This window comes from Vibrio sp. 10N.261.51.A3 (assembly GCF_041471965.1).
Classification (GTDB): Bacteria; Pseudomonadota; Gammaproteobacteria; order Enterobacterales; family Vibrionaceae; genus Vibrio; species Vibrio crassostreae_C.
In genome coordinates this window covers 1-57,612 of the sequence record NZ_JBFRPK010000026.1, presented here as the reverse complement: position 1 = coordinate 57,612, position 57,612 = coordinate 1, and the positions used below count along the sequence as shown (strand labels likewise).

Here is a 57,612-nt window from a genome sequence, read left to right as displayed (position 1 = left end):
CATAGCCTGCATAAAATCGGGGAAGACCGCAGCGAGAAGCTAGAGTTCACGCCAGCGGTACTCAAAGTGTTGGAATATGTTCGTCCTAAGTACGCTTGCCGCCAGTGCGAGAAAACAGGCGACAGCAGCCGAATCGTTCAGAAGCCATCCCCTCAGAGCCTCATCCCTAAAAGCTTCGCCACAGAAAGTTTGCTGACCAACATCATTCTTGGAAAATACCAATACGCGATGCCACTTTATCGTCAAGAATCGCTGTTTAACCAGTCGGGTATCGAGCTATCACGTACCACCATGGCTAGGTGGGTCATCCAAGTCAGTGAGAAGTTCGCCCCGCTGTATGCCGCCTTGAAAGAGCACCTACTTCAACAAGTGGTGGTTCAAGCGGATGAAACGCCGCTCAATGTGCTCAAAGAAGAGAAGCAGTGTTATATGTGGCTCTACTGCTCAGGCGCTGACTCACCCGAAGCGGCACTGCCGAATGTGAAAAATATTGCCTTGTACGACTATCAAAACAGTCGCGCGAGGGCGTGTCCCGTGGACTTTTTAGGTGACTACAACGGTTATCTACAAACCGATGGCTACGCGGCTTATGATGGACTTCATCACGTCACCAAGGTAGGGTGCTTAGCGCATGCTCGTCGCAAGTTCATGGATGCTAAAAAGCTTCAAGGGAAAGGTAAATCGGGCAAGGCTGATAAGGCGCTGGCTAAAATCCAAAAACTCTACGGGATAGAATCACGCTTAAAAGGTGCGCCTGCCGAAGAGCGAAAAGCAGAGCGTCAAGCGTATGCCAAGCCGATACTGGATGAGCTTTACCAATGGATGACAACCCAGAAGGTGATAGGCTCTAGCCCACTAGGTAAAGCGATAAAGTACACGCTTGGGCAGTGGTCAAAGCTTATTCGTTATATCGACGATGGTCACTTATCTATTGATAATAATCGCGCTGAACGCGCAATTAAACCACTGGTCATTGGCAGGAAGAACTGGCTGTTCTCTAACACACCAAACGGTGCTGATGCGAGCGCGATGCTTTACAGCATCATCGAGACCGCGAAAGCCAACGGTCTTATCCTCTACGACTACATGGTCAAGTGCATGAAAGAGCTGGCGAAAGCTGAGCCTGATATCGACGCACTCCTGCCTTGGAACTTCAAACACTGACAAGTCGCCCCGTGGGTTCATGGGGCGGATACGGTGAGGGTAGATTCAAGCAGAGTATAGAAATGTTCAAAAATGGGAAATAGAAAAGAGCCAAATAAACATGGGTTCATTTGGCTCTTTTTTGAGTAGCTCTCATTAATGCAATTGCTTCAAAGAAAAACTGATCCGTGATTGCATTGCAATCAACAGCCAACTGGCATCTCGATTATTTGGTTTGTCTTTACATAGATGTAGTGCTTTTAGTACACCGCGCGTGACTGAATCAATAAAGACATGTTCATGATGGAATTTATCTGGCCACAGTTCAGTACGTTGCTTGATAAGTTCGTAAATTTCATCGTATAGCCAATCAATATCTTGATGAGAGATTTTCTGAAAACGCTGAGCCTGAAGAATGTCACAGCACAAACTGGTGCAGTGAATAGCTAGAGGTGAATAAGCCATTTACTTTCCTCCATTTAAATTAGCATCTAATAACTTTTCAAAAGCACTGCCGTCTTGCCTGGTTAGGTTTGGTATATATCGGCTGTAAACTGTGAACAGCATTTTTGTAGTGGTATGGCCCATTTGGCGAGCTATCCACTCAGGTGCTTCTCCGGCTGCTAACCATAATGTTGCAGCCGTATGTCGAGTCTCATAAGGGCGGCGATATTCCATTCCCAAGTTTTTAAGTGTCGGCTTCCAGATTCGGTCTCTGACGTTACCTTTATCTAAAGGGTTTCCAGCTGCATTGCAGAACACATACTCCTTAGTACCAGTCACTTTGTATTGGGATTTTATAGCTTTAAGTACAACAGATGACATTTGAATGTCTCTTGTTGAACCCACCGTTTTCGTTGTGTCTGAACGGCCGTGTACAAACGTTTCTCGAACTGAAATTAAACCACGCTCAAAATCTACGTACTTCCATTTCAGACCATCGATCTCTGAGGTGCGCATTCCGGTGAAGAATCGGACGGTGAAGTAATCTTTAAAATCGGAACGTACCGATGATAAAAACAAGTTCACTTCGTTAAAATCAAACGGGTTTACATTAGTGCGTTCAACACGTAGTGGTTTGATGTTTTCAAACGTCGAACGAAAATCGTAGCGATCTGCGGCTTCGCTCAAAATCATGCGCAGTGGTGTCATGACATGATTAATGAACTCGGCAGATAATTTTTTGCCGTTGTTACGCGGTTTCACTAAAGAAGCACGGTACTTTAAGATGTCAGGTCGAGAGATCTTCGCGACGTCTAAATGCCCAAAGTGGGGTACAAGGTACGACCATAAGTAGACCTTCATACTGTCCTTATAGCTCTCTTTCCAACGCACTTCGTTTTCGTCATACCACTCCTGTGCGAAGCTTTCGAACAAGACAGTTTCAATTCCTTGTAGCTCTTGTACTGCCGTTTTGTAATTACCAAGTAATTCCTGTTTGCGTTTTTGAGCTTGGATGTCTTGTTTCAAAAATGTTTGAGCTTTCTTAGACTCAGGGAAGTACTCACTATATACAAAACAACTCAGGCGAATGTCCGCTTCAATTTGATTTAGCAGTTTCTGTAGCTTGCGTTGGTTTACTTGAGTTGCAGGCAGTGCAGTTTGCTCACGGCAACGCATACCTTCATATCGGAAGTCGAGATAGAGCTTACCGCTACGTGAATTGATACTACCCATGACACACCCTCCCGCCAGCCATTGGAATATACTGAAGGTTACGTGATGCAGATTGGTATAATTCTGCCTCTACCTCTTCCCAAATGTAGAGAATTTTTCTACCATTGAATGGTCGAATGTAGTGTTTACCTTCGATGAAAATTGAATCTCGCAGAGTCGAATTGATATAGTTGGCGCTAAATTTGATACGACCTGCAAGCTCTTTTGCTGTAAGTAATAATTGGTCCGTTTGACCTCCATTGTTTGTGTTTTAACAAGACATAAAATCAGCTTAACCATACTTTTGTGTTTTATCAAGACACATTATTATATCTTTTAGGAATTAATGTGTGATTAGATATAACTTAAAGGAACTTATTGAGAAAAAATCTTCGGAAGAGGGACGGAAGATCTCTGGAGCTCAAATTGCTGCCGAAATAGGTATTCAGCGTTCGGCCATGGCGAAAATGATTCGAGACGAAGGGTACACTACAACCACAAAAACTCTTGATGCTTTGTGTCAGTACTTTGATTGTGATGTGTCTGATTTAATTATGTTCGAACGTGAGAGTGACGTATAACCATAGGGGTGGCTATGCTCATGTTATGTTTTGCTCATAGTGCTTTATGTAATGCAAACTTAGGGAACTTATTAACAAAAGTCAGAAGATAAGCCCCAAAAATTATTCAATTTTAGGCTTCATCAGTAACCATACTTCCTCATCCTCCTCTTAGAAACCACTGTTACTCATTGAAATTGATTGAGAATATCGGATGATCTTTGTCTACTAATGGATGTAATTAACAGTTTAGCGAATGCGTAGTTGACGTGATGACCGTTCAAAAAATAAGGTTGGGTTATTCGTATTGATGAATATTCTCATTTTTGAGTACAAATTCACGTTGGTAAGCTAGGTATGGAACTCACTCCGGTATTAAAAGAACTACAAGCTTTTGTGTATGCAGAACATGAAGCTAGCATGGAAAACCTTCTAGAAACTTGGAAGAAACCCTTAGAAGAAAAACTATTAAAAGGCGAAACTCAACGAATAGAGTCAGTAAGCTGTTCCGGGTCTAATCATCTGGAAGTCGTATTAGGTGATAACGAATCACGCTTTAGAGAAGGCGATATGATTTGTTTGCATCTTGGCGACCCAAGTAACCATAAGGTATTTGACCAAGTAGCGATTGAAGCTGAAAACGATGGAGAGTGGTTGCTCAAAGTCAAAGTAGATCAAAGCTTACTTCCACAACTAAGTGAAGGCTGTTATGCCGACCCTGCAGGCATGGACTTAAAACCGTTTTATGATAAAGCTTTGGCTGATGTAGCAACATCGAAAGTCGGCAGAGACGTATTGCTGCCTATGCTTTCCGGACATTTGAATACGGAAACGATTTATGACGAAGACTTTGATGACGCTGCGGATTATGCCGAATCTCGAGGATTAAATGAAAAGCAGAGTGAAGCTGTTGGGCTTGGTGTCGGTTCTAAATACTTAGCGTGTATTCAAGGTCCTCCCGGAACGGGTAAAACAAAAGTTATTAGTATTATCGCCAAGCTTCTTGTAGAGGCAGGGCAGAGAGTTTTCATGACTTCTCATACCCACATGGCGATCAATAATGCACTCAATAAAATTGTAGAGGAAGGGGTTCCTGTTGCAAAAATTTGTGCGAGTGGCGGTAAGAAATCACTGAGTGATAAGGTTCAGCATTTTGAATACGCATCAAAATGGGAAGATATACCGGACACTGGGTATGTGATTGGTGCGACACCTTTTGCTACCTGTAGTGAGCGACTTGAAAGCTTTACATTCGACACCATTATTTTTGACGAAGCCAGCCAAATTACCGTTCCATTGGCGTTAATGGCAATGAGAAAAGGGTGTCGATTTGTATTCGTTGGGGATCATAAGCAGCTTCCTCCTGTGATACTTTCTCAATCCGTTCTTGAGGAAAATTCGGCTTTCTCTAAGATGATTCTTGGCAATGAAAAGGTTTCGGTATTGTTAAGCCAAACTTATCGGATGTCTCCAGCCTTAACTGAATGGCCTAGTAACTGTTATTACAAGGGCGAATTAGAATCGAAAAGACCACCAACGCTGTCATCATTTTCTCTACCTAAAAAACCTCACAAGTATTCTGAGGTCCTCTCTAGCAATCGGCCTTCTGTATTCATAAAAACTCCAGGGGTCAATGCCCGAAGTGTAAATAGAAAAGAAGCGGCGTTAGTGGCCGATTTGATAACCGCGGCTGTTGAAGCGGGTCTATCTGCTGAAGAGATAGGTGTCGTTACACCGTTTCGGGGTCATGCCAAAGCTCTAAAGTCTTGCCTTCAGGATAAGTTGGGGATATTTGGATCAAAATTAGTGGTAACGGATACTGTGGAAAGGATGCAAGGCCAAGAGCGGGAAATGATTATAGTTTCATTCTGCTCCTCAGATCCGCAATACATTAGCGCTATCGCTGAATTCTTTTTCCAAGCGGAACGTCTCAATGTCGCCATTACTAGACCCCAGACTAAGTTGGTGATTGTAGGTCCCGAAATCCCAGAAGGCATGCTGCAACAGGTGGATGATCCTAAGGTGCGACAAAACATTGAAGATTATAAATCTCTGGTTCGTCACTGTTATAAGGTGGAAGTAGATTAATGGCACATATAGATACGATTACAGGCTTAGACCGCAAGCATCGACGTCATTGCAAAAAGGTATTCAATAAACTCAATGACGAATTTTTTATTCGTGAGTCATTATTAGAGTCTCTACAAGTTGCTCCTTGTATTATTGAGGGGCCTTGCAATAGTTGGGTGTTTGTTGGAGTCCATTCAGAGAAACCAGATAGTATTAGTCTTTCTAAATTGTTGAAGTTTAATGACTCGATGTTGACGTTAGGTTTAAAGCCTATTCAGTATCTAGCTGTCGTCGATAATATGATTGTGGAAGAAGAAAGTACTTTCCCAATTGACGGTTCTCTCCAAGTTGATAGTTCTTTCTCTGATTATGTACAAATAATTGAGAACAAAACGTTTATTGAGCGTGGTGAAAAACTAATCCACGCCGCACTAACCGAGTTCACAATCGACTCACATTCACGAATCAAGCGCACGTTTTTTCCGGAGTCGGTTATTCCCGCACAGTGTAGTACTCGTCGAGGAAAAACCTCCGTAGACAATACCGCAAAGCTGCTCCCATTTTTTTTAGATTACGATCAAGAATTGGCTACTAGGCTAGATATGGTTGAGTCTGTCGATTCTGAAGAAGAAGGTCAGGAAGACATTTCAGTAAGGTTGATAAATGGGGTCGCTGGGAGTGGGAAAACTCTGATTTTAATTAATCGTGCAGTTTTGTATTGTAAAAAATACCCGGAAAAAAAGGTCCTTCTTGCGATACACAATAAGCCAGTGACGGAAGATATTAAGTACAGGTTCGAAACCTGGCTTAAAGGTAAACCTGATAACCTTGAAATTACCACCTTTCACTCGTTTGCGCTAAAGCAGTACAGTAAAAGCCATCAGCGTGTTAAGCCAGTATTTGGCGATGCGAATATGAAAGAAGAAAAGAAGACCGTTTTAAGTGATAAAAATGAAGCTTACACGCAACTATCGTTAACAGATGAGCAGATTTGGTCCGAACTAGAGTACATCAATGACTATTTAATTAAAGACAAAGAAGAGTACTTGGAATTCGATCGACAGGGTCGTGGGTTTGCACTACAAAAAAGTCAGCGAGAACATATTTGGCAGCTATATGTTGATTTTTCTGCTCGGTTGTCGTCGGTTAAGAAATACCTACCGAGTTTGTATATTAAGGAAGTTGCGTTATCAGACAAGCCTCTTGAACAGTTTGATCACATACTGCTTGATGAGGCTCAATTCTTCGCGCCATCTTGGTTACAGTTAATTAAACGCTCATTGACGCCGGGGGGACAATTATTTATTTGTGCTGATCCCAACCAAGGTTTCTTAAAAAGCCGTTTAAGCTGGAAGAGCGTAGGTTTGAATGTTCGAGGGCGCACTAAGCGTTTGAATCATTCTTACAGAACGACTTATGAAATAATGGTCGCTGCGAACGCTCTGCTCGATGATCTCGAAGGAAGCCCTGAAGATTACGTGAAGCCTGACTATGAAAAAATGGCAAGAGGACACAAACCCCAAATTATATATTCTCGAAATGCTCAAGATGAGAAAAAGAGGTTCCTGAACGAACTCGCAGCCCTGGTGCTGTCGGGAACAGTCGCTCTTCATCAGATCATGGTTTTATGTAGCCCAGAGTATAATCCATGGTCGCTAAAGCAAGACATTGAAAAACGTATTGGTTCAAACAAGGTCATTAACTACAACAACTCCAAAGAGTTAGCGGATAACGTAGGCAGCAAAATTAGGCTACTTAATATCAATAGTTGTACGGGTATGGAGTCTGGTACGGTGTTCGTTCTTGGTTGTGGTCAAATAATTAACCAGCCTAAGAATCTAGAGTTGAGTGATTCGGAAAGAGAAGAAGTATTGCAAGAATCAATGCGTAAACTTTATGTAGCAATGACTAGAGCTGGGCAAAAGTTAGTGGTTTTCAGTACTGAAGAGTTTCCAATTAGCGTTGAAAAACATATTGAAATTACGGGAGAAGTTACCCAAATTTAGTTGCTATTTATTTATCATAAGTAACTCTTAATCAATGCAAAAAGTCGCATTTACGATACAATACCACGCAATAAATCTTGGCTCTGCTGTTAAGAGCCAAGTCCTACATTATTCGAGTAATTAAGAACATGGCAAAAGCACCCGCTAACAAGAAAACTGCCTCAAAAGCTAAGCCCGCTTCAAAAACTAAAAAAGCGACCAGAGGCTTTGAAGAGACCCTTTGGGATACCGCTAATCAGTTGCGTGGCAGTGTTGAGTCATCTGAATACAAACACGTGGTATTAAGCCTTGTGTTCTTAAAGTTCATCAGCGACAAGTTTGAAGCACGCCGTCAGAAGATGATAGACGACGGGCAAGAAGCTTTTGTTGAGATGAAAGAGTTCTACCAACAAGACAATATCTTCTTTTTGCCAGAAGATGCTCGCTGGTCATTTGTTAAAGCGCGTGCTAAGCAAGATGATATCGCTATCATTATCGATACCGCTCTATCAACCATCGAAAAAAACAACCCAAGCTTGAAAGACGCTTTGCCAGATAACTATTTCTCGCGCCAAGGTTTGGAAGTGAAAAAGCTGGCGTCACTTATCGACAGCATTGAAAACATAGATACGTTAGCTAACGAATGTGACATGAGCGAAGAAGACTTAGTCGGTCGTGTTTACGAATACTTCCTAGGTAAGTTTGCAGCAACCGAAGGCAAAGGTGGTGGCGAATTCTATACGCCTAAGTCAGTGGTAACACTGTTAGCTGAAATGCTAGAACCTTTCCAAGGAAAGATCTACGATCCGGCTTGTGGCTCGGGCGGTATGTTTGTTCAGTCTTTAAAGTTCATTAAAGAGCATGAAGGACGCACCAAAGACATCGCTATTTATGGCCAAGAGCTGACCTCGACTACTTATAAACTGGCGAAGATGAACTTAGCCATTCGTGGTTTATCGGGCAACTTAGGTGAGCGTGCAGCCGATACCTTCTTTGCTGACCAGCATAAAGACTTGAAAGCCGATTACATCATGGCCAACCCACCGTTTAACCTTAAAGGTTGGCGTAATGAAGCCGAGCTAACCGATGATGCGCGCTTTGCTGGCTACCGTACACCGCCAACAGGCAACGCCAACTACGGTTGGATTTTGCATATGCTCTCTAAGCTAAGTGAAACAGGTACGGCTGGTTTTGTATTAGCGAACGGCTCAATGAGTTCAAACACGTCCGGCGAAGGTGAGATCCGCCAGCAGCTTATCGAGAACGATCGCGTTGAATGTATGATTGCTCTGCCGGGGCAGCTGTTCTTTACTACGCAGATCCCTGTATGTATTTGGTTTATCACTAAAGACAAAACCGAGAACACCACTAAAGGTTTCCGTAACCGCCAAAAAGAGACGCTGTTCATTGATGCCCGTGAGATGGGTACCATGATTAGCCGTACCAATAAAGAACTGACCAAAGACGATATCGCTCTAATTGCCGACACTTACCACGCTTGGCGCTGTGATGACGCAGAACTCAAAGCGCGTATTGAACGTGGCGACGGCAAAGTCGAGAAGTATGAAGACCAAGCAGGCTTTAGCAAATCAGCGACCATTACTGATATCAAGGCTAATGACTTTGTACTGACTCCGGGCCGCTATGTAGGTGCAGCTGACGTGGAAGATGATGGCATTCCGTTTGAAACCAAAATGAGTGAGCTTTCACAAACCCTATACAGCCAAATGAATCAATCTCAAGACTTGGATAAAGCGATTCGCCGCAATTTGGAGGCGTTGGGTTATGGGGAGTAACTTTTTCTCAACCACAATTGGTGAGCAGATTACTCTTCAAAGAGGGTTTGATATAACCAAGAAGGAGCAGCAAGAGGGTAATGTGCCTGTAGTTTCTTCAGGAGGAATATCAAGTTTTCACAATGTGTCTAAAGTAGAAGCGCCCGGAGTCGTTCTCGGTCGAAAAGGTACTCTAGGAACAGTGTTTTTTGTGGAGAAAGACTTTTGGCCTCATGACACATCCCTATGGGTTAAAGATTTCAAAGGGAATAATCCACAGTTTGTGTACTACTTTTTCAAAGGTATGTCTGCGGAATTAAAAAAAATGGATGTAGGTGCAGCAAACCCTGCTCTTAACCGCAATCATGTCCATCCATTGCAAGTTGAGTGGCCTAGGAGAGAGGTTCAAGACCAAATAGTATCTGTTGGAGCAGCATTAGATCAGAAAATTACTCTTAACAACCAAATCAACCAAACCCTAGAGCAAATGGCGCAAACGTTGTTCAAATCTTGGTTTGTCGATTTTGATCCTGTAAAAGCCAAAATGAATGATGAACAGCCAGAATGGATGGATGCGCCTTTTCTTTCAAAAGAAGTTGCCTCGCTTTTCCCAGAAAAGCTCGTTGAGTCTGAGTTGGGTTTGATTCCAGAAGGGTGGAATGTCGAGTCAATTAAAGATTTTGGTGACGTCATCTGTGGAAAAACACCATCTAAGAAAAATGCTGACTTTTACGGTGGTCATGTTCCATTTATCAAGATTCCTGATACGCATGGCAAGGTATTTATCACTGAGACTTCGGATACATTGACGCAGGCTGGGGATGAATCACAACCTAAGAAACGTATACCAGAAAACAGTATCTGCGTGAGCTGTATTGCTACTGTTGGTCAAGTTTTTGTAACAACGAAACCAAGTCATACAAATCAACAAATTAACTCCGTAGTTCCTAACGATGCGAACGCGCTCTACTACCTGTTATTTAAGTTCAAAGGGTTGAATAAACACTTCCATGATTTGGCTAGTGGTGGCAGCGCAACATTAAACATGAATACTAGTACCTTTTCTAAGGTGGTTCTTGTTCGTCCAACTGCTGATGTGCTGAAAGCATTTCATAAAACCGTAGGTGGTTTAATGGATAAAATGTTAGTAAATCAGTTAGAGAATGCAACGTTATCTAAACTACGTGACACGTTACTTCCTAAATTGCTTTCCGGCGAAATCGACTTAGAAAACGTGCAAGTAGAACAAGCTAAAGCACTAGCAGAGTAACCTTTCGTCATTCCAGAAAGTGAGGAACGAACTTATCAGGAATCTCGTTTTTGACGGTGGTGAAAAGCGAGATCTCAGATACCTCGCGCCTCGGTTCTGAGATAACGAAGGTGGGAATTAGATGAATCCGAAATAGAACAAAGCAAAGCGTAGGTGGAACCATAATATAATGAACGCAACTAATACTCGTGAAATCGACATTTCTGAATTGACGACACTGTGTGAAACAAGCACTTTGCAAAAAGGCATCTTGCTTTCACGCAGTGGTGCAGTACGCAAGCTTAACCTTGTTGGCAACACCGCGACCGCACAGGTCAAAGGCAGCCTCAATTATCAAGTGAGCCTCGATTTCACTGGCGATCTGGTTGGCACTTGTACTTGCCCTGCGGCGCAATTTCAAATGTTGTGCAAGCACGGCGTGGCGGTTGCCCTTTGCCTACAAGACCAAGAACAAGCTTTAAACCAAAGTAGTGAACGAGATACCATAAAAAATCACCTGCAAAGCCTTGGTGAAGAGGCCATGGTAGAGATGCTACTCGAATACCTAGAAGAAGATGAGTACACATGGAATGCACTGCTGACAAAAATTGAAATACGCGAAAAGCCAGCCGTATATGGCGAGCTGAAAAAGTTGGTTACCCAAGCCTTACCGCGAGAACAGCTCTGGGATTGGCGAGAAAGCCATGATTATTTCAACTCAGCAGAAATTCAATTGAACATGATCATTGAATCAATGCAAAGCCTTAACGCCGATCATCAATGGAAATTAATCAACTACCTTGTTGAACGGTTGAATAAGGTGCTAGAGCAAATTGATGACTCCAATGGCGATCGTTATGGCATTGAAAGCATGATTAACGAACACATGCCAAAGACGCTGGCAAAGCTTAATTGGAGTGAGCAAGAGAAAGCGCAGTGGATGTTTGAGCGTTTGACCCATTACGAATTTGACGTATTTCCTTCGATTGAAGAGAGTTTTGGAGCGATTTGGCAATCTAACACCCACTTTCTAACCTTATGCCGCCAAGCGATAGATCAAGCATCGCAAGATGAGAGTAGCTGGAACTTACGCTCATGGGCAGTTCCGTTAATGAAACACAGCTCCGATTGGCGTGAAGTGGCGGAAATTAAACAAAAAATAGCACGAACGTGTCGAGATTATCTTGAAGTTGTTGATATGTTCATTGATGAGCAAGAGCCGTTAGAAGCTGAGTTTTGGTTAGCTAAGGCGAAAAAAATGGCGAGTGATTATGAACTTCGTGCGTGCGAACAAGCTCAATTCCGTCTTTATGTTGAACTAGGTGAAATCCATTCTGCATGGGTATTAGCTAACCGTTTGTTAGAACAATCACCAAGCTTTCAATATTATCAACAGTTAGCGAAGTTTAAAGCCAATTACCAAATTGATGATGTTGAATTTTTCTCCCGCACTGAACTGCTACTTGCCAATGCCTATCAACAACCAGACCGCTATAATCAAGCTTCTGATCGTACGGATGCCTTGGTTCTGTTCTATATCGATAACCAGCAATTAGACAAAGCGTGCGAATGGGTTGCCGAACATAAAATATCAATACAAGGACTTATTTCGCTTGCCGATCATATTGTGGATGATAAACCTGAAAATACGCTGGATTATTATCTGCGAGCAGTCTCATCTTATATCGAACAGACCAATAATACGGCTTACGATCAAGCTTTAGAGTTACTTCGACGTTTAGAGAATATGCTGAAATCGCATCCTACTCAATTGGCGACATTTTATAGTCAGGTGGCGCAACTCGCTACCACGTACAAGCGTAAGCGTAATATGTTCGCTTTAATTCAGAAATATTATTCAAAATATATCTGATTCTGCGGAGGTGACAAGATCTGCGGTGTTGAGAAAATGGAACAAAGCCCGAAACCGAGTTACTACAAAACAAATTTAAATAACTCAATTTAGAAAACAACAAACAACGTCAAACAGCAGTAGGAAAAGGCGATGAGCTTAAAATTTACTGAAGCCAAACTCGAACAGGCCATTATTGAGCTATTGGGTGAGCAAGGCTACCCACACGTAGTGGGTGAACAAATAGCGCGTGAAGACAAAGAACAAGTACTCATCTTAGATGACTTACGCCGCTACCTTGCCAAGCAGTACCGAGGCGATGGTATAACCGAGAGCGAAATTGACACCATTGTTCGTATGATCTCAACGTTGCCTGCCAGTGATTTATACCATAGCAATAAAACCTTCTGCCAATGGCTAACCAATGGCTTTCTGTTTAAGCGTGAAGATCGCTCAAAGAAAGACCTCTATATTGAGTTAATCGACACAAGACATTTGGCACAAGCCTTACGCTTGATGTTTGTCCCGTTGCTAGAGAATAAATCTAAATCAGATAATACTGATAGAGAAGTTGCAGAGGGTAATGTTAGTTACTTAGAAACATATCGCCTAGACCCGACTGATACCAATATCTATAAAATCGTTAACCAGCTAGAGATTGAAGGTGTCGATGAACAAGTTCGAATCCCTGATGGCATCCTTTATGTGAACGGCTTACCGCTGGTGGTGTTTGAATTCAAAAGTGCCGTGCGAGAGAAAGACGCGACCATCTTTGATGCATGGAAGCAAATTTGCGTTCGTTATCGCCGTGATATTCCCAAGCTGTTCGTCTACAACGCGATGTGCATCATCAGCGATGGCGTGAACAACAAAATGGGCAACCTGTTTGCGCCGTATGAGTTTTTTTACGCGTGGCGCAAAGTAACGGGCAACGAGTCTACCGAAAAAGAGGGTATTAATTCCCTCTACACCATGATTGCCGGGTTGTTTAACCAAACTCGATTACTTGATGTAGTGAAGAACTTTGTCTTCTTCCCTGATACCTCTAAGAAAGAGATAAAAGTCTGTTGTCGTTACCCGCAGTACTACGCAGCGCGTAAGCTTTACTACAACATCGACAAAGAACGTAAGCCATACGGAAGTGGTAAAGGCGGCACTTACTTTGGTGCAACAGGGTGTGGTAAGAGCTTCACCATGCAATTTCTATCGCGCCTATTGATGAAAAGCATCGATTTTGAAAGCCCGACCATTGTACTTATTACCGACCGTAACGATCTCGATGATCAGCTTTCTAAACAGTTCTGTAATGCCTCTGATTACATTGGTGATGAGATGGTGGTGCCAGTTAAAAGCCGTCAAGATTTAAGAGACAAGCTGCAAGGCATCAAGAGTGGTGGTGTGTTCCTGACTACCATTCATAAGTTCACCGAAGACATCGAATTGCTTTCAGAGCGTACAAACATCATCTGTATTTCCGATGAAGCTCACCGTTCACAGGTCAACCTCGATAAGAAAGTGGTGATCAAATATCAAGATGGTATAGCCGTCGATGTGAAAGAGACATACGGCTTTGCTAAGTATCTACACGACTCTCTGCCAAGCGCGACTTACGTTGGCTTCACCGGAACGCCGATCGATGCCACCCTTGATGTATTCGGTGATGCAGTAGACAGCTACACCATGACAGAATCTGTTAATGATGAAATTACGGTTCGTATTGTTTATGAAGGCCGAGCCGCTAAAGTCATTCTTGATAACAGCAAGCTTGAAGAGGTCGAGAAATACTACCAAGCGTGCGCAGAAGCGGGCACCAATGAACATCAGATAGAAGAGAGCAAGAAAGCTTCTGCCAATATGAACGCGATCCTTGGTGACCCTGATCGTATTGAAGCTTTGGCGAAAGACTTTGTTGAACATTATGAAGGGCGAGTTAAAGAAGGTTCTACGATAAAGGGCAAGGCGATGTTTGTCTGTGCGAGTCGTGAAATCGCGTTTGATTTTTATAAGCAAGTCAAAATCTTAAAGCCAGAATGGTTTGAGGAAAAGCTATCAATTGATGGTGTCGAGCTGACGGATAAAGAGAAAGAAGAGTTAAAGCCACTTGCGATGGTGCAAATGGTGATGACGCGCGGTAAAGACGATGATCCTGATCAGTACAGCCTGCTAGGGACAAAGGAATATCGAAAATCGCTCGACCAGCAGTTTAAGAGTCCTAAGTCGAATTTCAAAATAGCCATTGTAGTCGACATGTGGCTAACAGGTTTTGACGTTCCTGAACTGGATACTATCTACATCGATAAGCCGTTGCAGAAACACAACCTGATTCAAACTATCTCACGTGTTAACCGTAAGTTTGAAGGCAAGGCGAAAGGGCTCGTTGTCGATTACATTGGTATCAAGTCACGTATGAATCAAGCCTTAGCGATGTATTCAAAGGCTGATGAGACTAACTTTGAAGATATTCGCTTTTCCGTTATTGAGGTGAAGAACCATCTCGATCTATTAAGACAGATGTTCCACAAGTTCGATACGTCAGGTTATTACACAGGAGAGCCGTGTAAGCAGCTGGAGTGCCTTAATCAGTCGGCAGAATACATCCTTCAAACCAAGAAAGGCGAAACCCGATTCATGGCTTTAGTGGGCCGTATGAAGGCGGCTTATGATGTTTGCTGTGGTAGTGAATTGTTATCTCAGCAAGAGCGCGACCAAATTCACTTCTATATCGCAGTACGTTCCATCATCTTTAAGCTAACCAAAGGTGATGCACCAGACACGGCACAAATGAATAAGCGTGTTCGAGAGTTAGTGGCAGAAGCACTCCGTGCCGATGGAGTAGAAGAGATCTTTACCATTGGTGATGAGCACGCCGAAGCTATCGATATTTTCGACGAAGATTACCTAGCTCGCATCAACAAGATTAAGCTGCCTAACACCAAAATTCAGTTGCTTCAAAAGCTGCTAGAGAAGGCGATAAGTGACTTTAAAAAGGTCAACCAGCTACAGGGTATGAATTTCTCTAAGCGCTTCCAATCGCTGGTGGAGCAGTATAACGAACGCCGTGAAAATGATGTGTTGAATGGCGAGGAGTTCGATACCTTCTCTCAAGAAATGACGGACATTATCTTTGATATCGTGAAAGAAATGGGCTCGTTTGAAGACCTAGGTATCGACCTAGAAGAGAAAGCGTTCCTCGATATCTTGAACCACATGCGCAAGAAGTACGATTTCACTTACGACGATGACAAGATGCTCGAACTGGCGAAGGAAATGAAAACTACCGTAGACAATGTCGCTCAATACCCAGACTGGGCAGGGCGCGATGATATCAAAGCCAAGTTGAAAGTGGATTTAATCTTACTGCTACACAAATACGGCTTCCCACCAGTAGCCAACGATGATGTTTACAAAGGCGTGCTAGAGCAGGCTGAGAATTATAAGAAGAATGTGTAGTCGCTTTAAATTTGATGACATTTGATTTTATCAATGAGTATTTCAGCTAAAACAATCACTTTAGCTGAAATACTCGAATAGAGATCTAACCTCGAATGATCATTTGCTCGCGCTCTGGACCTACCGATACCATCACGATTGGCACACCCATCAGCTCTTCGATACGAGTAACGTAATCTTGCGCTGCTTGAGGAAGGCTCTCAAACGTGCGGCAACCCGTGATGTCTTCATCCCAGCCTGCCATATCTTCATATACAGGTTTTAGTTCAGCCGTTTGTGGCCAAATTGGGTTCTCTGTATGCTCACCTGAGTAAGCGGTACAAATCTTAAGTTCAGACAAACCAGACAGGCAATCGATCTTAGTTAATGCGATTTCCGTTGCAGCTTGCAGTTCAACACCGTTACGAGTTGCTACCGCGTCGAAGTAACCCATATCGCGTGGGCGGCCTGTTGTTGCACCGTATTCGTTAGAGCTTTCTCGGAAGCTGTCTTGCTCTTCCATTGCTGTTACTAGCGTGCCAGTACCAACAGACGAACTGAACGATTTAGCAACAGCGATAACACGTTCAGGACGAAGTGCAGGTAAACCGCTACCAATGCCAGCATAAGCTGCGGTTACATTCGAAGATGTTGTCCAAGGGTATTCACCGTAGACAAGGTCGCGACCTGCGCCTAACTGAGCTTCAAACAGTAGGTTTGCGTCTTGTGATTGCAGCGCTTTAAGCGGCTCAGTTACGTTGCAGATGAACGGGCGCCACGCTTTAGTTACTTCAAGTAGCCATTCTGTCATTTCAGAAGCAGTCTGGGAGAAGTCACATTGAGGGTAGAGCGCTTTAAGCTGAGGCATCTTCCAATCAAGTAGGAATTGAATACGCTGCTCTAAAATTTCAGGTTGATTCAGCCAACCGACAAGAATGCCTTTCTTCATTACACGATCGCCGTACGCTGGTGCAATGCCTTGACGTGTAGAGCCGTAAGCGCCATCGCCCAAACGCTCTTCTTCAAGCGTATCTTCAAGAGCATGTAAAGGGAGACACAGTGTCGCACGATCTGAGATCGCCATTTTCACTTTGATGCCAGCCTCTTGAACTTCTGCAATCTCTTCAGTTAGCGCAGCAGGGCTGATCACCATGCCAGGGCCAAGAACCGCCGTACAATTAGGATTAAAAATACCACTAGGTAGTTGGTGCAGTTTGAATGTACCGAAGTCATTTACCACAGTATGACCTGCATTGTTTCCGCCTTGGAAACGAATGCTAGCAGAAGCTTGTTCTGCTAAAAAATCGACGATGCGGCCTTTGCCTTCATCACCCCAGTTTGCGCCCACAACAACGATAGATGGCATAATTTTTCTCCTAACTGATTGAGGAATCATGTTAGGCCTATAAGGTGGATAAGAGAAATTAATTATCTTTATTATCTTGATAAGGATTTCATATATCCTTAAAGTCTTAAGCTACAAGCGAGACTCCCTATCGCGTTCGTTCCTCACTGTAGGGAATGACGATGTGAGGATATTCGCACTGAAGGGAGTGACGCGATTGCAGTTCCTTGCAACTGGAAGTGACGAACCTAACGTCGACTCGATTTCTTGGCGTCATTCCAGAACCGAGGAACGAGGTATCTGGAATCTCAAACCACAAGCGAGATTCCCTATCACGTTCGTTCCTCACAGTAGGGAATGACGATGTGGGGGTATTCCTCAATTTAATGAACGGCGATAATCAGTAGAGAAACGTCAAAACAACCGTCATTCCAGAATCGAGGAACGAGGTATCAGGAATCTCAAACCACAAACGAGATTCCCTATCACGTTCGTTCCTCACTGTAGGGAACGACGATGTGAGGATATTCCGCACTGAAGGGAATGACGGATGGGGCATTCTTCATTTTTAGGGAATGATATAAGTGACACGAGAGAGAGGACATGATGCTCGATATTAATTTGTTGAAGACGTTTGTGACGCTTGCGGAGTACAAGCATTTTGGGAAAGCGGCCAATGCACTGCACATGACACAACCCAATGTGAGTTTGCACCTAAAACAACTGGAACAACAAACACGCATAAAGTTGATAGAGAGAAGCCCTTTTCAATTGACTCAAGCGGGTGAACGGCTATTGGAAACAAGCCAAAGAACGCTACTCGAACTGCAGATTTGTCAGGCCGATCTCAATGCCATTAACGACCTTAAAATAGGGACGTTAACCATTGCCGTAAGTGACATCATTTCTCGATTTTTGCTAATTCGTCCGTTCCAGAAGTTCAAAGCGCAGTATCCCGGTATTGACCTTACGCTCTTGAATACCACGTCATCTCAGGCATCGAATTTAGTTAAAAATGCTCAAGCGGATATTGGTTTTGTTATCGCCAAAGAGCAGCACAACGAGTCTTTGTATTTCACTAAGCTGCAAGAGCTTTCTTGGTGTGCGCTTGGCGATGGGGTTGATATCCGAGACTCTGATGCAGAGCTCACTTTGATTCTACTAGGTCATGATACGAGAACGCGTGACTTTATTGATGAAGGTTTACCAAGCCTTAATCTACCTAATTATAGGGTGATGGAAGTAGGGAGTGTCGATGCTCAAATCGACTGGGCAGAAGCGGGATTTGGTGTGGCTATTGTCCCGGAGTTTGCGGTATCCACCAAGCAGCACCTGCATTCGAAAGTGACACCATTGACCAACTTCTCGAGCACCAGTCTTGGTTATATTGTTCGGCAGAACCAAGTCTTGTCGAAAGCAACCAAGCAGCTGTTAGGTTGGGTGAATGATGAGATTACACTGTTGCAAAACCAATAACTCCTTCTGATCTTAGTAGCCCACCTCGTGTGGGCTTTTTTGTGTCTGCAAAGCGCAGCTGTTTCTCCACCTAACAGGCTGTCGAACTAATTAGATCGCCCTATAAATTATTACTCTCCCAAATCAGAGCCTTAAAATTCATCGTTGACAATGTTTGATAATCAAACTAAATTCCATTTATTGATTTGACAATCAAACTACTTGTGAGTCAAAGCACTTTTTAAGCAAGATTAATCAGTAACGACTCCTAACATTGAACACACGAGCTAAGGACGCCATTTTGAGTTTTCCAACACGTCACCAACACAACTTTTCTTCACATAACAGTCAAGGTGAGAAACGCACGTTCTATGTCCTGTTATTGACCGTCGTTACCATGGTTGTCGAAATTGTTGCAGGTACTATTTACGGCTCGATGGCATTGCTTGCCGATGGTTGGCACATGGGGACGCACGCCGCAGCGTTTGGTATCACCTTATTTGCATACCGTTATGCGAAGAAACATGCCGAGAGCGAACGTTTCTCTTTCGGTACTGGCAAAGTCAGCGTGTTAGGGGGCTACACCAGCGCGATTGCATTGGGGATTGTGGCATTGTTGATGCTGGTGGAATCAGTACATCGTTTGTTTAACCCACAAGCGATTCAGTTCAATGAAGCGATCATCGTTGCTTGTATTGGTTTAACTGTGAATGTGGTGAGTATGTTTTTACTTGGCGATCACCATCATGATCACGGACACGAGCATGGCCACAATCATAGTAAGAATCACGGTCATTCACATAGCCATGAGCACGACAGCGACCATGGTCATAAACATGGCGAGCATCACGGACACCATCATGATCACAACCTACGCGCAGCCTACATGCATGTGTTGGCGGATACTCTAACTTCGCTGCTTGCGATTGTTGCGCTGCTATTTGGTAAGTTTTACGGTTGGAACTGGTTAGATGCAGCAATGGGAATGGTTGGCGCATTCGTGATTGCTAAGTGGACGATGAACCTTATGAAACAAACCAGCCCAATCCTGCTGGATGAGAATATCGACCAAGATTATCGTGACTCAGTGACCAAAACCTTAACGCCTTATGCGTCGGTCACCGATTTCCATATGTGGAAGGTGAGTGGGCATCACTATTCAGCAGCGATTACTCTTGAATCAAACAGTGATAAAACCGTCTCTGAATATAAACAAATGCTCGCCAAGTTTGATAAGATTAATCATCTTACTCTTGAAGTGCATTCAAACGACCATGCGAAATATAGAACAGCTTAACCAAATACTGACTGAGTTCTACGATAAAATGTCTTCGTGGGAGCAGTCTGTTGTCAAAGAGACGGGTTATTCCCTGGCTCAAGTACACACCATTGAAGTACTTGGTATGCATGGTGCGTTAAGAATGAAAGAGCTCGCTGAAAAGTTGGGTATTACCACGGGTACACTTACTGTTCAAATAGAAAAGTTGGTTAAAGCTGAATTGATTGAGCGCCATGAACACCCAACAGATCGTCGTGCGATTGTGGTTGCCTTGACGGATGAAGGGCAGAAGATACACGTTCACCACAATCAGCTTCACTTGAATTTGGTTAATGAGCTGACGCAAGATATCGAAGAAGACGAGAAAGCGGTGTTATTGAAGTGCCTAACCAAGATGGTAAAAGCGTTTTAGCCAGCCTTGAATTCGCACCTAACTCTTTAGCTGCAAAGCGATTGACTAGAAAATCAAAAGATGGACCTGACTCGAATTGAGTAGGTCCATTTTTTTCGCCGTTTACGCTCTACTGTACAATCATCAATAGACGGATTCACTGTTTAAAAACCAAGTCAAAACCTCCAATATTGCGCTTCGCTCGTGCTCTTCTGGAGAGCCAAAAAAATGTCATCATAAATAATGCATCCAAATGTGCGTCAAAGTCTTTTAATTCAATGCCTTGTATACCATGACATTCAAGCCATTTATGTTCCGTCAAATAGCTGTCTCTCACTTTTATCATTCAACTAATGTACATGTATTCAATTTGTGTTATTGATGCTTTTATCTTTAGTGAAAAGATTCATTCTCTGTTTGAATACCATTGAGAATGTCACTGCTGGTGGGCTGAACAGTCGCTAGATTTAGTGCTCATTACTGATACAAAAAATATAACAATAACCAGGTCGCGCAAGTTGGATATCCATTCTTTGATGCGATTTATTTAGATACTCATAGTTAATTTAGTAAAGACGAGCCACGTATATGAATATAAAGAAAAAGCTCTATTCGTTGGGGATGTTCTCCATCTTCGGCATGATTTCACTGCTGTTTACCACATCACAATTTGCAGACACCACCGCTCAAATGAGCGAAGCCAAACAAATTACCAAAGAGCTTGAAGTGCGTTTGCTCAACCTTCGCCGTAACGAGAAAGATTTTTTACTGCGTAGCGATATGAAATACCTCGACAAGTTCGACGTAAACTACAAAAAATTCTTAGCGTCTGAATCTGAGCTAGATACAGTGCTCAGTGATTTAGGTTTAGCCAACAGCACACACTTACGTGAAGACATCGAAACTTACCACACCAGCTTTGTTAACTTAGTTAAAGCGAGCGAAGTCTATGGGCTATCACGTGACAAAGGTATGCTAGGCGAGTTTCATGTTTTGCTCGATAACATCAGCGCGACAGCCAGTGCGGAACAAAAAATCGAGCTTTACCTGTTCAATGACTTAATTGAAAAGGGTGAGTTCGATCCGAGTGTTCTTTCTATTACTTCTAATGTTGGAAGCTCAACTGCTTTGATAGATGCTGCACGTCAAGTGGTTGAACAGAAGCGAGTGATTGGCTTGAAGCACAACGAAGGTCTGCTTGGGCAAGCTCGCTCGGGTTCTCATGCTATCGAAACTCAATTTAAAGAATTCTCGGCGGTGCTAGACCAACAAACGCAGCAAGAGATGGACAAACTATCGCTGATCAACAACATCCTTTGCGTCACACTACTTGTGTCGATCATTCTGTTCAGCTGGTTAATCGTCCGTTCTATCATTGGCAAAATTGAGTCACTGCTTTCGGTTATCCGTAATATCGTTAACTCAAACGACGTGTCTATTCGCTCTCACCTAGATGGTAAAGACGAACTCAGCACGCTAGGCCAATACTTCAACCAACTGTTGGATCAACTGGAAGGGCTTATCGCTGCCTCTCAATCTAAGTCACTGCAACTGACACAAAGCACATCGAACATGCATGATGAGCTAGAGTCAGTAATCAAACAGTTTGAAGTTCAAGCAAATCACACATCTACAATGACAACGTCAGTTCAAGAGATGGTACTCACCATTGGCGAGATCTCTGAAAGCACATCGGTTGCCGCTGAAGGTGTACATCAAGCGAAAGTGAATGCCGATAAAGGCCGTGAAGTGGTGGTTGAAACCATCAGCAACATCACCCAGTTGTCTGAACGTCTTTCAAGCAGCCAAGATTCGATCAGTTCACTGAACCATCATGTTGACCAGATCGGCGATGCAGTAAACATCATCCAAGGCATTGCAGAACAAACTAACCTATTGGCATTGAACGCAGCAATTGAAGCAGCACGTGCGGGTGAACAAGGTCGTGGCTTTGCGGTAGTTGCCGATGAAGTACGCGCACTAGCAAGCAGAACGCATCAATCGACCACAGAGATAACTTCAGTGGTGAGTGCAATTCAAAGCCAGATGCAGGCGTCGATGGCAGAGATTGGCGAGTGTAATCAACAAGGTCAACTAACGCTGAAAGATTCGGAAGAGCTGGATGCGAGCTTGCAACTTATCTTGAGCGACATGGAAAGCATCCAAGGTAATTCAGAACGTATTGCTTCAGCGATTGAAGAGCAGGGCGCAGTAATGGCGCAAGTGAGTGACTCAATTACTGAGCTGAACACTATCTCGAACGACAATAACGCTTCGGCGCAGCATTGCTTAGTTGAAGTGGACAAGGTAGCAGAGCAAGCGAACGATATGGACCAAGCGGTCGCGCAGTTCAAGACTTCATAAACAACATAGAACTTACTAAAACAAAAGGCGTGGATCATCTACGCCTTTTTTGTGCCTGAAATTCAAATAGATAAATGACGAGAATAAAAAAACGGCCCGATCTGGGGGAAGATCTGGGCCGTTATATTGCGTATTAAAGGGGGGACTACTTATTTCGGCCTTCCAGCACATCCAGTGCCAGTTCAACCGCTTTATCAATATTGTCGCATCCCGCTAACTTACCTGAGCTGATAGGACCAAGCACATTAGCGTATAACGAGAGCTGCTTGTTAAATGGCAGGCTCAACTGCTCATATAAACGCTGGCGAATCTCGGCATGTTGCTCAGGAGCGTGAGCAGCAAGGCTTTTCAAAGTGTCATAAACAAGAGTGGTGGTAGTGTTCATTCGTCTCTTTATCATTAAGTGGGAGGCGCTTATTTTATAATCTTTTCGTATTCTTTTACTGTGACATAAGTCATACAATATTATTAATGTGTTTATCTTTTCAATCTAATGAGAATAAGGCATTCCAAAATAGACTTAAGTATCTGTGAAATATAACTAAAATAATGACAGACTATCGAACACACAAACGAATTGGCGCGTTTCTGGCAAACGGTTAAATCTATAGGAAGAGGAACAACATGCACTACGACGTATTCAACGGAGACGCAGATGGCATAATTGCGTTGTTACAGCTGCGATTAAGTGAGCCAAGAGAGAGCGTGCTCATTACTGGTGTTAAGCGTGATATTAAGTTGGTCTCTCAAGTTGTTACTCAAACTATGGAGCCGGGTAAGCAAGGTGATGTTTCTTCCGTTACCGTTTTAGATGTATCGATGGAGAAAAACCTGCCTGCACTGCACTCACTGCTAGACGCAAACATCAATGTATTTTATTGCGATCACCACCGAACAGGGGATGTCCCAACTTCTAGTCATTTAGATACTCTGATTGATACCGCGCCAGAGAGCTGCACGAGCTTGCTGATTAACCAGAAGCTGAATGGTGCGCATGTGGCTTGGGCAATCGCAGCTGCCTTTGGCGACAATCTAAAAACGGTGGCGGCGCGGCTAGCGGATGAAAATGGATTCGCTCAATCTCAAAAAGAGTTTCTAGAAGAGCTAGGTACCTTGATTAACTACAACGGTTACGGTTCGTCACTCAGTGATTTGCATTTCACGCCAGCTGAGCTCTACGAAACCCTTTATCAATACCCGAACCCGTTTGATCTTTTGGATGATAAAGACTCGGTGTTTTATCGACTGCGAGCTGCTTATCAAAATGATTGCCAGCAGTTATCAAACCTTGCTCCTGTTTATGAAAGTGAAGTCGCACGTGTGTTTGAACTACCAGGCGAGACTTGGGCAAGGCGCATCAGTGGCGTATTTGGTAATCAAATCGTTAATCAAGATCCAAACCGAGCGCAAGCAGTATTAACGAAAAACCAAGACGGCGAGTCTTACACGGTGAGCTTACGTGCGCCATTATCAAATAGAACGGGTGCAGACGAAATTTGCTCAAGTTTTGCGACTGGCGGAGGAAGAAAAGCAGCGGCTGGAATTAATAAACTTAATGAACTTGATAAGGTGAATTTTATTTCACTATTGGATGCATATTATTCATCTGGCACTGAAGGTTAACTGAAAAACTCCCGACGTATACATTCAAAATTCTACAAACTCTTGCTCCTATATTCCGTTATACGTGTGTATTGCTAGCACATGTGTGATGGCTATATCCAGGCTGTTTTAGTGATATCACTCGCAATGGTGTCTGGTCTGAGGTCAGTGATTACGGCGTGTTTGGGGTGATTTTTGCCGATTTAAAGTTCATTTTTTCCTATCGGTGATTTTTTATATTTTTGGTTAATTATCTTAGTGAATTAAGGTTGATTAAATATTTGTATGGTCAATGCATTCGACCGAAAATAACAGTTTTTAGCATTTCAATTTGAATGAAAAGTCAAAGTCATATTGATTCTGATATTCAATCTGTGACTTAAAATCACAAGTTAAATCAAAGGTCATCTTTTCCTATAAATTCCATTACTTCTCTATAAATATTCATGATTACAATGAATTGGTTCGGTTGTGATTGGCACAGCTGTTAAGTAAGGAAGTGGGACTAATGTTGAAACGTAAAGCTCTACAATTAGCAGTATCGGTCGGCATGGCGGCTATGTCTGGCGCTGTTTATGCGAATGGTTCAGATATGACGAATCCAGACTCTGGCGTCGTGGTTGGCTATTGGCATAACTGGTGTGACGGTGGCGGCTACCAAGGTGGTAATGCGCCATGTGTGACGTTGGATGAAGTGAACCCAATGTACAACATCGTGAATGTGTCATTCATGAAGGTTTACGATGTGGCTGATGGTCGAATCCCAACTTTTAAACTGAACCCAACCATTGGGCTTTCAGAAGAACAATTTATTGACCAAATCTCTGAGCTCAACAAGCAAGGTCGCTCTGTACTGTTGGCTTTGGGTGGTGCTGATGCACACGTAGAGCTAGAAACCGGTGATGAAAGGGCCTTTGCTGATGAGATTATCCGTCTTACCGAGCGTTACGGCTTCGATGGCCTAGATATTGACCTTGAACAAGCAGCCGTAACCGCCGCAAACAACCAAACCGTGATTCCGGATGCACTTAAGCTAGTGAAAGATCACTACCGCGCAGAAGGTAAAAACTTCCTTATTACAATGGCGCCTGAGTTCCCGTATCTAACGACAGGCGGTAAGTACGTTCCTTATATCGATAATCTAGAAGGCTACTACGACTGGATTAACCCACAATTTTACAACCAAGGTGGCGATGGTATCTGGGTTGAAGGCGTGGGTTGGATTGCTCAAAACAACGATGCGTTAAAAGAAGAATTCATCTACTACATTTCTGATTCTCTTATCAACGGAACGCGTGGTTTCCACAAGATCCCACATGACAAGCTCGTGTTTGGTATTCCTTCAAGCATCGATGCTGCAGCAACCGGTTTTGTACAAGAGCCACAAGATTTATACGACGCATTTGATAGCCTAACGGCGCAAGGTCAACCGCTACGTGGTGTGATGACTTGGTCTATCAACTGGGACATGGGCACCAACAAAAACGGCCAACAATACAACGAGCAGTTCATTAAAGACTACGGCCCGTTTGTACACGGTCAGGTAACGCCACCACCAGTCGAGGGCGAGCCCGTTCTTAAAGGTGTCGAAAATACGCGTGTTCTTCACGGCACAACGTTTGATCCTATGGATGGCGTGACGGCAACAGACAAAGAAGACGGCGATCTAACGTCATCAATCGATGTTGAAGGTTACGTTGAAACCAGTGTTATTGGCACTTACGTTTTGACTTACCGAGTGAAAGACAGCGATAACAACGAAACCACTAAAGCGAGAACGGTAGAGGTTTACAGCCAGAAGCCAGTATTTAATGGCGTATCTGACACAACAGTTGTGTTGGGTACTGCATTTGATGCTATGGCAGGCGTGACGGCGAATGATGCTGAAGATGGCGACCTGACAAGCACTATTACACACACTGGCAGTGTCGATGTAAATGAAATCGGCAACTACACACTTGTGTATAGCGTGACAGACAGCGCGAACCAAACCGTAACCGTTGACCGTAAAGTGTCTGTAACTGATGGTTCTAACTGTGCTGCTGCATGGGATGCCGACACCGTTTATGTTGAAGGTGACCAAGTATCTCATGACGGTTCAACGTGGGGAGCAGGTTGGTACACTCGCGGCGAAGAGCCAGGAACAACAGGTGAGTGGGGCGTTTGGAGAAAAGTTTCAGACTCTTCATGTGGTGGTAACCCAGATCCGGGCGATGACTTAGAGCTTTCGGTTTCAGGACTTCAATCACAATATGCGCCAGATAACGGCAACGTGCGTTTAGATCTGACACTGACATCAAATGAAGCATTAGATGTTACCGCTATGGTGATCAACAGTGCAGGTACTGTGGTTGAGCAAACTAAGGTTAACGTAACGGACAGCCGTGCTATTACCATCGACTTATACGATGTAGCGGAAGGGCAATATGCACTTGAAGTAGTCGGTAAAGCATCTGACGGTGAAATGGTGATGGTAAACGATTCGTTCGCTGTTAAAGACGGTGGCGGAACAACACCTCCTCCAGGTGATTACCCTCCATATGAAGCGGGCACAAACTACGCAGCGGGTGACATTGTGGTCGGCAGCGATAATGGCTTGTACGAATGTAAGCCTTGGCCATACACGGCATGGTGTGCAAGCGCGTCTTACGCTCCAGCAGATAGCCAATACTGGCAAGATGCTTGGACAAAGCTGTAGTCTGATAGCTCAACGCTAGCAATATAAAGTAGACGATCAAAGAGAGGCCATTGTGCCTCTCTTTTTTATGTTTAAACAGTTCTGACTTAGAGCTTTAAAACCCACTTAACCTTAAACTCTGCTCTGCATATTGCTCTAGATCAAAATAGGAGTGATTATCAATTGTATTACATGTTAAGAAATAGCACTATGCGCACATTGAATTTTATATATTGTTAATATTTGCATAATGAATCTTGCTCAAGTCGACCTCAATCTACTCGTTATTCTTAAACACCTTCTTGAAGAGAAGCACGTTTCCAACACGGCATTGGCGCTGGATATGAGCCAACCTACGGTGAGCCGATCTCTGCAAAAACTGCGTACCGTTTTCAATGATGATCTATTGGTGCGAGCGGCTTATGGCTATGAGTTAACGCCAAAAGCAGAAGCCATTAAGCAAGATCTCAATTCGGTACTGACACGTTTAGAAAAGCTGGTACATGGCGATGTATTCGAACCGCAAAGCAGTGACAGTACGGTTCGCTTCTTTGGTTTAGTGCCTAATGTCGCGCACTTGCTGCCCAAGGTAGTTGCGGAGATACGTCAACAAGCGCCAAACATGACTGTTGATATCGACTCGATTCCTAAACGACACTTTGAGCCTCTGTTATCCGGTGATGCGCACTTTGTGTTGTCGACCCACGAGCCGTTAAGTTCAGAGCAAAATTTGTATCGAATGTTCGTGATTAGCCGCGATTACCGTTTGCTGATGAGTAAAAAACATCCTTTGGCGGACAAAGAGATCACGGTTGATGACTTGTTGAATAGCCAACTTGGTCAAATCTCACTGCAAGGGGATAAGAAGCTCTCGATCGAAAGTCGATTTAAAGATCTTGGCTTGATTGATAAGCAGCGCCAGCTGTCCATTCCAATTCAGCTTTCCAATTTTAACGTCGCGCCGGATATGGCAGAAGCAACCGACATCATCTTTCATTTACCGACACCTTTTGCTCAACAAGCCGCTACGCAAAGAGATCTTGTTTGTAAACGCGTGCCTAAAGCGTTGCGCCACCCATCAGAAGACGTCTACTTATACTGGCATAAGCGCTTTCATAACGACCCGATGTGTCGCTGGGTTCGCAATATATTCAAAGAGCTTTATACATAATCCATCTGTAGGGTGAATGAAAATTACGAATACCTATCGAGTTGGATATAGATCTCTTTCATTATTTGAATGGTGAATAACGAGAATCGATTTTTGGTATGAAACTTTCGTTGATAAGAGTGGTAGTTGGTTGTTTAATGCAAACCATTATCATTACCAATCACATATAAGAATGAATATCATGTCTGAGAGATCTCTTTTGATTCGCAAACCTCTTTTGGTTCGTAAACCCCTTTCGATCGCAGTCGCTGTTATTTGTACCTCACTTTCAGCTAACGTGTTGGCGCAAGAAGAAGCGCAAGCAACAGATGAGCAAATGGTTGTTACGGCAACTCGTACCGAGATGGCACTAAAACAAGCGCCAGCTTCAATGTCGGTTATCACCGCGCAAGACATTGAAGACAGCCCTGGTATTACCTTGGCAGACATCGTTGCCGAATCAACGAGTGTAGAGTCTGATTTTGATAGCACACGTGCTGGCCGTCAGATGATCTCTATTCGTGGTATGGATTCAGATTACACTCTTATCATGGTGAACGGTCGTCGTTTAAGCTCTGCAAGTGCCATCATCCGTGGTAACGACTTTGACCTATCAACGATTCCTGCTGATTCGATCGAACGTGTTGAAATAATCCGTGGCCCAATGTCTGCACTTTACGGTTCAGATGGTATGGGCGGTACAATCAACATCATCACTAAGGCTCCAGAAAACGATTGGAGCTCTACACTGAGCATGGACACTTCATCTCCACTTGATGGTGATGGAGGGGAAGAGTATTCGATGGGCTTCACGACATCTGGTGCGTTGATTGAAGACGAGTTGTTTGCTCGCCTATCTGTTAACCAAACTAGCCGTGATGCTTGGCAACCCTATTCTGGTACGCATAGCTCTGGTTACGATCGTTCAGACATTACTGCGTTAGAAGAAAGAGAGACATTAAGCTTACTCGCGAGCCTGACATGGAATGCAACAGACAACCAAACCATTGATTTCGATTTTGGTTACAGTGACGACGAACGTGAGTCATCTGCGGAAAACGTATCATCTGTGATTGAGTCTGACACACGTGTTGTACGTCAGAGCCAAGCGATCACACATAGTGGTTTTTGGAGCTGGGGTGACACGCAAGTACGTTATTCACGTGAAAATGTGACAGATAATGATGCTGCGGACTCAGATACTAACTATAGCAGTGACATCGAAGAACTGACTCAAATTGTTGAAGCTTCGGCGACCACTTATCTTGGTGATAGTCACACCGTAACGTTTGGTATGGACTACCAGTTGAGTGAATTAACCAACAAAGAAAACTTAGTCAATGGTACATCTGAAGCTTATCAAGGTGCGTTATTTGTTCAAGACCAATGGTTAATGACGGATCAACTAACGGCAACCATTGGTGGTCGTTTAGATAAGCATGAACTGTACGGTGAAGAGTTCAGCCCACGTGTGTACTTGGTTCATCAAACAACGAATGACCTGATCATCAAGGGTGGTGTGGGTAAAGCATTTAAAGCACCAACATTGACTCAAAATCAGACAGACTACACAGTTAATAGCTGTAAAGGCGTATGTGATTTACATGGCAATGAAGATCTTAAGCCCGAAACCAGCTTGAACTATGAGATCGCTGCGATTTATAGCCAACCTCGTTGGAATGTTGAAGGTGCCTTATTCCGAAATGAAATCAACGACCTAATTGATCGTGATGAAACCTATTGTGAGAACGGCGGAGTGTTTGAATCGGGTAAAGGTTGCGCTGATAGTTCAAGCTCAACTGGCTATGTGAATGGTAAGCGTACTTATACAAACGTATCAGAGGCTGTAGTTCAAGGTGCTGAGCTTACAGGCCAATTCCAAATTACTGATGAATGGGGTGTGTCTGGTAATTACACATTCTTAGACACTGAAGATAAGTCTACTGGTGACGAATTACTTGAGCGTTACAAGCATTCGGGGTTAGTTAAACTGAACTGGAGCCCAACTTACGATCTAAGTACCTTCGTGAGTGCGCGTTACCGTGGTGAACGTCAGATCGAAAGCGATCTAACTCAAGACGCTTACACAACGCTGAACCTAGGTGCTGTCTACAACGTGAATGCTTCAGTACGACTACGTGCAGGTATCACGAACTTAACTGACGAAGCTGTATCACAAGAGCTAGAGAGCATGGGCTATGTTGAAGAGCCACGTACTTACTACGTAGGTATGACAGCGGACTTCTAATTTAGAGTTCAGTAACTGATAGCTTGATACAAAAGAACCCACACTGGCTGATGCTCTAAAAGGAGAATGGCGAGTGTGGGTTCTTTTTTGATCTATAGATTTGGTTTAATTTGCCGTTTATCTATTAATCTAGATTTTGACACATGTGATCAGCGCATTACCGGACTGAGTATCCCAAGGAATCAGCTTGTCGTAATCGTGCTCGAAGATATTAACCTCGAAGTAGGGCTTCAATATCTCGATTAACTCTTTAAACGAGAATGCCACCATTGGGTGTTCATCATTCCACACTTGAGTTTCACCAGCAGTCGTCTTTTCGATGCTAAGCTTTAGCGCTTGCTTATCACCCTGACCAGAGTAATACCAACCAGAACGGAACGTGAAATCGTCTTTGTCTTGGTTTTTTGTGTGTCTAACAAACAGGTCGTTGCTGATCTTGTCTTTATCAACCACGTTAAAACAGAAAATACCTTCTGGCTTTAACGCACGATGCACACTTTCAATACACTCTTTAAGCTTCTCAAGGCCATCGTTGTAATGGATGGAATACAGGAAGCAAGTGATAAGATCGAGTGGTTCCGTGACCTCAAAGTTACTCATGTTTTGTACTGAGAACTTGGCTTCCGGGCAGCGAACTTCTGCGATATCTAACATCGGCTTGTTAAGATCTAGGCCACCGCTTTGGTAACCGAAATCAATAAAATGACGAACGTGTGGGCCAGTGCCACAAGCTAAGTCGAGGTGTGTTTTTCCTTCATTTCCAAAGATTTGATGGAGTCTACGTACGCAGTTACTTTGCGCTTGGTAGTCAATATCTACACACATTAAATCATAGTAACCGGATAGGTCGGTATAGAGTGCGTTGGCGGACATATTTGCCTGCAGCATAAGCTGAAAAATTAGGGTGGCGCATCATATACCGAAATTGGAAAATCGCAATCAAATATTCGATCAATGAAAGCGTTTTATTTTCTAACTTATGGTCGTTTTAAATGAGACCGTTTAAAGGGATGTTTAAGCTGCCAACAACATCAGTACGCGTGTCATCGCTATTCACTTTGCCCTGACTACTTATTCGTTAACTAAAACAGGTGTTGCTCCCTCAATGCAGCGACCATACGGGCTTTGCGGAACGCTTTTATCACGAGACGAGATAGGAAAAATATGGTATCTAGGTAAACCCAGTGTGACATTTATAATTTTATGATTAATCAGTAATTTTACTGATTCAAACCGAGTTCTTGAAAAGGAAACAATTCAGGAAAGTGGGCTGTTGATAAAAACCAAATCACTCAAGCTAAATAAGCGAACTAAACAAGGAGAGTTGAAACAATGACATCAGCAATAAATGCACAGGGTTCAATGGAAAATAGAACAGCATTGGAAAGCAGTGCTTCAATAGAAATTAAGGTGGATGACTTGTCGGGTGGGGAAGTCATTGAATTACTTGAAGAGCACCTCGCTGATATGTACGCCACTTCGCCAGCCGAAAGCGTTCATGCACTGGATCTAGATGGGCTCAAGTCACCAGAGATTACTTTTTTCAGTGCTTGGAAAGACAGCCAACTACTTGGGTGTGTTGCCATTAAAGAGCTAAATACTCAACACGCTGAACTCAAATCAATGAGGACCTCACAGTTTGCACGAAAGTCAGGTGTTGCCAGCCAACTTTTACAACACGTATTAGATACAGCGGCCATTCGCCAGTATCAAACAATCAGCTTAGAGACTGGCTCAGAAGACTACTTTAAGGCCGCACGTAACCTGTATGAAAAGTTTGGCTTTGGATACTGTGAACCCTTTGCTGATTATGTGTTGGATCCGCACAGCCAGTTTATGCGTATTGAGTTGCGTTAAGAGGCTAGCCTTAGATGTCGACTTACTTTGCAGGTTTCTCCCTTGGCCTTTCGCTGATTCTTGCGATTGGCTCTCAAAATGCGTTTGTTTTAAAGCAAGGGCTTAAGAACCAACACGTATTGGCAGTTTGTGCTGTATGTGCCATTTCTGACGCCTTACTGATTAGCTTTGGCGTGACGGGCTTTGGCGCAATCGTTAAACAGTTCCCACAAATTGAGCAGTTCGCCCGTTATGGTGGCGCTATCTTTTTGGGTGTCTATTCATTCTTAAGCTTCCGATCAGCATTTACCGAAAACCACGCCTTAGAAGCCACGGCAGAAACTAAAGACTCATTAACCAAAGCGATTGCGATGTGTTTGGCGTTCACTTGGCTTAACCCGCATGTGTATTTGGATACTGTGGTATTGCTGGGGTCTATCTCAACTCAATATCAACCGGATCAAATGTTGTTTGGCGCTGGGGCGGTATCGGCGTCATTCGTGTTCTTCTTTTCACTTGGATATGGCGCTCGCTTCTTGGCTCCAATGTTTAGGAACCCGAGAGCGTGGAAGGTGTTGGAATTTGTCGTTGGCGTGATCATGGCATCTATTGCAATATCTTTGATTGTCTAGCTGCGCGTAATTAGGCTTCCATTTTGGTATAGGTGTTGAATACACGCCAGTAGAAAGCCTAACCTTACGTTTAATCTCACAAGCAGATGCAGTAAATATCGAATTCTTCGGCCCGAATGGTAATAGACTGGCAAGCCGTGATGTAGCGTTTAGCACAGTAACTCTGGGCGCTTCGTACAATTTTTGACGACCTCTGTGAAATAGCTTAAAGCTAAAGCTATGGACACCTAAAACCGCTCTAACGTTGAGCGGTTTTTTTATGTCAAAAATAACGATTGGTCACGCTATGGGCGGAGTTGGTCCAAAGCCTGAAATTAGTTGGTTTTCACAAGCTTATAAAAGGGAATTATCTCGACTATTTTGGTAGATTAAAGGTATTACAGACTTCCAGTGAGCAGCAATGAAGATTCTTCACACGTCCGATTGGCACCTTGGCCAAAACTTCTACAATAAAAGCCGCAAGAATGAACATGAACGGTTTTTACAATGGTTACTTGAGCAAGTTACAGAGCACGACATCGACGCGATCATTGTTGCTGGCGACATTTTCGATACCAGTACACCGCCGAGTTACGCTCGTGAGATGTATAACAAGTTTGTGGTCGATTCGAACAAGATCGGTTGCCAATTGGTGTTATTAGGTGGAAATCACGATTCAGTCTCTGTGCTTAAAGAGACACAACAGCTGCTCAAATACATGGGCGCAGACGTGATTCCTAATACCAATGAAGATTATGCGACTCAGGTTGTCGAGCTAAAAGGTAAGAACGGCGATGTAGAAGCGCTGGTTTGTGCCATTCCTTTTATTCGCCCTCGCGATGTGTTGATGAGCCAGGCGGGTGTCACTGGCGTTGAGCGTCAGAAGCAACTCGGCGATGCAATCAAACAGCATTATCAAAGTGTTTATGATGCGGCGGTTGCTAAGCGCGCGACGTTTGCAAACAGCGAGCACATGCCGATCATCGCTACCGGCCACTTAACTGCGATGGGTGTTCAACAATCGGATTCGGTACGTGATATCTATGTCGGCAACCTTGATGGTTTTGCCGCTGATGGCTTCCCAGACGCAGACTATATTGCACTTGGTCATATCCACCGCCCACAAGTGGTGGCAAAGCGTGAATACATTCGTTATTCAGGCTCTCCAATCCCACTAAGTTTTGATGAACTTAAGTCTCAAAAACAAGTGTGTGTGGTTGAGTTTGTTGAAGGTGAGCGCACCATTTCTCAACTGCCTGTTCCCACATTCCAACCTCTAGCTGAAATCAAAGGCGACTTGAGCGAGATCGAATCTCAGCTTAACCAATACATAGGTTTAGATAGCGACCAAAGCGTATGGTTATCGATAGAAGTGCAAGCGCAAGATTACTTGTCGGATCTACAAGAACGTATGCGCGCACTGACCGAAGGATTGAATGTGGAAGTACTTCAACTGCGCCGAGCAAGAGAGCGTCGTAATCAAGCATTAGAGCAAGAGTCGGCAGAGACCTTATCTGAACTGAGCCCGATGGACGTGTTTACGAAGCGTATTGCCTTAGAAGAGTTTGAAACCGATTCTGAAAAAGCGCGTTTAGAGCGCATGACGGTGAAGTTCAAACAAGTGATGGTCGAAGTGTCTGAAAGCGCTCAAGCGCCCAATAAAGTAGAAGAGTAATCGTATGAAGATTTTAAGCCTAGAATTTGAAAACCTGAACTCTTTGAAAGGGCGCTGGAAGCTCGATTTTACCCAATCGCCGTTTGCAGAAAACGGTCTGTTCGCAATTACTGGTCCAACTGGGGCGGGTAAAACCACCATTCTTGATGCGATTTGCTTGGCACTTTTCCATCGCACACCGCGTTTGAAAAGCATTGCTAAAGGTAATAATGAATTAATGACTCGTGGTACGGGCGAGTGTTTTGCTGAACTGGAATTTGAAGTTCAAGGTAAAACGTACCGATCTAATTTCCACCAAAAGCGAGCGCGTGGAAAACACGATGGCGCATTGCAAACGCCGACCTGTGAATTTGCAGATGCCGACACAGATAAAGTGTTAGAGACCATGCTCACTAAGAAGATCAAGTTGGTGGAGCAGGTCACGGGCCTCGATTTCTCACGCTTCACTAAATCCATCATGTTGTCTCAGGGTGAGTTTGCGGCGTTCTTAAATGCCAATGCCAACGATCGTGCAGAGCTACTAGAAGAGCTGACGGGTACCGAAGTGTATAGCCTGATCTCAGAGCGTATCTACGATCATTTTAAGTCGAGTGAAGAGTCGCTTAATCAACTTAAAGCGAAAGCTGAAGGTGTGAGCTTACTGTCTGAAGAGCAAATCAAAGAGCTGACCGCAGAGCGTGAAACGCTAGAAGTAGAGCAGAAGCGTTTAGCCGAGCAATTAAAAGAGTGGCAAGCCCATCTTAGCTGGTGGAAAGACGTGACCAAAGCTGAGCAAACTATTGCGGCCAGTGAGCTCGATCTGAAAACCGCTCAAGATGAACTAGACCGTAACCAACCGTCACTAGAGCGCTTGGCAAACAGTGAGCCGGCTGAAAAGCTGCGTCCAGTACACAAAGATTTAAAGCGTTGCGAACAAGAGGTGAACACTACTCAAGCTCACCTAGATAACAGCACCAAGTTACTTGCCGTTCGTGATGCAGAAATGCAAGACGCGCAAACTAAACTGACTCAAAGCAGTGCGATTGTCGAACAGGTAAAAAGTGAGCAACAAGATCAAGATAAGATCATCGATCTCGTGCGTCCGCTAGACAACCAAATTGCCGTACTCAAAGATAAGCAAACTGCGACCGTTAATGCAGCGAACACGCTAAACGAGCAACATACGCAGCAGCTTAATCAACAGGTCGTTTTGGTTCAAAAAATAGATGCACTAAAGCAACAAGATCAACGCAGTACTGAGTACTTAAATACGCATCAAGCTGACCAGCATTTGGAAAAATACCTAGGTCAGTGGCAAGCAAAGGTCGAGCAAGTTCGTACTCTAGAGCGCCAGCATTCAGAGCAGTTGAATTCAGCGAAGCAAGCGTTGTCTGCGGTTGATGCACAGCAAACGATTATCAAATCTGCTCAAGACGCTAAAGCAACGCAAGATAAAACTTTAGCTGAATTGGTTGTGCTAGAAAGTAGTGCAAAGCAACAGTGGGAAGCCTTGCAAGGCAACACTAGCGAGCAAGTGTTGAATTCGCAAAAAGATCTGTTGGAGTTTTGGAATCGCAATACGCACTCATTACTCGAGATCAATCGTTGTTTCCTAAATGCCCAACAACAGCTGCACGCAAAAACACAGGCACATCAAACCAACACCCAGTTGGTCGACAAGGTTTCGAAAGAGCGTGAAGTGTTGCTTCTGCGATACCAAGAAAAAAAGACCTCACTTGAACGTTTAGTTCGCTTAATTGATCAAGAAGGTGACCTTGCGAAATACCGAGCGTCATTGAAGCCAGGTATGGATTGTCCATTGTGTGGTTCAACAGACCATGCGATCGAACAATCACAAAGTTCGAAGGATTTGAATGCCCAGAAAGAGCTTGAGGAACAAGAATTAGCAGCGATTCAGAAAGAAGGCCAAGAGCATCGTCAGCAGTTAGATTCTCTTACCCTTGTGATTGTAGCGCTTAACGATGACATTCAACGTGCGCAAGCGGATATTCAACAAGCTCAGCTGAATTGGCAAGGCGTTGTCGGCAAGCTTCAACAGAGCTTATCGGATTTCGTTGGCACGGCTCCTGAACTGGCACTGCTAACGATTAACGATTTAGGCAATGAAGCTACAGTCGCGACCTTTGCTCAGCAGTGTGAACTTCAACTAAGTCAGAGCGCGCAGCAACTCAAAGCGTTGGGTGATGCTAAAGCGCATTACGCTGAAGCTGAGAAACAACGCCTGTCTGTAAGTGTTATGGCTGACAAGGCGCAGTCTAATCTCGAGTTGGCCGAGCAACGCTTAGCTGATTTGAATAAGCAAAACCAAGTCGCAAACGAGCAAGTGACTCAAATAGCTCAAGCGAAAGGCCAGCAATGGAACGCTTTGAAAGAGAGCATTGTTCAAACTTCTATCGAAGCACCTGAACTTGAGCATATCGATGATTGGTTTACTGCGAAATCGCAAGCATCAAGCACATGGCAGCAAACCAAACAGCAACAGGCCGATATTGAGAAGCAACTGATTACTCAAAATGCCGAATTGAAAACGTTAGACGACAAGCTAAGCAGTGTTGAGAAAGAGCTCGCGACACTGACGCAACAGAGTGAGTCTTTAGTGTCAGAACTCACTCGTGTAACGGCTGAAAGAACAGAGTTGTTTGGTGACAAAGACATTCAAGCCACCAGCAATGCGATGAAGCAAAAAATCACTGAAGCGGTAAATGCATTTGATGCCGCTCAGTTAGTGCTTAACCGCAGTGAACTGGAACATCGAACCGAGCAAACCAAACACACTGGTTTCTCGGACGAGCTAGTCAGCAAGCAGTTCAGTCACACACAAGCGTTGAATGCTTGGTTAGATGCACTGAAAGCTAGCCCATTCGAAGATGAGGTGAATTTTGAAGCAGCGTTGTTGGATGAAGAGGTTAGAACTCAACTTCAAAGCCTGAAGAAGACTTTAGACGAATCGATTGTCAGTGCGCAAGCAAGGTTGAACACCGCCAAAACGACGAAAGTGGAGCTACAAAACCACGAAAATGCGAAAGCATGGCAAGAGCAAAACCAACAGCAAGTTGAAGAAGCGACGACTGATTGTCAAAACGCACAACAAAGCCATGCAACCAAGATCGGCGCAATTTCTGCCAATCTTGAAACGGATAGCCAGAACCGCAGCAATCAGCAAGATCTGTTTAAGCAAATTGATGAGCAACAAGTCGAGTTTGATGATATCTCTCGTTTGAACTCACTTATTGGCTCTAAGAACGGCGACAAGTTCCGTAAGTTTGCCCAAGGTTTAACATTGGAAAACTTGGTGTACCTTGCGAACAAGCAGCTACAACGTTTGCATGGTCGTTACGAGCTTAAACGTAAAGCCGACGATGGTTTAGAACTGCAAGTGCTCGACACATGGCAGGGCGATGTGATGCGTGATACAAAGACTTTATCAGGTGGCGAAAGCTTCTTGGTGAGCTTGGCGTTGGCATTAGCGCTTTCTGATCTTGTGAGCTACAAAACCAGTATTGATTCTCTGTTCTTAGATGAAGGTTTCGGCACGTTGGATAGTGACACATTGGACATTGCCCTTAACGCGTTAGATAACTTGAATGCATCAGGCAAGATGATCGGTGTCATTAGCCACGTTGAAGCACTGAAAGAGCGAGTGCCCGTTCAGCTTAAAGTGACAAAACACTCTGGCTTAGGTGTGAGTGAGATGGAGAAGCAGTACAAGGTTGTCGCTTAGGTTGTTACTTTGGTTCTTGCTAAATTTATCTGCGCAGAAATAGAGCTAGATGAAGCAGATCCCCGACTCAGTCGTTCCTCCTTCTCGAGGATGACGGAGTCGGGAGTAGTCACAAATCACTACGCAGTCACTCCTTAAAGTCAGGAACGAACGTCATAGAGAACTAGGCTTTGTTCGTATTGCCTTCGTCATTCTCTAAAGCGAGGTACGAACGGAATAGGGAATCTAGATTTGTTCGCATTACCTTCGTCATTCCCTAAAGCGAGGTACGAGCGTAATAGGGAATCTCTAGTAAACGCAGGAAGTGGATGCTTCAAGAAGGGAACGGCCATGCACAAGAAACCCCATTTACCGACTAAGATATGTCCTGTTTGCCAAAAGCCTTTCGCATGGCGTAAAAAATGGCAGCGCTGTTGGGATGACGTGATCTACTGTTCTGAACGTTGTCGTCGTAATAAGTCTTAGTCCCATAATCTGAATAGATCAGGTCAATCCTCATGATCTAAACCCGTTAACTCCAATATTTCCTTCCTTTGTCGTAATTTTGATGATCCTTTAATCGTTTCGTCATTCATTTCTCAAGTTAATATTTCTATCTGTAAGATAAGTGATGTATAAAGGCGGCATGAAGATACCTAAAAGAATACAGCCTTTAGTTGACGACGGTTTAGTCGACGAGGTGACAAGCCAACTCATGAGTGGCAAAGAAGCATCGGTGTACATTGTGCGCTGCGGCGATACGATCCGTTGTGCCAAGGTATATAAGGAAATAAGCCAACGCAGCTTCAAAAAAGCGACCGCGTATCGTGAAGGCCGAAAAGTCCGAAATAGCCGCCGCGCTCGAGCGATGGAAAAAGGCTCTGGCTTTGGTCGTGAACAACAAGAAAAGGTTTGGCAAAGTGCTGAAGTGGATGCCTTATATAAACTGGCAGAAGCGGGTGTTCGTGTGCCTGTCCCTTATGGTTGCTTTGATGGCGTACTGCTTATGGAGCTGGTCACTGACGATGAGGGTTACGTTGCACCACGTTTGAACGATGTCGTTATGTCAGCAGAGCAAGCGATCGAAGACCACGCCGTGATGATGACTTACGTAGTTAAAATGCTGTGTGTTGGTTTGATCCATGGTGACTTGTCTGAGTTCAACGTATTGGTGGATGAGTACGGTCCAGTAATTATCGACCTACCACAAGCGGTTGACGCTTCGGCTAACAACAACGCTGAGTGGATGCTGGCTCGTGACATCAATAACATCCGTGACTATTACGCTCAGTTTGCTCCTGAACTGGCAAAAACCGAGTATGCCAAGGAAATGTGGGCGCTGTACGAGAAAGGCGACTTGAAGCCAGACAGCAAACTGACGGGTGAGTTTACGGAAACCGACGACTTGGCTGATATCGAAGCCATCATGCAAGAGATAGACGCTGCGCGAATTGAAGAACAACATCGACGCGAGCGAGCTAAAGAAGAGAAAGAAGGTGTTGACGATACTAAGTTCAATTGGGCTGAATAATCGTGATGATCAGTTTTGATCTTTAGCTAGATATCAACCAAACGCCTTTTAAAACAGAGGCGTTCTTTCTAAATAAAAACCCAATGGAGCTTCAACTCTGTTGGGTTTTCTTTTTTAGCACTAATGAAAGACGGACACTCGTATCAACTACCAATTTAACTGTTCACCATCGTAAGCGTAGAAGTGCCCACTGTTATCCGGTGTGGCAGTGCGAATAATATCGACCAACTGATGGGCGACATAGCTTGACTCAAACAACTTACCTTCAGGGACATTGGTCTGAAAAGGCTTCGACAGAGCTGTGTCTGTCGTGCCCGGGTGCAGAGCCAACACGGTGCCTTTCTTAATGGTGCGTTGCCATTCGATCGACATGGTTTTGATGAACATATTTAGGGCTGCTTTCGATGAGCGGTAGCTATACCAACCGCCTAATCTGTTGTCTGAAATACTGCCAACCTTTGCGGATACCACAGCAAACTTTGGATTGTCGCTCGCTTTAAGTATCGGCGTGAAGTGTTTTGCTAATAACAAGCTGGGCAGGGTATTCACAGAGATGTTTTTGAGGAAAAACTCAGGGTCGATGGACGACAAGTTCTTTTCCGGTCCAAGATCTGGAGTGTGGAGCATACCCACGCAGTTGATCAGCCAATCAAGTTGTTCAAACTCAGAACTCAAGCGCTTAATATCAGCTTCGTCGGTGGCGTCGACTTTGTGCCAGCTCAAGCGATTGTTTTCTTGTTCCGGCTGTTGAGAGTGGTAAGTCGCGTCTACATGCACATCAAGAAAATCAAACCGAGAGAGCTCAGATAATAGGTGTTTAACCACAGCGAAACCAATACCGCCGCTCCCACCGACCACCAATATGTGTAATCTGAGTTGCTCCACCATTATAAGTTCTCCAAGTTTGTGATTCGTTGTTCAGCAGTATCGAGAATCGCTTGTTGTGATTGCTCATCCATGTTGTCCCAAGAGCGATATAACATTCCCATACGTGGGTTGCGGTTTAACGCATCGCGGTGCTGGTCCATAAAGCGCCAATACAAGCTATTGAAAGGGCAAGATTGCTCGCCGCTGCGTTCTTTTATCTTGTAGTGACAGCCTTTGCAGTAGTCACTCATGCGGTTGATATAGGAACCGCTGGCAGAGTATGGTTTGGTTCCTACGATCCCGCCATCCGCAAACAGTGCCATACCTCGCGTATTTGGCATTTCAACCCACTCAATCGCGTCGACGTAAATACCGAGGTACCAACTGTCGACTTGGTCAGGGTCTATACCCGTGATTAAACAGAAGTTGCCAGTGATCATTAACCTTTGGATGTGGTGCGCGTAAGCAAACTCAAGAGACTGGTCAATCGCATGCTTCATGCAGTTCATCTTGGTTTGTCCGTCCCAAAAGTAATGGGGCAGGTTATTATGTGCTGAGTAATGGTTTTTGTTGGCGTAAGCAGGCATGTTTGCCCAATAGACGGCGCGTATGTACTCTCGCCACCCCAGTATTTGGCGTACAAATCCTTCGACCTGTGCAATATCGATGCTTGGCTTATCTGGTGAGCTGTCTCGAAGACAGGATGCTTGGTAGGCCGACAGTGCTGCATCAATCACTTCTTTAGGGCTCAGCAGTTTACTGTTCAGCGAGAACGATATACGGCTATGATACAAGCTCCATTTAGAGTCGTGCTCTGTCGTCATCGCATCTTGAAACTGCCCAAATAACGGCAAGCAGACTTGGCAGAAATGAGCGAGTAGAGACAAGCTTTGTGCGCGGTTCACCGGCCATAGTAACTGGTTACCGACTTGACCAATAGTTTGCACTTGGTGGTGCTCGATACGTTGCAAAATGTCGGTTATATCATTGGTAAACATCAGCGGCTGAGGTAGGTTTTCGATGTCTTGTTTCTTGAGCTTATTTCGATTGTTCGCGTCGTAATTCCATTTTCCGCCAACGGGCTTTCCGTCTTCTAGCAAAATGTCGAAACGTTTTCTCATTCGGCGATAGAAGTGTTCCATCATGATGTGTTTGTCTTTTGGAAACTGTTGTTCTATCTCCTCGAATGGAAAGAGGAAGTGTTCTGTATCACAACAACCTTTGGTCGCATTGGTCAGCTTGAGCTTGTTCATCTGCTCTAAGAGGCGATATTCATCTGGCCTTTGATATTCGAATTTCTCTGCGCCGAATTCGTGTACATAGTGCTTTAAAAGTGTGTCTAGGTTTTCAAATTGCGTTGTGTCGTCAAGAGTAAGGTGTAGTACTTGATGACCTTGTTCTTTGAGTTCGTTAGCGAAGTAACCCATCGCACAGAAAAACGCGGCCACTTTTTGAACGTGAGAGGCAACATAATCTGTTTCTTGTTTTAGCTCAGCAATGATGTAAATAACGTCATCGTTAACCTGTCGAAACCATGAATGCTCAATGTTGAGTTGGTCACCTAATACAAGTCGTACCGTTTTAAATTTCATAATGCGTCCTGGTTTGTGAGGCTTGTTGTGACTGCGTTACCGCCTGTCCATTGATTGATGAAGGCATGGTCTGGGTCGTACATTTCAGTACGTTGATTCAAATCGAAATGACGTGATTTGTTAATTATTAGACGCTTACGAGTTGATAGGCTGACAAGATCACAAATGATTACTCTAAGTGGGAAATAGGAGATTTCGGTCAGGATGAGTGTGTTGAAGAGGATATCAAGCCAACCAATAATACCGATAGAGGTTGGCAAAGCCGGTTATTTTTGAGTGTCGAACTGGAGCTTCTATTCCATAGGAACAACGAGAATATCGATAGGGGAAGTATCGATGATCTGTTTAGAATGGGAGATGAGCTTATGCCAAAAATCATGGTGATGGCCACACAGCAATAGGTCAACGCCATTTGCTTCGATGGCATTTTTGAGCTTATCGTTCAAATCACCCGTTCCCACGAAAATGTGCTTAATTGGGTGTTTGGCGTAGGCTTCAAACTCTTTCAAATGCTTAACGGCATCTTCATTGATGGGTAAATCACCGTCATTTCCTTGAATATCAACGAGCTCTGGGTAAATTTCTCCATGCGTACCATCGATATAAACAAATGAAATGCCAGCCTCCAGTTTATCAGCGAAGAAGGTCGCTCTATCAATGAGAATCTTGGTGTCGTCAGACAGTTCAAGTGCGACCAGAATATGTCGGTAATCCATAATTAAAGCCTCTTGTTGTGAGTTATGTATCAAGCATAGTTTCTGTTGGCACAAATGATATCGAAGAGGTCTCATAATGCGTAAAATCATCATTCAATGTTCTTCTAAGCACTATCGTATTTATATCGCTTTGATTGATAAGAAATTTACAAAAGGTTGATATAGTGGTTGAAGCGCTAGCTTATGCTGTTAGATAGGCTTGATAGTTCAATGCGCCAATAACGAAGAGGCATCAATGACAGCACTACTAACCATTCCCACTCGAACATTAGGTTTCGACTACGACATTGAGATCCGAGATTGGTCTCAAAAGCTCGTCGGCTTTCATGTGTTGGAAGATGGTAGACGACCGCTTGATGGGGGCATTGGGCTGAGCCTCAACCTTGTTGAACAGTTTGACGTGAATGGTCGTTGGTTAGACTCATTGCCTACGCGCTATCGTGAAATCACCGACGACTTTCCAGAGTACCAATACCAGATGCTGTGGCTTGCTGCGAATACCTATGAAGCCGCACAATTGCTTGAATTAAGGCCTGTTATTTTAGCTTTGATCTGCATGAAATACAGTGTCGACAACAAGAAAGCACTGGCACTAAGTCGCTTAGGGCAGAAGAAGATCCTTACCAAGTTGGGCTTAGACGGCAGCAAGGCGACACTCAAATTCATCGACAAGCTAGAGCTTCATTACAATGTTGGTGATGAACTCGACCACATTGTTCGTATTCTCGAACCGCTGCAAAGACGAGTCCTTAAGTTTAAGCATTACTCAAAAGTTGGATACACAGCCCTGCGTTTGGACCAAGTTCATCCATTTCTAACTGGTAGCAGGCTAGGGATTGCAATGGTGGAAGAGGGCAGACTTAACGCACCGTCGAAGATGGCGATGTTCCAAGATGCGATATTGTTAGGACTAGATTTGGAGATGGATGATCCACTGCGCGCGATTACCAGTCAGAACTCTTTTGCGATGTTTGAACAACTCCATGACCGCTGGACGGAGCAACGCCAATTACGTCGTTTGGAGGGTAACTGCCCAATGGATAAAGACATCCCTTATCCCGTTCCTTTACTTGGCAATGACAACATTCATCCGCTCACGGATTATTACGACCTTGAACACGAAGGCATCGAGCAGAAGCACTGTATTGGCGTGTATCACAACCGAATCATGAGCGATCGTTATGTGGTGTTCCGCATGCTCAAGCCTCAGCGTTTAACCATAGGTTTACGCCGCGTCCCGAGCAAAGCATTTCCTTTTGAAATAGACCAAATCTGCGGAAAACGAAATGCACCTCCGTCGGAATCCGCTCGCCAAGTGATTCACGACTGGCTAGAAGCGAGTAAGCAAAAATATCCTAAGCAATAGCCATTAAGTAGAAGGAATACAGGATGTTTCAACAAGGCGATCTTTGCCCTCATTGTGGTTTGATTATTGTGATGCCTACGGATCTGCAAGGTGAATGCCTAGGATGCGGCGAAGAAATTAATCAATACCCAGCAGACGATTACGACGAAGAAGAGTAGCTTTACCTACACTTAGATTAAACAAGGCTAGGATAGCCGAATTACTCTCTTTAAAAGGACGGAAAAATGCAGAAAGTAATCTTTAGAAATTGCGATGAAAACTCACCTTATTGGCATGAGTTAGAGGGCTTATTTCAAAGTGAATGGTCTGATTTCAAGTTTAAAGATACATATAAAGAAAACGTACAACTCCCTCCAGTAATAACAGTACTTCGCGATAATGTGGTCATTGGTGGCTTGGCGTATTCCTATTTTCAAGAACCTCACCAAGTTCGTGATGTAGTGTGGATCAACGCTGTGTTTGTCGACCCTCAATGGCGCGGTCAAGGCATTGCCAGTGAACTGATTAATCGTGGTGTCAGACAGGTTTCTTCTGCAGTGCAAACTCAACTCTACGCGTACACCAATATCATGGGTCTCTACCAAGGGCTAGGTTGGTCAATCGTAAATATCGAATCAGAACCGAACCATAAAGTGATGAGTATTGAGCTTAATCGATAAGCTCGGAATAAAAGCCTGATATTAGTTTATCTGCCGTTCGAGTATTGAATTTCTCCCTTTCATCCATAATGCATAAACCTGTTAAATTTTCGTTGAAACTCATGCCGATATCGCCTTTAAATCAAACAACTAGCTGTTGATTAAAACGATCAAGACGATTTATTGCAGCAGTTGTTGAGCACAAAGCCTATATTGACTAGAATGACGCACTTTTTTTATTTACGTACATACAGGTAATGAACATGAGCGATACTAATTCAAGACCAGCTTTACCAGATCATCTTGCAGGCAACCCACGCAGCCCACACCACGTTGCTGAGTGTTTCGAATACCCAATCGGCATTCGTCTAAATGGTAAAGAGCGTACTGATGTTGAAGAATACTGCATCAGCGAAGGTTGGGTTAAGATCCCTTCTCCAAAAGCGCTAGATCGTTTTGGTCAGCCAATGCTTATTACTCTAAAAGGCACTGTAGAAGCTTTTTACATCGACGCATAATCATGTCGTGTGGCTAGCTAATACTTCGAGTAATTAGCTAATGTTTGCTTAATTAGCCAACATCAAGCCACCAAGCGTTATTACCTAAAAGGGTCTAGAGAAATCTAGACCCTTTTTGTTTGCATTGATTTTAGCGAACTTCTTTAACCAATAGCCCAAACCACCTTCATAACTCCACAGATTCAACCAAAATTGTTGTTATTCACTATGCATTCGCAGTAATAACAAAGTTGTTGTTGGTTGATTTATGTTCGCTCGCTCTTTTTGGATTTATTCGTACTCGAAAGTTCTGATGTTTAATTAAACAGATACAAACAAAAATATGAAGCGCAGTCTAATTAAATGAAACTAATATGCTGTATTTAAAGTTATTTTTTGTTAATAACTACCTCTATCACAGAAATTAATCCTGAAGCACATACAATTCCCTTGATTTCGAATGAGCGCTAAATTTTTTCGTTCGAGCATTTAAATTCTTCCTTCGCCCAATAATTATGAGGTTCCTATGTTTGGAATATTCAAACCTATGGCGCATATCGATCGCTTGTCATCAGATAAGATCGATAGCACCTACACACGACTACGATGGCAGCTGTTTCTTGGCATCTTCGTTGGCTATGCGGGGTACTACTTAGTCCGTAAAAACTTTAGTTTGGCGATGCCTTATCTCATTGAACAAGGTTTTAGCCGTGGAGAACTAGGGGTTGCATTAGCGGCGGTATCTATCGCTTACGGCTTATCTAAGTTCTTAATGGGCAGTGTTTCTGACCGTTCTAACCCTCGTTACTTCCTCAGCGGTGGCTTGTTAATGTCGGCACTGGTGATGTTCTGCTTTGGCTTTATGCCTTGGGCAACAGGCAGCATCACTGCGATGTTTATCCTGCTGTTCTTGAATGGTTGGTTCCAAGGTATGGGTTGGCCAGCTTGTGGACGAACCATGGTCCACTGGTGGTCACGAAAAGAACGTGGTGAGATAGTGTCAGTATGGAACGTTGCTCACAACGTGGGTGGCGGTTTGATTGGCCCAATGTTCTTGTTGGGGCTGTGGGCTTTTAACGACGATTGGCGAACCGCTTTTTATGTTCCTGCATTTTTTGCCACTCTCGTTGCTGTCTTTGTTTGGTTTACTGTAAGAGATACACCTCAATCTTGCGGCTTACCACCGATTGAAGAACATAAAGACGATTACCCAGACGACTACGATACGTCTCATGAGAAAGAAATGACGGCGAAAGAGATCTTCTTTAAGTACGTTTTCTCTAACAAACTGTTGTGGTCAATCGCTATTGCCAATGCGTTTGTTTACCTTATCCGCTATGGCGTACTCGATTGGGCTCCAGTTTACTTAAAAGAAGCAAAAGACTTCTCTGTAGATAAATCATCTTGGGCTTACTTCTTGTATGAGTGGGCAGGTATCCCTGGCACCTTATTGTGTGGTTGGATTTCAGATAAGTTATTCAAAGGCCGACGTGCACCTGCAGGTATCTTGTTCATGGTTCTAGTGACAGTCGCTGTGTTGGTATATTGGCTGAACCCTGCGGGTAACCCAACGGTTGATATGTTGGCACTGGTTGCGATTGGTTTCCTTATCTATGGTCCTGTAATGCTGATCGGTTTGTATGCACTGGAACTTGCACCTAAGAAAGCTGCAGGTACAGCGGCTGGTCTAACAGGTTTGTTTGGTTACTTAGGTGGCGCGGTTGCTGCGAACGCAATACTCGGCTTTATGGTTGACCATTACGGTTGGGATGGCGGCTTCATTATTTTGGTCGGCGCTTGTGTAGCTTCAATCATCTGTCTGCTGTACGCCTTCTTAGGTGAGCGTGCGCACCATAAACAAAAAGATCTCGAACGAGAGAAAGAAGCGTTAGCTCAGTAGTGTATTTACTGAATCACATCTATAAATAACAACAGAGGCAGGTATATCCTGCTTCTGTTTTATCAAGGGAAACAATAATGAAAACAACGTCACTGTCTCTGACCTTATTAGCACTAAGCTTATCTGCAAATGCATTAGCAGATCCTTTAGTGATTGCGCATCGCGGTGCTTCTGGTTATTTACCTGAACACACATTACCCGCTAAAGCGCTCGCTTATGCAATGAAACCCGACTACATCGAACAAGATGTCGTGATGACCAAAGACGACCAATTGGTGGTTTTGCATGATCATTATCTAGACCGAGTCACCGATGTCGCGGATCGCTTTCCAACACGTGCTCGTTCAGATGGCCGTTACTACGCGATTGATTTTACGCTCGCTGAGATCAAATCATTAAAGGTGACCGAAGGCTTTAAGTTAGATGAACAAGGCAACAGAGTGGCAGGGTACCCAACGCGCTTCCCAATGTGGCAGTCTGATTTTCGTGTCGCTACCTTTGCAGAAGAAATCGAGCTGATCCAAGGCCTAAATAAGACCTTAGGTTATGACGTGGGCATCTATCCTGAAATTAAAGCACCTTGGTTCCATCGTCACGAAGGCAAAGACATCTCCAAAGCGGTACTTGCGACCTTGCATCAATATGGTTACCTATCGAAAGACGACAAAGTGTATTTGCAGTGTTTCGACGCCAATGAACTTCAACGCATTAATGATGAGCTCATGCCAGCGATGGAAATGGACCTTAAGCTCGTTCAGTTGATGGCCTATACAGATTGGAATGAAACCATGACCTACCAAGGCGACAAAGCAACGCCGTACAGTTACGACTGGATGTTTGAAGCTGGTGGCATGGAAAAAGTGGCGAGTTATGCTGAAGGAATTGGTCCTTGGAAGCCAATGTTGGTGGACAATGCATCGACCAAAGATAACATCATCATTAAACCGTTAATGAAGTCAGCAAAAGACGCGGGCTTAGACGTTCACCCATACACGTTCCGTGCCGACCCAGGAAGAATCCCAGCTTATGCTGATAACTTTGATGGCATGTTGGATGTCTTCTACAACCAAGTCAAAGTCGATGGTGTGTTTACTGACTTCCCAGACAAAGCGGTCGACTTCTTGAACCGTTAATATCCTGCCAATTACGAGCGACTACTAACGAGATATTCAGAGCCAAAAGCACACACTAAATGTACTTTTTGGCTCTCCTTGTACTGGCCTCGAAATCCTACCTATATTCTTCTTTCTCAGCCCACATTTTGATATTCACTCGGTTTACAGCAATAACCTGACTTGATAGGTTACTCCCAATGCAGCCAGATGCTTATTCTATAAGTCTTTATCGGCTCAACCTAATATTGAATTTGGAAAGATCATGGAAGAAAGAAGCAAAGCTTATCTTGATAGCTACCTCAACACATTACCAGCAGACGTTGCTTCGCAATACACCTCTTTTAGTGCCGACTATTACTGTGCTGATGAATACAATGCCAACCTCTGCGCCCAGTTAATTCTCAAGGGTGAAAAACAAGCGTCTTGCAGCCTTGAATATTGGTACAGCCATGAAGGCGAGACGAGACCAGTAGTTGGTCACTTGCAAGTCGTCACTGACTGGGATGGCAAGCCAGTTTGCATTGTAGAGATCACTTCAGTCTCACAGTGCAAATATAACGAAGTGACGGCGGAGTTTGCTGCTGCCGAAGGCGAGGGTGACAAAACACTCGAATGGTGGAAAGAAGCTCACTGGAACTTCTTCTCTCGTGAATGTGAAGAGCTCAAGATCTCACCAAGTGAAGACATGTTACTTATGTTGGAGCGTTTCAAAGTGGTTTATCAATAAAGGGTATTTTGTGTTTAGAAGATCGTGCTCCATAAACAGTAACAAGGTTGTCCATAATGAGCCTAACCGTCCGAGAAGTTTTTATAGGCTCGCTTAAACATTAGATAATTCATCGTATGCAGGAGGCAAGATGACAAAGCTAATCGAATTAACAGAAATAGTCTTATTCGACTGGGGCAATACGCTGATGGTCGATTTGCCAGACGCACAAGGGAAGATGTGTGACTGGGAAACCGTACAAGAAGTGAGTGGTGCTCGTGCATTACTGGGGGAGTTGTCGAAAACTCATCTAGTTTATGTTGCTACCAATGCTGGTGATTCCAGTAAAGACGACATCATTCGAGCCTTTGAGCGTGTTGGCCTGTCTCAATATATCTTGGGTTACTTTTGTAAGGCGAGCATTGGCTTTTCTAAGTTCGAGTCGGGGTTCTATCCTGCCATTATTTCTAAGCTCGGTGTTTCACCACAAGAGATCACCATGGTAGGCGACACTCTAGAGAAAGACATTTACCCAGCACTTGAAGCGGGTTTGCAAGCGGTGTGGTTGAACACGGAAGGTGCTGAGCTTAAGTCACAGCATCCAGGTATCGTACAAGTTCAATCCCTAAGCGAACTGTTGGAGTAGCGCGATTAACTCTCTGATATTAAGTTCAGATAAAGCGCTTGTCCGTTTTGACGTAAACCTCTCATCTCTTTGCTGTTTAATCCTCTAAGCTAACTCTAGTTTCTACTATGAGGGCTAGGTTATGAGTATCGAACGTCATGGAATATCGGTTGGAATTGAACGTGTTAGCGGTGAAACCATCGTTGTGTTTAAAGCGAAAGGCAAGCTTACACACGATGACTATCAAGCAATGATGCCAATTCTAAATACCACGCTAGAAGAACTCGATTCATCTAAACTCAAGATGCTGGTCGATATCTCAACCTTAACAGGATGGGAGTTACGTGCAGCTTGGGATGATTTCAAATTGGGATTAGAGCTCAATTCGAAGATAGACAAAATCGCGATTTATGGTGATAAAAGCTGGCAAGAAATGGCATCAAAAGTCGGCAGTTGGTTTGTGTCCGGTGAGATTAAGTCATTCGAAGACCATGACTCTGCGCTTAAGTGGCTAGTCGATTGATACTATTCGCGGGCAGCTAGAGAGCAGTTCGTAAACATCGCCAATGACAGTTGATGAGCATTGTCTCGAACGCTGTCATTTTTCGTTTTGGCGATGATATTTCCTATTCGATTCAATAGAGTATATTCCTTCCAGCGTGTAACATACCCAGGCTTTGTTTGGTCGCGACTAATGGTGTGGCTTGATTCAGTAAGAACGAGAACTAAAACAGAAATAAGGTCTAACGACATGCATAAGGTAATTGATAAGCTGGCTTGGATATTCATCAAAGACGGCAAGCTGTTGATGGTCAGATCAAAAGGCAAAGAACTGTTCTATCTACCGGGTGGTAAGCGTGAAGCTGGCGAAAGTGATGAGCAAGCACTGGTTCGCGAAATCAAAGAAGAGATCTCAGTCGATTTAGTGCCTGATTCCATCAAATACGTCGAGACGTTTACAGGCCAAGCTGATGGCAAAGCGGAAGGCGTATCAGTGCAATTGACTTGTTATCTTGCTGATTATACAGGCGAACTGTCTCCGGATGCCGAAATTGAAGAGCTTAAGTTTGTGGATGGCAACGACAGAGCGGTATGCTCATTGGCGGCACTGGTTGCGCTTGATTGGTTAGAAGCGAACCAGTATTTGGCTTAAGGTTTTAGCGGCTACTAGCTAATACTGAAGATTGATCTTCAAAAGATCATCGCTTACGAATAGCTTGAAGGGCGGCTGTCTTTCATCAACAGGTCGAGTTTCCTTTGAGCTTTCTTCGTGTCTTGTAAATCCACCACCTCAATCATTTCACACTCATCTCGTACCATCTCATTAATCAGGCTTGGATAGTGTCGGCAATCTTCTGGTCGGTCTAAGTAAATGCTGCATGTGTACTTGGCTTGAGCCTTGGTGTCTTTCGTCGGAACCAGCTCTAGAAAAGGGCAGCGAGTTAAACGTTCGCCAGATTCAGGGTCGAACCAGATCTCGCTTCCTCGAACATATTCAAAGATGTCTGGGTTGAACAACTCCCACAAATCGATCTCTTCTTGAGTTGCGGCAAGGTCGCCATCTCCGTATTTGATACAGCATTTTCCGCATTGATTACAATCTTTCATTATCGACTTCATAAGTTGGTGAGCTTTTATCATTTTACCACTGATAGGCGTGGCACGTTGATTTTGTTGTTCATGGTTATGCCGTTACGGGGCGGGAACTTGGAATAGTGGTACTTAAAATCAATTTATCTATGAACCACCACTCCAATCAAAGATGTAAACAGTGATACAATTTGCGCCTCTCACGTTATTCAAGCAAAGGCATCAAAATGAGAACCGTATACACCACCGAAGGCAACATTAACGCAAAGAAACAAAAAGAGGCTTACCCAAAGCTCGCTTTATGTGACAAGTGCGTTGGTGACTATGTGGTTATCGAGCAAGGTGAACGAACTTACAAGCCTTGTGCTAAATGTGGTGCCGACGATTAATGCGCCTTGATAAATACCTATGTAAAAGCACTGAACTAACCAAGCCTGAAGCGATTGAACGCATCCATAATGGCGAGGTGAACGTAAACAGTGAAACAGTTACTGATGAGTCAGCCCAGGTTCATGAAAGCAACACCATCTTGTTAAATGGCACGCCGCTTAAGTTGCGTGAATTTCGTTACCTCCTGATGCACAAGCTTGCGGGTACTATCTGCTCTAACATCGACGAAGTTTATCCTTCATTGTTCAACTACATCGAGATAGACAAAGCATCAGAACTGCACATTGCAGGGCGCTTAGATGCTGACACCACAGGCTTAGTCTTGATTACCGATGATGGGCGATGGTCATTCAACATCACTCTGCCAACCAAGTCGTGTAAGAAGGTGTATCGCGTGACATTGTCACGAGACATCAAAGACGATGTCGCTGATAAGTTTAAAGCGGGCATTCAATTGCAGGGCGAACAAAAGCCGACGCGTCCGGCAGAGCTCGAGGTGATTACCAGTAAAGAAGTGCTGTTGACCATTACAGAAGGCAAGTTTCATCAAGTAAAACGAATGTTTGCTGCGGTCGGGAATCGAGTTGTTGGCCTACACCGTGAACAGATTGGTCACGTTCGTTTGGATGTTGAAGCAGGCCAGTGGCGTTATCTAACTAAAGCCGAAGTCGACTCATTTCAGCAAGACTCTGAATAAACACCGTAACCACTTAAAGCGTTAAGCGTGTCAGCACAAGAACATCAACACTATAAGGATGTAGGATGGAAAACCTCAAAGTCTCAGAGATTAAGTCTTTCGTACCCTCGAAATACTTCGATTTATCCAAGCGTTTTTACCAGTCAATCGGCTTTGAAGTGAAGTCTGAATTTCACGATATCGCCTATCTACGACACGGCAGTTGTGCGTTCCTTCTGCAAAACTTTTATGAACCTGCGCACTGTCACAATTACATGATGCACTTGCTGGTTGAAGACGTAAAAAGTTGGTATCAAAACATCCAAAACTCTAATGTAGTGTCGGATTTTGAAGTTACCGTTTCCGATTGAGCTTGAATTTGTAACAGACTCGCGCGCATCTTCCCAATATCAAAACAATCCTTGGAGTATTTAGAAATGTTGTTTTCTAGTCTGTCTAAACCATAGGTTCATGGCTCCGAGTTATGTTCTGAACTGCTCAATTTCTTAACCGAGCATAAGAGTGATTTCGAAGAAAAGTTAATCCCTGATCTGTCATACATCGATGATATGGCACATGTGGTGAACGGTATCAAAATCAAAGGCGTTCTCCACATCAATGCGAATCAATACCGACTTCAATATTCGTTTGATTGGGAGCTGTTTCTAGGCTGTTCAGATAGAAACGAAACCGGTGTAGAGAATGGAAGTGTTCTATTCACTCTTGAGGACGATAACGTTCTTAATATCAACTTCCCAAACTACGGTTCTCGAGACACTAGCGATGAGCTCTAGTCGGTTTTTCGTGCGTGTTATACAGAAGGAACAACAATGATAACTATCGAAAGGCTTGAAGATTCACATGTGGCGTTAGTTCAGGCCATCCAACTCGCCGATGAACAGGTTAAGTTCGCTGGTACAGCTGCAGAGTTTTTATTAGACGGCAGTGAAACGACGCACTTGCACGTGATTAAGTCTGATAACGAAGTTGTGGGTTTCTTTAAGCTGGATATCGCTTACGCAGAGCACTACGAATTCTGCCCTGAAGGAAGCATTGGCTTGAGAGCTTTTGTGCTTGATAAAAACCAGCAAGGTAAAGGTTTAGGAACAGGCACGGTGAAGGCTTTGTTTCCGTATTTAAAAGCGAATTACTCAGCGTATGAGTCGATTTACTTAACTGTGAATTGCAAAAATCCGGCAGCATTCAACTGTTATAAGAAAGGCGGCTTCGAAGATATCAATCAACAGTATTTAGGTGGCGCAGCAGGCCCGCAATTTATCATGCGCGGTCGAATTGCTTAGTAATAAATTATTGATGAGAAACACCTGCACAGCTGTATGCAGGTTGAGAGTCTTAAAGAACACGAGAAGGAAATTTGATGAAGGTTCAATATCTTGAAGTGGTTACCCCAGAGGTCGATGTCGTTTGTGCAACATACGCTCAGCTCTACAACGTGAAATTCAGTGGTGCAGATGTGAACCTTGGTGGGGCGCGCACTGCAAAGCTATCTAATGGCGGGGTCATTGGCATTCGAGCACCGCTTCGTGAAACTGAAGAACCAACTGTTCGTCATTACACGTTGGTTGAGGATATTCAGTCTGCAGTAACTGCAGCCGAGAAACTAGGCGCCGAAGTTGCGGTGCCGCCAATGGAGTTACCACGTCACGGGATGTGTGCCATTGTCATTCAAGGTGGCGTCGAGCTCGGATTCTGGCAGTTATAAATGATGTATACCTTTTAGATTGTGACGGACGAGATACTACGATTTATGATGCGACACCTAGTGTCTTTACCTGCTTCATGGCATCATTCCACGCAGCTAAAACCCCAACAAGGTATGTTATGAAACAGAATATTGTCCACATTGCACTCGTGGTAAAAGACTACGATGAAGCGCTTGATTTCTATGTAAACAAGCTTAAGTTTGATCTCATCGAAGACACGTATCTGCCAGAAGAAGATAAGCGCTGGGTTGTTGTTGCTCCACCAAATTCAACCGGTGTGAGCCTGTTACTTGCTAGAGCTTCCAAACCAGAGCAACTCGATTTCATCGGCAACCAAGCTGGTGGACGCGTATTCCTATTCTTAAACACCGATGACTTCTGGCGTGATTACGAACGTATGACGTCTTTGGGCATTAACTTTGTCCGAGAGCCTAAAGAGCAAGGCTACGGCACCGTTGCTGTGTTTGAAGATCTTTACGGTAACTTGTGGGATCTGCTTCAGTTAAATCCTGAACACCCTATGGCTAACAGGTAGATAAGCTTAGCCCACAACCATCGGGTGTTGCGTATTACAAAATGTCGGTTCATTGGGAGTAACGCTTCTCTTTCGTTAGGTTAACCCTCCGCACCGCTAAATCATCAACTTAAGTTAAGGACGCTCATCGTGGAAGAAATCAAAGGCATTCTGCAATTCATGGTCGAGATTGAACAATTAAAGGATGTTCATCGACAGACAAAACCGGTTGGATTGGATCGATATGAAAACTCCGCTGAGCACAGTTGGCACGTCTGTTTGAGCGCACTCATGTTGAAAGACTATGCCAATGAAGAAATCGATATTACCCGAGTAATGAAGATGTTGCTGATTCATGACCTTGGGGAAATCGATGCGGGAGATACCATCATTTATGCCAGTGAAACCGAAGAAAACAAGCTCAAAGAGAGAAACTGCGTCGAGCGCTTGCTGAAATCATTGCCGAGCCATTCAAGAAGCGAGTATTTGGATTTATGGCTTGAGTTCGAAGCCGGTGAGTCACCGGAAGCTAGATTTGGTAAGGCGATCGATAGAGTGCCGCCTTTGCTTCATAACATCCATGGTGGTGGTCATAGCTGGAAGAAGCACAACATATCCAAAGACAAAGTCCTGACCTTCAATGGCGAGCGTATTTCTAAAGGCAGTCGTGCCTTATGGAAAGAGCTAGAAGTGCAGCTTGAAGGTGCTGCGGACAAAGGGCTATTAAAGTAAAAGTTAATTTAGTACCTAAGCGTAACAATAGCTTTAGCTGTTCAATGAGGGAAATCTCGATGGCAACTGATTCAAGATGCATGGCACTTACCTTGTGTCTCATTTCTTTCAAATAAAGATCTAGTGGACAACAATAAGTTCGAGAACCGAGTGATAAGTTGTTAGTATGCATCAACTTTATAAATATTGGTTGGCTTATATAAATGCTTGATAATAAGTATATTAAACATCCTTATCACTGCGAACAGTGTAACGCACTTACCCCGCACCTTGCTGTTAACGCTTCCGATGCTGAATCTAAAGCGGACACTGAATCTGAAAAGAAACAATGGAAGCTAGGCGTGTTGATGGAGTACCTGATGACGTTATTGTTTAAAGGTGACCATAATGTTCCCGGTTTTTATGTCGACAGTGATTACGAATACCAGTGTGAAAAGTGTGGGACTAAGTCGTGGCACTGATTGGGGATGAAAATTTGATTCAACCTTAATTTTTTGAGCTCTAACCCCGAAATCAACTCGCTTAAAGAACTCGTTTGCTTTAAGAATTAGTGAGTTTCAGTCAGGCGTATTATTCCAATTTTGTTATAGAGGACAAACGAGTGATATACCCAAAAGCTTTAAATATTGGTGACAAAATCGGATTTTTCTCACCGTCATCGCCCGCAACGGTCTTTGCACCTAATCGATTTGCTCGTGCTAAACGTTATTTGGAAAAGCAGGGCTTCATTCTAGTTGAAGGTTTGTTAACTGGAGAGTCAGAAGGGTATCGTTCTGGTTCCATTCAAGCGCGAGCCGAAGAACTCAATCAGCTCATTCGAGATCCTGACGTGCGCTGCATTATGTCGACCATTGGTGGTAACAACAGTAACTCACTGTTGTCATACATCGATTATGATGCCCTTAGAGACGACCCTAAGATCATCGTCGGCTATTCAGATGCCACAGCATTACTGTTAGGCATCTACGCCAAAACTGGATTGGTGACTTTTTATGGCCCTGCACTTGTTGCGTCATTTGGTGAGTTCCCGCCATTAGTCGACGAAACCCTCCAATCGTTTACTGACATCTTATGCTCGGATTCAAGCCAACATCAGTACACGATGCCTGAGAGTTGGACGGACATTAAACACGATTGGGAAACTCAAGACTCTGCAAAGCCAGTTTACAATAACGAATGGCACTTCATGGGAAGAGGTCAAGTAAGCGGTCGCGTGATTGGCGGCAACCTGAGTACGATGGCCGGGATTTGGGGCAGCGAATACATGCCAGAAATTCAGTCTGGCGATATTCTGCTTATTGAAGATTCACTAAAAGGCATTGAAGCGGTCGAGCGTTCATTCGCGCACTTATTGGCTTGCGGAGTATTCGATAAAGTAGGCGCTATTGTACTCGGCAAACATGAGTTGTTTGATGATAAAGGGACAGGGCGAACACCACTCGATGTACTTCTTGAAGTGCTGAACGGTAAAAATGTCCCGATCCTGTATGGCTTCGACAGTTGTCACACCCATCCCATGCTAGTCACGCCACTAGGTGTGCAAGGCACTATTGATTTTGATGACCAAACATTCAAGCTTCAAAGCCAATGGTTAGCGTCGAGTTAACCTAAACTGATGATAATAAGACGCATTAGAAAAGTGATCCTCTCTGCAAACTGAGAATCGAATCGCGTCTATACTGACATGGGTTCCGTCGCTGATTTTAGAAGTGGCGCTATGAATGTAAGTTTGATTAGGTTAAATCTCTGAGGTGACGATGAAAAAATTACTACCACTATGCGCCATTTTACTCTCTGCATCATTTTTAGCTGCGGCTTCTGATGGTTTGATTAAATACCAAAGTAATTACTCAGTGAAAGAGACCGCTGACCGCTTTGAAGAACTCGCTATAAGCAAAGGTTTGACATTGTTTGCGCGAATTGACCATCAGAAAAACGCGAGTAAGGTCGATCTTGAATTGAGACCAACGGAAGTCATCATCTTTGGTAACCCGAAAGTAGGGACACCATTAATGCAATGTGCTCAAGAAGTCGCGATAGATTTACCGCAGAAGGTGTTAGTCACTGAAGATTCAAATAAGAAAGTATGGTTGTCTTACAACGATCCTAATTACTTGGTAGAGCGTCACGCGATCAATGGCTGTGACGAGGTCGTTAAGAAAGTATCGGGTGTACTAAGCAAGCTATCAGAAGCGACAGTGGCGAAAAAGAAAGCGAAATAACCAAGACCAATTAGCACTCATTAAGACTATTAATGGGTGCGACTTGACGAGGATATAGCTTCCCAATCAACGTTTGGCTGCATTGACAACTAAGCAACAATATATAAAAATAGTTTTATGAAACTGAATTTAGCGCCATCTCATAGACAGAACCTTAAG

51 protein-coding genes and 2 pseudogenes are annotated in these 57,612 nt (G+C 43.9%); 44 read left to right on the top strand and 9 right to left on the bottom strand.

Annotation, left to right across the window (positions count from 1 at the left end; genetic code table 11):
• Nucleotides 1–1,164: IS66 family transposase (gene tnpC / locus AB4371_RS07655; protein ID WP_372149377.1), on the top strand; the 1,164-nt coding region annotated here is incomplete at its 5' end.
• A gap of 135 nt (nt 1,165–1,299) precedes the next feature.
• Here the strand turns inward: tnpC and AB4371_RS07650 are convergent.
• Nucleotides 1,300–1,608 (bottom strand): hypothetical protein, encoded by a 309-nt coding sequence (locus AB4371_RS07650; protein ID WP_102321029.1) that lies wholly within the window; start codon nt 1,606–1,608, stop codon nt 1,300–1,302.
• Nucleotides 1,609–2,820 carry an Arm DNA-binding domain-containing protein gene (locus AB4371_RS07645; protein ID WP_371721606.1) on the bottom strand — a complete coding sequence of 404 codons (1,212 nt, stop codon included), beginning with the start codon at nt 2,818–2,820 and terminating at the stop codon, nt 1,609–1,611.
• 329 nt (nt 2,821–3,149) lie between these two features.
• On the opposite strand from AB4371_RS07645, the gene AB4371_RS07640 reads away from it, so the two are divergent.
• The 7 genes from AB4371_RS07640 (at nt 3,150) to AB4371_RS07610 (ending at nt 15,740) form a co-directional block, all read left to right on the top strand.
• Nucleotides 3,150–3,380, top strand: a complete 231-nt coding sequence (locus AB4371_RS07640; protein ID WP_136980188.1) for a helix-turn-helix transcriptional regulator — start codon at nt 3,150–3,152, stop codon at nt 3,378–3,380.
• A 336-nt stretch (nt 3,381–3,716) separates the two neighbouring features.
• A complete protein-coding gene (locus AB4371_RS07635; RefSeq protein ID WP_372149375.1) occupies nt 3,717–5,447 on the top strand; it encodes a DEAD/DEAH box helicase in 1,731 nt (576 codons plus the stop codon).
• Nucleotides 5,447–7,435, top strand: coding sequence for a UvrD-helicase domain-containing protein (locus AB4371_RS07630; RefSeq protein WP_017068299.1), 1,989 nt, complete (start codon nt 5,447–5,449; stop codon nt 7,433–7,435). Before AB4371_RS07635 ends, AB4371_RS07630 begins: the two co-directional genes overlap by 1 nt.
• Before the next feature lie 128 nt (nt 7,436–7,563).
• Nucleotides 7,564–9,210: an N-6 DNA methylase gene (locus AB4371_RS07625; RefSeq protein WP_372149374.1), complete on the top strand. Its 1,647-nt coding sequence runs from the start codon at nt 7,564–7,566 to the stop codon at nt 9,208–9,210.
• Nucleotides 9,200–10,459, top strand: a complete 1,260-nt coding sequence (locus AB4371_RS07620) for a restriction endonuclease subunit S (protein WP_372149372.1) — start codon at nt 9,200–9,202, stop codon at nt 10,457–10,459. Before AB4371_RS07625 ends, AB4371_RS07620 begins: the two co-directional genes overlap by 11 nt.
• Before the next feature lie 169 nt (nt 10,460–10,628).
• A complete protein-coding gene (locus AB4371_RS07615) occupies nt 10,629–12,311 on the top strand; it encodes an SWIM zinc finger domain-containing protein (RefSeq protein ID WP_372149371.1) in 1,683 nt (560 codons plus the stop codon).
• 132 nt (nt 12,312–12,443) lie between these two features.
• Complete coding sequence (locus AB4371_RS07610) at nt 12,444–15,740, top strand: type I restriction endonuclease subunit R (RefSeq protein ID WP_372149369.1); 3,297 nt, start codon at nt 12,444–12,446, stop codon at nt 15,738–15,740.
• A gap of 85 nt (nt 15,741–15,825) precedes the next feature.
• Here the strand turns inward: AB4371_RS07610 and AB4371_RS07605 are convergent, their stop codons facing one another.
• Nucleotides 15,826–17,085: an adenylosuccinate synthase gene (locus tag AB4371_RS07605; RefSeq protein WP_372149367.1), complete on the bottom strand. Its 1,260-nt coding sequence runs from the start codon at nt 17,083–17,085 to the stop codon at nt 15,826–15,828.
• A gap of 582 nt (nt 17,086–17,667) precedes the next feature.
• Between AB4371_RS07605 and AB4371_RS07600 the strand changes: the two genes are divergently transcribed.
• The 4 genes from AB4371_RS07600 to AB4371_RS07585 all read left to right on the top strand — a co-directional run bounded on the left by AB4371_RS07600 (nt 17,668) and on the right by AB4371_RS07585 (nt 22,553).
• The gene (locus AB4371_RS07600) at nt 17,668–18,540 is read left to right on the top strand and encodes a LysR family transcriptional regulator (RefSeq protein ID WP_372083658.1); all 873 of its coding nucleotides are present in this window, start codon (nt 17,668–17,670) and stop codon (nt 18,538–18,540) included.
• 280 nt (nt 18,541–18,820) lie between these two features.
• Nucleotides 18,821–19,816: a CDF family Co(II)/Ni(II) efflux transporter DmeF gene (dmeF, locus tag AB4371_RS07595; protein ID WP_017059184.1), complete on the top strand. Its 996-nt coding sequence runs from the start codon at nt 18,821–18,823 to the stop codon at nt 19,814–19,816.
• Nucleotides 19,794–20,210: a MarR family winged helix-turn-helix transcriptional regulator gene (locus AB4371_RS07590; RefSeq protein ID WP_017059185.1), complete on the top strand. Its 417-nt coding sequence runs from the start codon at nt 19,794–19,796 to the stop codon at nt 20,208–20,210. The genes dmeF and AB4371_RS07590 overlap by 23 nt, the downstream gene beginning before the upstream one ends.
• 618 nt (nt 20,211–20,828) lie before the next feature.
• Nucleotides 20,829–22,553 (top strand): methyl-accepting chemotaxis protein, encoded by a 1,725-nt coding sequence (locus tag AB4371_RS07585; RefSeq protein ID WP_372149378.1) that lies wholly within the window; start codon nt 20,829–20,831, stop codon nt 22,551–22,553.
• 145 nt (nt 22,554–22,698) lie between these two features.
• Here AB4371_RS07585 and AB4371_RS07580 read toward each other — a convergent pair whose 3' ends face one another.
• Nucleotides 22,699–22,938, bottom strand: a complete 240-nt coding sequence (locus tag AB4371_RS07580; protein ID WP_004733935.1) for a PAS factor family protein — start codon at nt 22,936–22,938, stop codon at nt 22,699–22,701.
• Between the two features lie 239 nt (nt 22,939–23,177).
• On the opposite strand from AB4371_RS07580, the gene AB4371_RS07575 reads away from it, so the two are divergent.
• The 4 genes from AB4371_RS07575 (at nt 23,178) to AB4371_RS07560 (ending at nt 30,230) form a co-directional block, all read left to right on the top strand.
• Nucleotides 23,178–24,176 carry a DHH family phosphoesterase gene (locus AB4371_RS07575; protein ID WP_372149366.1) on the top strand — a complete coding sequence of 333 codons (999 nt, stop codon included), beginning with the start codon at nt 23,178–23,180 and terminating at the stop codon, nt 24,174–24,176.
• Nucleotides 24,177–24,663: 487 nt separating this feature from the next.
• Entirely contained in the window at nt 24,664–26,853 is a 2,190-nt protein-coding gene (locus AB4371_RS07570; RefSeq protein ID WP_372149364.1) for an immunoglobulin-like domain-containing protein, read from the top strand.
• Nucleotides 26,854–27,082: 229 nt separating this feature from the next.
• Nucleotides 27,083–28,003 (top strand): LysR family transcriptional regulator, encoded by a 921-nt coding sequence (locus AB4371_RS07565; RefSeq protein ID WP_017059189.1) that lies wholly within the window; start codon nt 27,083–27,085, stop codon nt 28,001–28,003.
• Nucleotides 28,004–28,184: 181 nt separating this feature from the next.
• Nucleotides 28,185–30,230 (top strand): TonB-dependent receptor domain-containing protein, encoded by a 2,046-nt coding sequence (locus AB4371_RS07560; protein ID WP_102321013.1) that lies wholly within the window; start codon nt 28,185–28,187, stop codon nt 30,228–30,230.
• A gap of 129 nt (nt 30,231–30,359) precedes the next feature.
• Here the strand turns inward: AB4371_RS07560 and AB4371_RS07555 are convergent, their stop codons facing one another.
• On the bottom strand, nt 30,360–31,103 hold the full coding sequence (locus tag AB4371_RS07555; protein WP_102321012.1) for a class I SAM-dependent methyltransferase: 744 nt from the start codon (nt 31,101–31,103) through the stop codon (nt 30,360–30,362).
• 459 nt (nt 31,104–31,562) lie between these two features.
• Between AB4371_RS07555 and AB4371_RS07550 the strand changes: the two genes are divergently transcribed.
• The 7 genes and pseudogenes from AB4371_RS07550 (at nt 31,563) to AB4371_RS07520 (ending at nt 39,583) form a co-directional block, all read left to right on the top strand.
• Nucleotides 31,563–32,087 (top strand): GNAT family N-acetyltransferase, encoded by a 525-nt coding sequence (locus AB4371_RS07550; RefSeq protein ID WP_017066999.1) that lies wholly within the window; start codon nt 31,563–31,565, stop codon nt 32,085–32,087.
• Nucleotides 32,088–32,101: 14 nt separating this feature from the next.
• Nucleotides 32,102–32,698: a LysE/ArgO family amino acid transporter gene (locus AB4371_RS07545; protein ID WP_372083664.1), complete on the top strand. Its 597-nt coding sequence runs from the start codon at nt 32,102–32,104 to the stop codon at nt 32,696–32,698.
• A 13-nt stretch (nt 32,699–32,711) separates the two neighbouring features.
• Nucleotides 32,712–32,885, top strand: a pseudogene (locus AB4371_RS07540) (porin family protein); the annotation flags it as partial.
• 213 nt (nt 32,886–33,098) lie between these two features.
• Complete coding sequence (gene sbcD, locus AB4371_RS07535; RefSeq protein ID WP_372104470.1) at nt 33,099–34,352, top strand: exonuclease subunit SbcD; 1,254 nt, start codon at nt 33,099–33,101, stop codon at nt 34,350–34,352.
• Between the two features lie 4 nt (nt 34,353–34,356).
• Nucleotides 34,357–38,073, top strand: a complete 3,717-nt coding sequence (locus AB4371_RS07530) for an AAA family ATPase (RefSeq protein ID WP_372104472.1) — start codon at nt 34,357–34,359, stop codon at nt 38,071–38,073.
• A gap of 330 nt (nt 38,074–38,403) precedes the next feature.
• Entirely contained in the window at nt 38,404–38,538 is a 135-nt protein-coding gene (locus tag AB4371_RS07525; RefSeq protein ID WP_081324519.1) for a DUF2256 domain-containing protein, read from the top strand.
• 160 nt (nt 38,539–38,698) lie between these two features.
• Nucleotides 38,699–39,583: a PA4780 family RIO1-like protein kinase gene (locus AB4371_RS07520; RefSeq protein WP_029235559.1), complete on the top strand. Its 885-nt coding sequence runs from the start codon at nt 38,699–38,701 to the stop codon at nt 39,581–39,583.
• A 147-nt stretch (nt 39,584–39,730) separates the two neighbouring features.
• On the opposite strand, the gene AB4371_RS07515 is transcribed toward AB4371_RS07520, so the two are convergent.
• The 3 genes from AB4371_RS07515 to AB4371_RS07505 form a co-directional block, all read right to left on the bottom strand.
• Nucleotides 39,731–40,471, bottom strand: coding sequence for an SDR family oxidoreductase (locus tag AB4371_RS07515; RefSeq protein ID WP_372104475.1), 741 nt, complete (start codon nt 40,469–40,471; stop codon nt 39,731–39,733).
• The gene (locus AB4371_RS07510) at nt 40,471–42,042 is read right to left on the bottom strand and encodes a cryptochrome/photolyase family protein (RefSeq protein ID WP_372149361.1); all 1,572 of its coding nucleotides are present in this window, start codon (nt 42,040–42,042) and stop codon (nt 40,471–40,473) included. The genes AB4371_RS07515 and AB4371_RS07510 overlap by 1 nt, the downstream gene beginning before the upstream one ends.
• A gap of 293 nt (nt 42,043–42,335) precedes the next feature.
• Nucleotides 42,336–42,758 carry a universal stress protein gene (locus tag AB4371_RS07505; protein ID WP_017063967.1) on the bottom strand — a complete coding sequence of 141 codons (423 nt, stop codon included), beginning with the start codon at nt 42,756–42,758 and terminating at the stop codon, nt 42,336–42,338.
• A 235-nt stretch (nt 42,759–42,993) separates the two neighbouring features.
• Here AB4371_RS07505 and AB4371_RS07500 point away from each other — a divergent pair, with 235 nt between their 5' ends.
• The 10 genes from AB4371_RS07500 (at nt 42,994) to AB4371_RS07455 (ending at nt 50,758) form a co-directional block, all read left to right on the top strand.
• Complete coding sequence (locus AB4371_RS07500; protein ID WP_372149359.1) at nt 42,994–44,124, top strand: PcfJ domain-containing protein; 1,131 nt, start codon at nt 42,994–42,996, stop codon at nt 44,122–44,124.
• Nucleotides 44,125–44,147: 23 nt separating this feature from the next.
• Nucleotides 44,148–44,282 carry a hypothetical protein gene (locus AB4371_RS07495; protein WP_276605522.1) on the top strand — a complete coding sequence of 45 codons (135 nt, stop codon included), beginning with the start codon at nt 44,148–44,150 and terminating at the stop codon, nt 44,280–44,282.
• Nucleotides 44,283–44,348: 66 nt separating this feature from the next.
• Nucleotides 44,349–44,783, top strand: coding sequence for a GNAT family N-acetyltransferase (locus tag AB4371_RS07490; RefSeq protein ID WP_017059203.1), 435 nt, complete (start codon nt 44,349–44,351; stop codon nt 44,781–44,783).
• A gap of 242 nt (nt 44,784–45,025) precedes the next feature.
• Nucleotides 45,026–45,280, top strand: coding sequence for a DUF3297 family protein (locus AB4371_RS07485; RefSeq protein WP_017059204.1), 255 nt, complete (start codon nt 45,026–45,028; stop codon nt 45,278–45,280).
• Between the two features lie 505 nt (nt 45,281–45,785).
• Nucleotides 45,786–47,159, top strand: a complete 1,374-nt coding sequence (gene glpT / locus AB4371_RS07480) for a glycerol-3-phosphate transporter (protein WP_029235560.1) — start codon at nt 45,786–45,788, stop codon at nt 47,157–47,159.
• 77 nt (nt 47,160–47,236) lie between these two features.
• Nucleotides 47,237–48,292 carry a glycerophosphodiester phosphodiesterase gene (gene glpQ / locus AB4371_RS07475; RefSeq protein WP_102393697.1) on the top strand — a complete coding sequence of 352 codons (1,056 nt, stop codon included), beginning with the start codon at nt 47,237–47,239 and terminating at the stop codon, nt 48,290–48,292.
• A 244-nt stretch (nt 48,293–48,536) separates the two neighbouring features.
• Complete coding sequence (locus AB4371_RS07470; protein WP_017059207.1) at nt 48,537–49,001, top strand: ASCH domain-containing protein; 465 nt, start codon at nt 48,537–48,539, stop codon at nt 48,999–49,001.
• 130 nt (nt 49,002–49,131) lie between these two features.
• Nucleotides 49,132–49,626 (top strand): HAD family hydrolase, encoded by a 495-nt coding sequence (locus tag AB4371_RS07465; RefSeq protein WP_065583633.1) that lies wholly within the window; start codon nt 49,132–49,134, stop codon nt 49,624–49,626.
• 121 nt (nt 49,627–49,747) lie between these two features.
• Nucleotides 49,748–50,128 carry an STAS/SEC14 domain-containing protein gene (locus AB4371_RS07460; RefSeq protein ID WP_017059209.1) on the top strand — a complete coding sequence of 127 codons (381 nt, stop codon included), beginning with the start codon at nt 49,748–49,750 and terminating at the stop codon, nt 50,126–50,128.
• Nucleotides 50,129–50,356: 228 nt separating this feature from the next.
• A complete protein-coding gene (locus tag AB4371_RS07455; RefSeq protein ID WP_017059210.1) occupies nt 50,357–50,758 on the top strand; it encodes an NUDIX domain-containing protein in 402 nt (133 codons plus the stop codon).
• 53 nt (nt 50,759–50,811) lie between these two features.
• Here AB4371_RS07455 and AB4371_RS07450 read toward each other — a convergent pair whose 3' ends face one another.
• Complete coding sequence (locus tag AB4371_RS07450) at nt 50,812–51,213, bottom strand: YkgJ family cysteine cluster protein (protein WP_017065706.1); 402 nt, start codon at nt 51,211–51,213, stop codon at nt 50,812–50,814.
• Between the two features lie 209 nt (nt 51,214–51,422).
• On the opposite strand from AB4371_RS07450, the gene AB4371_RS07445 reads away from it, so the two are divergent.
• From AB4371_RS07445 to AB4371_RS07395, 11 genes and pseudogenes are all read left to right on the top strand, one after another.
• On the top strand, nt 51,423–51,584 hold the full coding sequence (locus tag AB4371_RS07445; RefSeq protein ID WP_017059212.1) for a hypothetical protein: 162 nt from the start codon (nt 51,423–51,425) through the stop codon (nt 51,582–51,584).
• Entirely contained in the window at nt 51,584–52,282 is a 699-nt protein-coding gene (locus AB4371_RS07440; RefSeq protein WP_372149357.1) for a pseudouridine synthase, read from the top strand. Before AB4371_RS07445 ends, AB4371_RS07440 begins: the two co-directional genes overlap by 1 nt.
• 65 nt (nt 52,283–52,347) lie before the next feature.
• Nucleotides 52,348–52,629: pseudogene (locus tag AB4371_RS07435) on the top strand (glyoxalase); the annotation flags it as partial.
• 126 nt (nt 52,630–52,755) lie between these two features.
• Nucleotides 52,756–53,055: a hypothetical protein gene (locus AB4371_RS07430; RefSeq protein WP_240698158.1), complete on the top strand. Its 300-nt coding sequence runs from the start codon at nt 52,756–52,758 to the stop codon at nt 53,053–53,055.
• A gap of 36 nt (nt 53,056–53,091) precedes the next feature.
• Nucleotides 53,092–53,562, top strand: a complete 471-nt coding sequence (locus tag AB4371_RS07425; protein ID WP_017070703.1) for a GNAT family N-acetyltransferase — start codon at nt 53,092–53,094, stop codon at nt 53,560–53,562.
• Between the two features lie 77 nt (nt 53,563–53,639).
• Entirely contained in the window at nt 53,640–53,984 is a 345-nt protein-coding gene (locus AB4371_RS07420) for a VOC family protein (protein WP_017061800.1), read from the top strand.
• A gap of 119 nt (nt 53,985–54,103) precedes the next feature.
• Nucleotides 54,104–54,520 (top strand): VOC family protein, encoded by a 417-nt coding sequence (locus AB4371_RS07415; protein WP_017061801.1) that lies wholly within the window; start codon nt 54,104–54,106, stop codon nt 54,518–54,520.
• Nucleotides 54,521–54,649: 129 nt separating this feature from the next.
• A complete protein-coding gene (locus AB4371_RS07410) occupies nt 54,650–55,231 on the top strand; it encodes an HD domain-containing protein (protein WP_102321002.1) in 582 nt (193 codons plus the stop codon).
• A gap of 203 nt (nt 55,232–55,434) precedes the next feature.
• Nucleotides 55,435–55,692 carry a hypothetical protein gene (locus tag AB4371_RS07405; RefSeq protein WP_102393703.1) on the top strand — a complete coding sequence of 86 codons (258 nt, stop codon included), beginning with the start codon at nt 55,435–55,437 and terminating at the stop codon, nt 55,690–55,692.
• 140 nt (nt 55,693–55,832) lie between these two features.
• Complete coding sequence (locus tag AB4371_RS07400; protein WP_372149355.1) at nt 55,833–56,837, top strand: S66 peptidase family protein; 1,005 nt, start codon at nt 55,833–55,835, stop codon at nt 56,835–56,837.
• A 151-nt stretch (nt 56,838–56,988) separates the two neighbouring features.
• Nucleotides 56,989–57,453, top strand: coding sequence for a DUF302 domain-containing protein (locus AB4371_RS07395; protein ID WP_017061805.1), 465 nt, complete (start codon nt 56,989–56,991; stop codon nt 57,451–57,453).
• The last annotated feature ends 159 nt before the right edge of the window (nt 57,454–57,612 follow it).

What these genes read in the sequence shown, in the direction of transcription:
- AB4371_RS07650 (WP_102321029.1), bottom strand. Translation starts at nt 1,608, where the DNA reads ATGGCTTATTCACCTCTAGCTATTCACTGCACCAGTTTGTGCTGTGAC.
- AB4371_RS07645 (WP_371721606.1), bottom strand. Translation starts at nt 2,820, where the DNA reads ATGGGTAGTATCAATTCACGTAGCGGTAAGCTCTATCTCGACTTCCGA.
- AB4371_RS07635 (WP_372149375.1), top strand. Translation starts at nt 3,717, where the DNA reads ATGGAACTCACTCCGGTATTAAAAGAACTACAAGCTTTTGTGTATGCA.
- AB4371_RS07630 (WP_017068299.1), top strand. Translation starts at nt 5,447, where the DNA reads ATGGCACATATAGATACGATTACAGGCTTAGACCGCAAGCATCGACGT.
- AB4371_RS07625 (WP_372149374.1), top strand. Translation starts at nt 7,564, where the DNA reads ATGGCAAAAGCACCCGCTAACAAGAAAACTGCCTCAAAAGCTAAGCCC.
- AB4371_RS07620 (WP_372149372.1), top strand. Translation starts at nt 9,200, where the DNA reads ATGGGGAGTAACTTTTTCTCAACCACAATTGGTGAGCAGATTACTCTT.
- AB4371_RS07615 (WP_372149371.1), top strand. Translation starts at nt 10,629, where the DNA reads ATGAACGCAACTAATACTCGTGAAATCGACATTTCTGAATTGACGACA.
- AB4371_RS07610 (WP_372149369.1), top strand. Translation starts at nt 12,444, where the DNA reads ATGAGCTTAAAATTTACTGAAGCCAAACTCGAACAGGCCATTATTGAG.
- AB4371_RS07605 (WP_372149367.1), bottom strand. Translation starts at nt 17,085, where the DNA reads ATGCCATCTATCGTTGTTGTGGGCGCAAACTGGGGTGATGAAGGCAAA.
- AB4371_RS07600 (WP_372083658.1), top strand. Translation starts at nt 17,668, where the DNA reads ATGATGCTCGATATTAATTTGTTGAAGACGTTTGTGACGCTTGCGGAG.
- AB4371_RS07590 (WP_017059185.1), top strand. Translation starts at nt 19,794, where the DNA reads ATGCGAAATATAGAACAGCTTAACCAAATACTGACTGAGTTCTACGAT.
- AB4371_RS07585 (WP_372149378.1), top strand. Translation starts at nt 20,829, where the DNA reads ATGATTTCACTGCTGTTTACCACATCACAATTTGCAGACACCACCGCT.
- AB4371_RS07580 (WP_004733935.1), bottom strand. Translation starts at nt 22,938, where the DNA reads ATGAACACTACCACCACTCTTGTTTATGACACTTTGAAAAGCCTTGCT.
- AB4371_RS07575 (WP_372149366.1), top strand. Translation starts at nt 23,178, where the DNA reads ATGCACTACGACGTATTCAACGGAGACGCAGATGGCATAATTGCGTTG.
- AB4371_RS07570 (WP_372149364.1), top strand. Translation starts at nt 24,664, where the DNA reads ATGTTGAAACGTAAAGCTCTACAATTAGCAGTATCGGTCGGCATGGCG.
- AB4371_RS07565 (WP_017059189.1), top strand. Translation starts at nt 27,083, where the DNA reads ATGAATCTTGCTCAAGTCGACCTCAATCTACTCGTTATTCTTAAACAC.
- AB4371_RS07560 (WP_102321013.1), top strand. Translation starts at nt 28,185, where the DNA reads ATGTCTGAGAGATCTCTTTTGATTCGCAAACCTCTTTTGGTTCGTAAA.
- AB4371_RS07555 (WP_102321012.1), bottom strand. Translation starts at nt 31,103, where the DNA reads ATGTCCGCCAACGCACTCTATACCGACCTATCCGGTTACTATGATTTA.
- AB4371_RS07550 (WP_017066999.1), top strand. Translation starts at nt 31,563, where the DNA reads ATGACATCAGCAATAAATGCACAGGGTTCAATGGAAAATAGAACAGCA.
- AB4371_RS07545 (WP_372083664.1), top strand. Translation starts at nt 32,102, where the DNA reads ATGTCGACTTACTTTGCAGGTTTCTCCCTTGGCCTTTCGCTGATTCTT.
- sbcD (WP_372104470.1), top strand. Translation starts at nt 33,099, where the DNA reads ATGAAGATTCTTCACACGTCCGATTGGCACCTTGGCCAAAACTTCTAC.
- AB4371_RS07530 (WP_372104472.1), top strand. Translation starts at nt 34,357, where the DNA reads ATGAAGATTTTAAGCCTAGAATTTGAAAACCTGAACTCTTTGAAAGGG.
- AB4371_RS07525 (WP_081324519.1), top strand. Translation starts at nt 38,404, where the DNA reads ATGCACAAGAAACCCCATTTACCGACTAAGATATGTCCTGTTTGCCAA.
- AB4371_RS07520 (WP_029235559.1), top strand. Translation starts at nt 38,699, where the DNA reads ATGAAGATACCTAAAAGAATACAGCCTTTAGTTGACGACGGTTTAGTC.
- AB4371_RS07515 (WP_372104475.1), bottom strand. Translation starts at nt 40,471, where the DNA reads ATGGTGGAGCAACTCAGATTACACATATTGGTGGTCGGTGGGAGCGGC.
- AB4371_RS07510 (WP_372149361.1), bottom strand. Translation starts at nt 42,042, where the DNA reads ATGAAATTTAAAACGGTACGACTTGTATTAGGTGACCAACTCAACATT.
- AB4371_RS07505 (WP_017063967.1), bottom strand. Translation starts at nt 42,758, where the DNA reads ATGGATTACCGACATATTCTGGTCGCACTTGAACTGTCTGACGACACC.
- AB4371_RS07500 (WP_372149359.1), top strand. Translation starts at nt 42,994, where the DNA reads ATGACAGCACTACTAACCATTCCCACTCGAACATTAGGTTTCGACTAC.
- AB4371_RS07495 (WP_276605522.1), top strand. Translation starts at nt 44,148, where the DNA reads ATGTTTCAACAAGGCGATCTTTGCCCTCATTGTGGTTTGATTATTGTG.
- AB4371_RS07490 (WP_017059203.1), top strand. Translation starts at nt 44,349, where the DNA reads ATGCAGAAAGTAATCTTTAGAAATTGCGATGAAAACTCACCTTATTGG.
- AB4371_RS07485 (WP_017059204.1), top strand. Translation starts at nt 45,026, where the DNA reads ATGAGCGATACTAATTCAAGACCAGCTTTACCAGATCATCTTGCAGGC.
- glpT (WP_029235560.1), top strand. Translation starts at nt 45,786, where the DNA reads ATGTTTGGAATATTCAAACCTATGGCGCATATCGATCGCTTGTCATCA.
- glpQ (WP_102393697.1), top strand. Translation starts at nt 47,237, where the DNA reads ATGAAAACAACGTCACTGTCTCTGACCTTATTAGCACTAAGCTTATCT.
- AB4371_RS07470 (WP_017059207.1), top strand. Translation starts at nt 48,537, where the DNA reads ATGGAAGAAAGAAGCAAAGCTTATCTTGATAGCTACCTCAACACATTA.
- AB4371_RS07465 (WP_065583633.1), top strand. Translation starts at nt 49,132, where the DNA reads ATGACAAAGCTAATCGAATTAACAGAAATAGTCTTATTCGACTGGGGC.
- AB4371_RS07460 (WP_017059209.1), top strand. Translation starts at nt 49,748, where the DNA reads ATGAGTATCGAACGTCATGGAATATCGGTTGGAATTGAACGTGTTAGC.
- AB4371_RS07455 (WP_017059210.1), top strand. Translation starts at nt 50,357, where the DNA reads ATGCATAAGGTAATTGATAAGCTGGCTTGGATATTCATCAAAGACGGC.
- AB4371_RS07450 (WP_017065706.1), bottom strand. Translation starts at nt 51,213, where the DNA reads ATGAAAGATTGTAATCAATGCGGAAAATGCTGTATCAAATACGGAGAT.
- AB4371_RS07445 (WP_017059212.1), top strand. Translation starts at nt 51,423, where the DNA reads ATGAGAACCGTATACACCACCGAAGGCAACATTAACGCAAAGAAACAA.
- AB4371_RS07440 (WP_372149357.1), top strand. Translation starts at nt 51,584, where the DNA reads ATGCGCCTTGATAAATACCTATGTAAAAGCACTGAACTAACCAAGCCT.
- AB4371_RS07425 (WP_017070703.1), top strand. Translation starts at nt 53,092, where the DNA reads ATGATAACTATCGAAAGGCTTGAAGATTCACATGTGGCGTTAGTTCAG.
- AB4371_RS07420 (WP_017061800.1), top strand. Translation starts at nt 53,640, where the DNA reads ATGAAGGTTCAATATCTTGAAGTGGTTACCCCAGAGGTCGATGTCGTT.
- AB4371_RS07415 (WP_017061801.1), top strand. Translation starts at nt 54,104, where the DNA reads ATGAAACAGAATATTGTCCACATTGCACTCGTGGTAAAAGACTACGAT.
- AB4371_RS07405 (WP_102393703.1), top strand. Translation starts at nt 55,435, where the DNA reads ATGCTTGATAATAAGTATATTAAACATCCTTATCACTGCGAACAGTGT.
- AB4371_RS07395 (WP_017061805.1), top strand. Translation starts at nt 56,989, where the DNA reads ATGAAAAAATTACTACCACTATGCGCCATTTTACTCTCTGCATCATTT.